At 72.1% G+C, this 57,671-nt stretch carries 47 protein-coding genes and 4 pseudogenes (2 of these 51 cut by a window edge); 39 read left to right on the top strand and 12 right to left on the bottom strand.

From position 1 onward, the window contains the following. From AB0M08_RS25065 to AB0M08_RS25025, 9 genes are all read left to right on the top strand, one after another. On the top strand, positions 1–1,660 hold the 3' portion of the coding sequence (locus AB0M08_RS25065; protein ID WP_364497700.1) for a SpoIIE family protein phosphatase. It extends 833 nt beyond the left edge of the window; only the last 1,660 of its 2,493 coding nucleotides appear in the window; its start codon lies beyond the left edge, outside the window; its stop codon occupies positions 1,658–1,660. Positions 1,661–1,748: 88 nt separating this feature from the next. Further along, a complete protein-coding gene (locus AB0M08_RS25060) occupies positions 1,749–2,093 on the top strand; it encodes an STAS domain-containing protein (RefSeq protein ID WP_364497698.1) in 345 nt (114 codons plus the stop codon). Positions 2,094–2,129: 36 nt separating this feature from the next. Continuing rightward, on the top strand, positions 2,130–4,073 hold the full coding sequence (locus tag AB0M08_RS25055; RefSeq protein ID WP_364497695.1) for a TIGR03960 family B12-binding radical SAM protein: 1,944 nt from the start codon (positions 2,130–2,132) through the stop codon (positions 4,071–4,073). A 51-nt stretch (positions 4,074–4,124) separates the two neighbouring features. Beyond that, positions 4,125–4,859 (top strand): TIGR03936 family radical SAM-associated protein, encoded by a 735-nt coding sequence (locus AB0M08_RS25050; RefSeq protein ID WP_364497742.1) that lies wholly within the window; start codon positions 4,125–4,127, stop codon positions 4,857–4,859. 131 nt (positions 4,860–4,990) lie between these two features. After that, complete coding sequence (locus tag AB0M08_RS25045) at positions 4,991–8,236, top strand: Rne/Rng family ribonuclease (protein ID WP_364497692.1); 3,246 nt, start codon at positions 4,991–4,993, stop codon at positions 8,234–8,236. Positions 8,237–8,478: 242 nt separating this feature from the next. After that, positions 8,479–8,793, top strand: coding sequence for a 50S ribosomal protein L21 (gene rplU, locus AB0M08_RS25040; RefSeq protein ID WP_364497690.1), 315 nt, complete (start codon positions 8,479–8,481; stop codon positions 8,791–8,793). 8 nt (positions 8,794–8,801) lie between these two features. After that, positions 8,802–9,068 (top strand): 50S ribosomal protein L27, encoded by a 267-nt coding sequence (rpmA, locus tag AB0M08_RS25035; RefSeq protein WP_364497687.1) that lies wholly within the window; start codon positions 8,802–8,804, stop codon positions 9,066–9,068. A gap of 96 nt (positions 9,069–9,164) precedes the next feature. After that, positions 9,165–10,685, top strand: a complete 1,521-nt coding sequence (gene obgE, locus AB0M08_RS25030) for a GTPase ObgE (RefSeq protein WP_364497685.1) — start codon at positions 9,165–9,167, stop codon at positions 10,683–10,685. A 57-nt stretch (positions 10,686–10,742) separates the two neighbouring features. Further along, on the top strand, positions 10,743–11,192 hold the full coding sequence (locus AB0M08_RS25025) for a GNAT family N-acetyltransferase (protein WP_364497682.1): 450 nt from the start codon (positions 10,743–10,745) through the stop codon (positions 11,190–11,192). Positions 11,193–11,196: 4 nt separating this feature from the next. On the opposite strand, the gene trpS is transcribed toward AB0M08_RS25025, so the two are convergent. Then, a complete protein-coding gene (trpS, locus tag AB0M08_RS25020) occupies positions 11,197–12,180 on the bottom strand; it encodes a tryptophan--tRNA ligase (RefSeq protein ID WP_364497679.1) in 984 nt (327 codons plus the stop codon). Between the two features lie 235 nt (positions 12,181–12,415). Here trpS and pepN point away from each other — a divergent pair, with 235 nt between their 5' ends. Genes pepN through AB0M08_RS24985 form a run of 7 tightly spaced genes read left to right on the top strand, consistent with a single transcriptional unit; the run spans position 12,416 to position 19,452 of the window. Next, positions 12,416–14,911: an aminopeptidase N gene (pepN, locus tag AB0M08_RS25015; protein ID WP_364497676.1), complete on the top strand. Its 2,496-nt coding sequence runs from the start codon at positions 12,416–12,418 to the stop codon at positions 14,909–14,911. A gap of 60 nt (positions 14,912–14,971) precedes the next feature. Continuing rightward, positions 14,972–16,474 carry an ATP-binding protein gene (locus tag AB0M08_RS25010; protein ID WP_364497673.1) on the top strand — a complete coding sequence of 501 codons (1,503 nt, stop codon included), beginning with the start codon at positions 14,972–14,974 and terminating at the stop codon, positions 16,472–16,474. A 13-nt stretch (positions 16,475–16,487) separates the two neighbouring features. After that, positions 16,488–17,108: a nicotinate-nucleotide adenylyltransferase gene (gene nadD, locus AB0M08_RS25005; RefSeq protein WP_364497670.1), complete on the top strand. Its 621-nt coding sequence runs from the start codon at positions 16,488–16,490 to the stop codon at positions 17,106–17,108. Between the two features lie 21 nt (positions 17,109–17,129). After that, complete coding sequence (gene rsfS / locus AB0M08_RS25000; RefSeq protein ID WP_364497667.1) at positions 17,130–17,531, top strand: ribosome silencing factor; 402 nt, start codon at positions 17,130–17,132, stop codon at positions 17,529–17,531. Further along, entirely contained in the window at positions 17,528–18,157 is a 630-nt protein-coding gene (locus tag AB0M08_RS24995) for a histidine phosphatase family protein (protein WP_364497664.1), read from the top strand. Before rsfS ends, AB0M08_RS24995 begins: the two co-directional genes overlap by 4 nt. 34 nt (positions 18,158–18,191) lie before the next feature. Then, positions 18,192–18,590 carry a hypothetical protein gene (locus tag AB0M08_RS24990; RefSeq protein WP_364497661.1) on the top strand — a complete coding sequence of 133 codons (399 nt, stop codon included), beginning with the start codon at positions 18,192–18,194 and terminating at the stop codon, positions 18,588–18,590. Positions 18,591–18,603: 13 nt separating this feature from the next. Further along, entirely contained in the window at positions 18,604–19,452 is an 849-nt protein-coding gene (locus AB0M08_RS24985) for a DegV family protein (protein WP_364497658.1), read from the top strand. Between the two features lie 70 nt (positions 19,453–19,522). Here AB0M08_RS24985 and AB0M08_RS24980 read toward each other — a convergent pair whose 3' ends face one another. Together AB0M08_RS24980 and AB0M08_RS24975 are read right to left on the bottom strand one after the other, a co-directional pair. Further along, positions 19,523–20,353 (bottom strand): hypothetical protein, encoded by an 831-nt coding sequence (locus AB0M08_RS24980; protein WP_364497655.1) that lies wholly within the window; start codon positions 20,351–20,353, stop codon positions 19,523–19,525. A 17-nt stretch (positions 20,354–20,370) separates the two neighbouring features. Beyond that, the gene (locus tag AB0M08_RS24975; RefSeq protein WP_364497653.1) at positions 20,371–21,180 is read right to left on the bottom strand and encodes a putative protein N(5)-glutamine methyltransferase; all 810 of its coding nucleotides are present in this window, start codon (positions 21,178–21,180) and stop codon (positions 20,371–20,373) included. A gap of 602 nt (positions 21,181–21,782) precedes the next feature. Between AB0M08_RS24975 and AB0M08_RS24970 the strand changes: the two genes are divergently transcribed. From AB0M08_RS24970 to AB0M08_RS24950, 5 genes and pseudogenes are all read left to right on the top strand, one after another. After that, the gene (locus tag AB0M08_RS24970; RefSeq protein ID WP_364497650.1) at positions 21,783–22,622 is read left to right on the top strand and encodes a ComEA family DNA-binding protein; all 840 of its coding nucleotides are present in this window, start codon (positions 21,783–21,785) and stop codon (positions 22,620–22,622) included. Then, the gene (locus AB0M08_RS24965) at positions 22,619–25,075 is read left to right on the top strand and encodes a ComEC/Rec2 family competence protein (RefSeq protein WP_364497648.1); all 2,457 of its coding nucleotides are present in this window, start codon (positions 22,619–22,621) and stop codon (positions 25,073–25,075) included. The genes AB0M08_RS24970 and AB0M08_RS24965 overlap by 4 nt, the downstream gene beginning before the upstream one ends. Positions 25,076–25,168: 93 nt before the next feature. Next, the gene (locus AB0M08_RS24960; RefSeq protein ID WP_364497645.1) at positions 25,169–26,617 is read left to right on the top strand and encodes an acyltransferase; all 1,449 of its coding nucleotides are present in this window, start codon (positions 25,169–25,171) and stop codon (positions 26,615–26,617) included. Between the two features lie 101 nt (positions 26,618–26,718). Beyond that, entirely contained in the window at positions 26,719–27,699 is a 981-nt protein-coding gene (gene holA / locus AB0M08_RS24955) for a DNA polymerase III subunit delta (RefSeq protein ID WP_364497643.1), read from the top strand. Next, positions 27,696–27,926: pseudogene (locus AB0M08_RS24950) on the top strand (hypothetical protein); the annotation flags it as partial. The gene holA and the pseudogene AB0M08_RS24950, both read left to right, overlap by 4 nt. A 1,188-nt stretch (positions 27,927–29,114) precedes the next feature. Here AB0M08_RS24950 and rpsT read toward each other — a convergent pair. Together rpsT and AB0M08_RS24940 are read right to left on the bottom strand one after the other, a co-directional pair. After that, the gene (gene rpsT / locus AB0M08_RS24945) at positions 29,115–29,381 is read right to left on the bottom strand and encodes a 30S ribosomal protein S20 (protein WP_364497640.1); all 267 of its coding nucleotides are present in this window, start codon (positions 29,379–29,381) and stop codon (positions 29,115–29,117) included. A gap of 603 nt (positions 29,382–29,984) precedes the next feature. Next, positions 29,985–30,956, bottom strand: a complete 972-nt coding sequence (locus AB0M08_RS24940) for a phosphotransferase (RefSeq protein WP_364497637.1) — start codon at positions 30,954–30,956, stop codon at positions 29,985–29,987. Positions 30,957–31,009: 53 nt separating this feature from the next. Between AB0M08_RS24940 and AB0M08_RS24935 the strand changes: the two genes are divergently transcribed. The 3 genes from AB0M08_RS24935 (at position 31,010) to AB0M08_RS24925 (ending at position 34,087) form a co-directional block, all read left to right on the top strand. Continuing rightward, the gene (locus AB0M08_RS24935) at positions 31,010–31,546 is read left to right on the top strand and encodes a DUF4240 domain-containing protein (RefSeq protein WP_364497635.1); all 537 of its coding nucleotides are present in this window, start codon (positions 31,010–31,012) and stop codon (positions 31,544–31,546) included. Positions 31,547–31,850: 304 nt separating this feature from the next. Further along, positions 31,851–33,728 carry a translation elongation factor 4 gene (gene lepA, locus AB0M08_RS24930; protein ID WP_364497632.1) on the top strand — a complete coding sequence of 626 codons (1,878 nt, stop codon included), beginning with the start codon at positions 31,851–31,853 and terminating at the stop codon, positions 33,726–33,728. Between the two features lie 83 nt (positions 33,729–33,811). Then, positions 33,812–34,087 (top strand): GlsB/YeaQ/YmgE family stress response membrane protein, encoded by a 276-nt coding sequence (locus tag AB0M08_RS24925; RefSeq protein WP_203682880.1) that lies wholly within the window; start codon positions 33,812–33,814, stop codon positions 34,085–34,087. Between the two features lie 87 nt (positions 34,088–34,174). Here AB0M08_RS24925 and AB0M08_RS24920 read toward each other — a convergent pair whose 3' ends face one another. From AB0M08_RS24920 to AB0M08_RS24910, 3 genes are all read right to left on the bottom strand, one after another. Then, entirely contained in the window at positions 34,175–35,803 is a 1,629-nt protein-coding gene (locus AB0M08_RS24920; protein WP_364497629.1) for a PAS domain-containing protein, read from the bottom strand. A 95-nt stretch (positions 35,804–35,898) separates the two neighbouring features. Further along, positions 35,899–36,717 carry a hypothetical protein gene (locus AB0M08_RS24915; protein WP_364497740.1) on the bottom strand — a complete coding sequence of 273 codons (819 nt, stop codon included), beginning with the start codon at positions 36,715–36,717 and terminating at the stop codon, positions 35,899–35,901. A 131-nt stretch (positions 36,718–36,848) separates the two neighbouring features. After that, the gene (locus AB0M08_RS24910) at positions 36,849–37,613 is read right to left on the bottom strand and encodes an enoyl-CoA hydratase-related protein (RefSeq protein ID WP_364497627.1); all 765 of its coding nucleotides are present in this window, start codon (positions 37,611–37,613) and stop codon (positions 36,849–36,851) included. A 28-nt stretch (positions 37,614–37,641) separates the two neighbouring features. Here AB0M08_RS24910 and hemW point away from each other — a divergent pair, with 28 nt between their 5' ends. Further along, positions 37,642–38,835, top strand: a complete 1,194-nt coding sequence (gene hemW / locus AB0M08_RS24905) for a radical SAM family heme chaperone HemW (RefSeq protein ID WP_364497624.1) — start codon at positions 37,642–37,644, stop codon at positions 38,833–38,835. A gap of 22 nt (positions 38,836–38,857) precedes the next feature. On the opposite strand, the gene AB0M08_RS24900 is transcribed toward hemW, so the two are convergent. Then, on the bottom strand, positions 38,858–39,235 hold the full coding sequence (locus AB0M08_RS24900) for a DUF4870 domain-containing protein (RefSeq protein WP_364497621.1): 378 nt from the start codon (positions 39,233–39,235) through the stop codon (positions 38,858–38,860). A gap of 123 nt (positions 39,236–39,358) precedes the next feature. Between AB0M08_RS24900 and hrcA the strand changes: the two genes are divergently transcribed. The 3 genes from hrcA to AB0M08_RS24885 all read left to right on the top strand — a co-directional run bounded on the left by hrcA (position 39,359) and on the right by AB0M08_RS24885 (position 42,632). Next, the gene (gene hrcA, locus AB0M08_RS24895; RefSeq protein ID WP_364497618.1) at positions 39,359–40,381 is read left to right on the top strand and encodes a heat-inducible transcriptional repressor HrcA; all 1,023 of its coding nucleotides are present in this window, start codon (positions 39,359–39,361) and stop codon (positions 40,379–40,381) included. 34 nt (positions 40,382–40,415) lie between these two features. Beyond that, positions 40,416–41,558: a molecular chaperone DnaJ gene (gene dnaJ / locus AB0M08_RS24890; RefSeq protein ID WP_364497615.1), complete on the top strand. Its 1,143-nt coding sequence runs from the start codon at positions 40,416–40,418 to the stop codon at positions 41,556–41,558. A 207-nt stretch (positions 41,559–41,765) separates the two neighbouring features. Continuing rightward, positions 41,766–42,632, top strand: coding sequence for a 16S rRNA (uracil(1498)-N(3))-methyltransferase (locus AB0M08_RS24885; protein ID WP_364497614.1), 867 nt, complete (start codon positions 41,766–41,768; stop codon positions 42,630–42,632). Between the two features lie 904 nt (positions 42,633–43,536). On the opposite strand, the gene AB0M08_RS24880 is transcribed toward AB0M08_RS24885, so the two are convergent. Further along, positions 43,537–44,319, bottom strand: a complete 783-nt coding sequence (locus AB0M08_RS24880) for a class I SAM-dependent methyltransferase (protein ID WP_364497611.1) — start codon at positions 44,317–44,319, stop codon at positions 43,537–43,539. A 114-nt stretch (positions 44,320–44,433) separates the two neighbouring features. Here AB0M08_RS24880 and AB0M08_RS24875 point away from each other — a divergent pair, with 114 nt between their 5' ends. Beyond that, a complete protein-coding gene (locus AB0M08_RS24875) occupies positions 44,434–45,426 on the top strand; it encodes an iron chelate uptake ABC transporter family permease subunit (RefSeq protein WP_364497608.1) in 993 nt (330 codons plus the stop codon). Continuing rightward, positions 45,420–46,406 carry an iron chelate uptake ABC transporter family permease subunit gene (locus AB0M08_RS24870; protein ID WP_364497606.1) on the top strand — a complete coding sequence of 329 codons (987 nt, stop codon included), beginning with the start codon at positions 45,420–45,422 and terminating at the stop codon, positions 46,404–46,406. Before AB0M08_RS24875 ends, AB0M08_RS24870 begins: the two co-directional genes overlap by 7 nt. A 64-nt stretch (positions 46,407–46,470) precedes the next feature. Here AB0M08_RS24870 and AB0M08_RS24865 read toward each other — a convergent pair whose 3' ends face one another. Both AB0M08_RS24865 and AB0M08_RS24860 read right to left on the bottom strand, forming a co-directional pair. Next, positions 46,471–47,415, bottom strand: coding sequence for an ABC transporter substrate-binding protein (locus tag AB0M08_RS24865; protein WP_364497603.1), 945 nt, complete (start codon positions 47,413–47,415; stop codon positions 46,471–46,473). Positions 47,416–47,441: 26 nt separating this feature from the next. Then, positions 47,442–49,922 carry a glycoside hydrolase family 3 C-terminal domain-containing protein gene (locus tag AB0M08_RS24860; RefSeq protein ID WP_364497600.1) on the bottom strand — a complete coding sequence of 827 codons (2,481 nt, stop codon included), beginning with the start codon at positions 49,920–49,922 and terminating at the stop codon, positions 47,442–47,444. Between the two features lie 111 nt (positions 49,923–50,033). Here AB0M08_RS24860 and AB0M08_RS24855 point away from each other — a divergent pair, with 111 nt between their 5' ends. The 9 genes and pseudogenes from AB0M08_RS24855 to AB0M08_RS24815 form a co-directional block, all read left to right on the top strand. Continuing rightward, a complete protein-coding gene (locus AB0M08_RS24855) occupies positions 50,034–51,422 on the top strand; it encodes a serine hydrolase domain-containing protein (RefSeq protein ID WP_364497597.1) in 1,389 nt (462 codons plus the stop codon). Between the two features lie 167 nt (positions 51,423–51,589). Further along, a pseudogene (locus AB0M08_RS24850) lies at positions 51,590–52,303 on the top strand (PhoH family protein); the annotation flags it as partial. After that, positions 52,292–53,116: pseudogene (locus tag AB0M08_RS24845) on the top strand (LAGLIDADG family homing endonuclease); the annotation flags it as partial. The pseudogenes AB0M08_RS24850 and AB0M08_RS24845, both read left to right, overlap by 12 nt. A 261-nt stretch (positions 53,117–53,377) precedes the next feature. Next, positions 53,378–53,743 (top strand): annotated as a pseudogene (locus tag AB0M08_RS24840) (PhoH family protein); the annotation flags it as partial. Between the two features lie 24 nt (positions 53,744–53,767). Beyond that, positions 53,768–54,238, top strand: coding sequence for an rRNA maturation RNase YbeY (gene ybeY / locus AB0M08_RS24835; protein ID WP_364497594.1), 471 nt, complete (start codon positions 53,768–53,770; stop codon positions 54,236–54,238). Positions 54,239–54,240: 2 nt separating this feature from the next. Then, positions 54,241–55,641, top strand: coding sequence for a hemolysin family protein (locus AB0M08_RS24830; protein ID WP_364497591.1), 1,401 nt, complete (start codon positions 54,241–54,243; stop codon positions 55,639–55,641). Continuing rightward, positions 55,634–56,017 carry a cytidine deaminase gene (locus AB0M08_RS24825; RefSeq protein WP_364497588.1) on the top strand — a complete coding sequence of 128 codons (384 nt, stop codon included), beginning with the start codon at positions 55,634–55,636 and terminating at the stop codon, positions 56,015–56,017. The genes AB0M08_RS24830 and AB0M08_RS24825 overlap by 8 nt, the downstream gene beginning before the upstream one ends. Next, a complete protein-coding gene (gene era / locus AB0M08_RS24820) occupies positions 56,014–57,147 on the top strand; it encodes a GTPase Era (protein WP_364497585.1) in 1,134 nt (377 codons plus the stop codon). Before AB0M08_RS24825 ends, era begins: the two co-directional genes overlap by 4 nt. 84 nt (positions 57,148–57,231) lie before the next feature. Continuing rightward, positions 57,232–57,671 carry the beginning of an acyltransferase gene (locus AB0M08_RS24815; protein WP_364497582.1) on the top strand. It continues 619 nt past the right edge of the window, so only the first 440 of its 1,059 coding nucleotides appear in the window; the start codon lies at positions 57,232–57,234; its stop codon lies off the right edge, out of view.

Raw genomic sequence — 57,671 nt, 5'->3', positions numbered from 1 at the left:
GGGCGGGGTGACCGTGCTCGGCGTGCTGGCCTTCAGCTTCACCGCGGAGCGGGTCCTGGACGACGGCGAGCTGCGGGTGATCCGGCTGCTCGGCCAGCAGGCCGGCCAGGCCCTGGACCGCGCCCGGCTCTACGACGACCTGCGCCGCCGGGAGGAGCGGGCCACCTTCCTGGCCGAGACGAACCGGGCCCTCGACGAGGAGCACCGGCTGATGGAGCGGACCCGCCGGCTGCTCGGGCGGGTGGTCCCGGAGATCGCCGACTGGGCGACGGTCCGCCTGCACGTCGGCCCGGCCGGGCTGGTCCAGGAGCTCGGCGGTCCCGCCCCGGACCAGGACCTGCTGGCCGGGCGGATCGCCGAGGCGACGCGGGCGGTGGCGCCGGTCTTCGCCACCGACGGTGACGGCCTCGGCTGTACGGTCCTCCCGATCACCGCCCGTGGTCACGTGCTCGGCACCCTCTCCCTGCGGATGCCGGAGCGCCGGGTGGCCGAGGCCGACCGGATCTTCCTGGGTGAACTGGCCGACCGGGCCGGGCTGGCGATCGAGAACGCCCGCCTCTACGAGCAGGAGCGGGTGGTCGCCCGTACCCTGCAGCGCAGCCTGCTCGCCGCCGACGTGCCCAGCGGCGACCCGCGGTTCACCGTGGAGACCCACTACCAGGCCGCCGCGCAGGACCTGGAGGTCGGCGGCGACTGGTACGACGCCTTCCTGATCACCCCGAACAAGCTGGCCGTGGTGGTCGGCGACGTGGTCGGCCGGGGTCTGGAGGCGGCCAGCACGATGGGGCAGCTCCGCAGCGCGATCCGGGCGCTGGCCTCGGCCGAGAACGGACCGGCCCGGCTGCTGGAGGGCCTCGACCGGTTCTGCCAGCGGGTCGAGTCGGCCCGGATGGCGACCGTGGTCTACGCCGAGATCGACCTGGTGGCGGGGGAGATGGCGTACGCCTGCGCCGGGCACCTGCCGCCGCTGCTGCACGCGCCCGCCGGTGCCGCCGAGTTCCTCACCCAGGGCCGCTCCGGTGCGCTCGGCTCGCGCGCCGGTGACCGGCGCCGGACCGAGCAGCGGATCCGGCTGCGCCCGGGCAGCCGGCTGCTGCTCTACACCGACGGCCTGGTGGAGCGCCGGGACCGGCCGATCGACCGCGGATTCGAGGTGCTCAACCGGGCCTTCAGCCGGCTGCGCGGCGCGCCGATGAAGGGCCTCACCGCCGGGCTCGCCGACACCATGGTCGGCCGGGACCACCGCGACGACGTCTGCCTGCTCGCGATCACGCTCGGTACCGAGGAGCGGCTGGAGCGGATGCTCGGCGCCGACCCGCTGCAGATCGCGCTGCTCCGCTCCGACCTGCGGGAGTGGATGAGCGCGCACGAGGTCGACCAGGACTGCGTGAACGCGGTGCTGCTCGGCTGCTCGGAGGCGGTCGCCAACGCGATCGAGCACGGGTACCGGGACGACCCGTTCGGGGTGGTCGAGGTCTCCGCCACGATCACCGACGAGACGGTGGAGATCCGGGTCGCCGACCGGGGCAGCTGGCGCGGGAACGCGTTCGTCCGCGGCCGCGGCCTGATGCTGATCGAGGAATCCATGGATGAGGTGCTGTTCGACCGGGGCGACGGGACCACGGTCACCATGCGGCGTTATCGAGGGGACATGTCATGACCGACTGCACCGAGCGGCACCCACCCGGAGCGGACGACGGCTTCGCCCGCGAGGGCCGGGAGGGCATGACGAAGGTGGGCACAGCCTGATGACCGACCAGTGGGTGAGCTTCTCCCGCCGGGGGACGGCCGAGCTGGTTCGTCTTCAAGGCGAGATCGACCTGGCGAACGCGCACGACCTGGGGCGGGTGATCGTCGCGCACACCACGATGGCCGACGCCGTGCTGATCGACCTGACCGCCGTCTCGTTCCTGGACAGCGCCGGCGTCCGGCTGCTCGACCTGATCGTCGGCGAACTGGACGAACGGGGCAAGCCGATCAAGCTGGTGGTCGGTGAGCGGGGCGCGGCGGCGATGACGTTGCAGCTCTGCGCGTTCCGGACCGATCTGCTCGCCACCGACCTGGACCGGGCGGCCGCGGAACTGGACGGATAACGCCGCCCGGCGGGCCCTCGCGTACCCTGGACACCCATGAGCGTGAGTTCCGTCTTCCCGCAGCTCGAGCAGCTGCTGCCCCGGGTCAGCAAACCGATCCAGTACGTGGGTGGCGAGCTCGGCGCCGTCGTCAAGGACTGGGACGCCACGGTCGTCCGGTGGGCTCTGATGTACCCGGACGCGTACGAGGTGGGCCTGCCCAACCAGGGCGTCCAGATCCTCTACGAGGTGCTCAACGAGCAGCCCGACGTGCTCGCCGAGCGGACGTACTCGGTCTGGCCGGACCTCGAGGCGCTGATGAAGGAGAACGGCGTCCCGCAGTTCACCGTCGACGCGCACCGCCCGGTCAAGGCGTTCGACGTCCTCGGGCTCTCGTTCGCCACCGAGCTGGGCTACACCAACATGCTCAGCGCGCTCGAGCTGGCCGGGATCCCGCTGGACAGCGCGGACCGTACGGTCGACGACCCGATCGTCCTGGCCGGCGGCCACGCCAGCTTCAACCCGGAGCCGATCGCCGACTTCATCGACGCCGCCGTGCTCGGCGACGGCGAGGAGGCGGTCCTGGAGATCACCGGGATCATCCGGGAGTGGAAGGCCGAGGGCTGCCCGGGAGGCCGGGACGAGATCCTGCTCCGCCTGGCGCGGACCGAGAGCATCTACGTGCCGCGCTTCTACGACGTCGACTACCTGCCCGACGGCCGGATCCAGCGGGTCGTGCCGAACCGTCCGGACGTGCCGTTCCGGGTGGCCAAGCGGACGACGATGGACCTGGACGCGTGGCCGTACCCGAAGAAGCCGCTGGTCCCGCTCGCCGAGACGGTCCACGAGCGGTATGCGGTGGAGATCTTCCGGGGTTGCACCCGGGGCTGCCGGTTCTGCCAGGCCGGCATGATCACCCGCCCGGTGCGGGAGCGGTCGATCACCACGGTCGGCCAGATGGTCAAGGAGGGCCTGGAGTTCTCCGGGTACAGCGAGGTCGGCCTGCTCTCGCTCTCCAGCGCCGACCACTCGGAGATCGGCGACATGTGCTCCGGCCTGGCCGAGCAGTACAAGGACACCAACGTCTCGCTCTCGCTGCCGTCCACCCGGGTCGACGCGTTCAACATCGACCTGGCGCAGGAGCTGTCCCGCAACGGGCGGCGGACCGGCCTCACCTTCGCGCCGGAGGGGGGCTCGGAGCGGATCCGCAAGGTCATCAACAAGATGGTGACCAAGGAGGACCTGATCCGGACCGTGGTCACGGCGTACTCGAACGGCTGGCGGCAGGTGAAGCTCTACTTCATGTGCGGCCTGCCCAGCGAGACCGACGAGGACGTGCTCGAGATCGCCGAGATGGCGCACGAGGTGATCCGGGCCGGTCGCGAGGCCGCCGGTACCAAGGACATCCGCTGCACGGTGTCGATCGGCGGGTTCGTGCCCAAGCCGCACACCCCGTTCCAGTGGGCGAAGATGGACACGCCCGAGGTGATCGACGGCCGGCTCAAGATGCTCAAGAACGCGATCAACAGCGACCGGTCGCTGGGCCGGGCGATCGGCTTCCGCTACCACGACGGCGAGCCCTCGCTGATCGAGGGCCTGCTCTCCCGCGGTGACCGCCGGGTCGGCAAGGTCATCCGCGAGGTCTGGGAGCAGGGCGGCCGGTTCGACGGCTGGTCCGAGCACTTCTCCTTCGCCCGCTGGGTGGCGGCCTGCGACACGGTCCTCCCCGGTTTCGGCGTCGACCTGGACTGGTACACGACCCGGGAGCGCGAGGAGGCCGAGGTGCTGCCCTGGGACCACCTCGACTCCGGCCTCGACAAGGACTGGCTCTGGCAGGACTGGCAGGACTCGATGTCCGAGTTCGAGCAGGACGACTGCCGCTGGACGCCGTGCTTCGACTGCGGCGTCTGCCCGTCGATGGACACCGAGATCCAGATCGGCCCGACCGGCAAGAAGCTTCTTCCCCTGACCCCGGTTAACCACCTGAGGGTCCCCGCTTAGGAGACAGAGATTCCCCCGAAGAACCAACCCGTGGGCGGTCAGGCCCCGGTGGTGCAGCGGATCCGCCTTCGCTACGCGAAGCGCGGTCCGCTGCGTTTCACCTCACACCGGGACTTCGCCCGTGCCTTCGAGCGCGCGCTGCGCCGGGCCGCCGTGCCCATCGCCTTCTCGCAGGGCTTCACCCCACACCCCAAGATCTCGTACGCCAGTGCCGCGCCTACCGGCGTCGGCAGCGAGGCGGAGTACCTGGAGATCGGTCTGCAGGCCGAGGTCGACCCGGAGCAGCTACGGATCGCCCTGGACGCCGCGCTCTCACCCGGCCTCGACGTGCTGGAGGCCGTGCTCGCCGGACCGGGTAACCTGCCCGACCGGCTCGAGGCCTCCCGCTGGCGGATCGAGCTCACCGGTGTCGGCACCGGCGACGCGGAGAAGGCGGTCGCCGCGTTCCTGGACTCGTCCGAGGTGCTGGTCGAACGCATGACCAAGCAGGGCCGCCGCTCCTTCGACGCGCGCGCCGCGGTCGTCGGGTGCATGGTGGAAGGAGCGCCGGACCTACCTTCCGGGGCCGGTGGAGTACCGTGTGCGATAATCGACCTTGTCGTACGGCAGGTGACGCCCGCCGTGCGGCCCGATGACGTCCTTTCCGGCCTGCGCGTGGTGGCCGGCCTGGAGCCGCCGGTCCCCGCGAGGGTGACCCGGCTGGCCCAGGGCACACTCACCGCGCAGGGGGAGATCGTCGATCCGTTGGAGGCGGATCGCGAGGCCGTCGGCATCGGCGGACGCTAGCCGGGATCCGGCCGGCGTCCATTGGACAGACTTCGGCAGCCCGTCCGCCTCGGACGGGCCCGAAACACTTGCAGCGACCCTGCGTGGCAGCGCTCACCCGCGCCCGGGGCCGCCAGAACTGGAGAGCGCCCATGCTCGATAACGAGCCCCCAGTCAACCTGGGTGAACAGGGCGGTGAACGGGACGGAGCAGTCACGCCGCCCGGCGATACCGCCACAGGTACCACCCCGGCACGCCGCACGCGCGCCCCGCGCCGTAAAGCGGTGGCGCCCCCGCCCGAGACCGATACCGATACCACCCCGCCCGTCTCCGCCGAGGAGGTCGCGGGCGCCGAGCCGGCGCCCGCCCCGGTGAAGAAGGCCACCCGCAGTCGCCGCAAGGCGGCGGCCCCGGCAGCGGAGGCGCCGGAGGCGGTCGCCGAAGCCGGTCCGGTGGCCGAGGTCGCCGAGACCCCGCCGCCGGTGAAGAAGGCCACCCGCGCCCGCCGTAAGAAGGTCGAGCCGGTCGCCGAGCCGGAGCCGCCGGCCGAGGCCGTCGCCGTGCCCGAGCCGGTGGCCGAGGCCGCTCCCGCCGAGGCCCCGGCCCCGGCCGCGACCCCGGTGGAGCCGGTCGTGGCCGAGACGGCCGAGGACGAGGAGGAGGACGAGACCGCCGTTCCGGTGGTCGGTGTCCTCCCGCTCGACGACGACTTCGTCGAGGAACAGCCGGCCAAGCCCACCCGGGCCCGCCGTGCCGCGCTGCCCCCGGCCGTGCTCTTCATGCCGCCCGAGGCGACCGAGCCGGCGCCCGCGCCGGTGACCCGTCGCCGCCGTGGCACCGCCGAGCCGGTCGCTCCTGCCGTGCCCGCCGTCGCCGCCGAGCCCGCCGCCGAGGCGGTTCCGGCCGAGCCCGAGACCACGGCCCCGGCCACGCCGGAGCCCGTCGCGGAGGAGCCCGCCGAGGGCACCCGCCGCAGCCGCCGCCGTCGCCGGGGCGCCGCCGAGGAGCAGCCGGCCGAGGCCGTGGTGACCGAGGCCGAGCCCGCGCTGGAGGAGGCCGACGAGTCCGCCGACGACGTCGAGGACGGCGCCGACGACGAGAACGACGAGGACGAGCTCGGCGGCCGTCGCCGCCGTCGCCGCGGGCGCCGTGGCCGTGGCCGGGGCAAGGGCCCGTCCGACGAGGCCGACGACGCCGAGGGCGATGCCGAGGAGGGCGACGAGCCCGAGGACGGCGAGGCCGAGGCGTCCGCCGACGAGGAGACCGGCGAGGACGAGGAGGGCGACGGCGTCACCCGCCGGCGCCGCCGCCGTCGCCGCAAGGGCTCCAGCGGTGACGCCGACACCGGTGGCATCGAGGACGGCGTGCACACCGTGGTCCGGGTGCGCGAGCCCCGGCGTACCAGCGACGAGGTGCAGGGCGTCTCCGGCTCGACCCGGCTGGAGGCCAAGCGCCAGCGCCGCCGGGACGGCCGCGAGCAGCGCCGGACCCGCCCGCCGATCCTGAGCGAGTCGGAGTTCCTGGCCCGCCGCGAGGCGGTCGACCGGGTGATGGTCGTCCGGCAGAAGGCCGACCGGACCCAGATCGCCGTGCTCGAGGACGGCATCCTGGTCGAGCACTACGTGGCCCGGGCCACCTCCGGCACCATGGTCGGCAACGTCTACCTCGGCAAGGTGCAGAACGTGCTGCCGAGCATGGAGGCGGCCTTCGTCGACGTCGGGCGCGGCCGCAACGCGGTGCTCTACGCCGGCGAGGTGAACTGGGACGCGACCGGGCTGGAGGGCCGGGCCCGCTCGATCGAGCAGGCGCTGCGCTCCGGCGACTCGGTGCTGGTGCAGGTCACCAAGGACCCGATCGGCCACAAGGGCGCCCGGCTGACCAGCCACATCGCGCTCTCCGGCCGGCACCTGGTCTACGTGCCGAACGGCAACGCGTCCGGGATCAGCCGCAAGCTGCCGGACAACGAGCGCAAGCGGCTCCGGGACGTGCTGAAGAAGCTGGTGCCGGACGGCGCGGGCGTGATCGTGCGGACCGCGGCCGAGGGCGCCAGCGAGGACGAGCTGGCCCGCGACGTCAAGCGGCTGCAGGCGCAGTGGGAGGACATCCAGGCGAAGGCGGCCGAGGGCAACGCCCCGCGTGCCCTCTCCGAGGAGCCCGACCTGGTCATCCGGGTGGTGCGGGACCTCTTCAACGAGGACTTCCGCTCCCTGGTGGTGCAGGGCGAGCAGGCGTACGCCGCGGTGGAGGACTACCTCGACTCGGTCTCCCCGGACCTGGTCGAGCGGCTGCACCGGCACGTGGGCACCGCCGACGTCTTCGCCGAGCACCGGATCGACGAGCAGATCCTCAAGGGCCTGGACCGCAAGGTCTTCCTCCCGTCCGGCGGTCACCTGGTGATCGACCGAACCGAGGCGATGACCGTGGTCGACGTCAACACCGGTAAGTACACCGGCGCGGGCGGCAACCTGGAGGAGACGGTCACCCGCAACAACCTGGAGGCGGCCGAGGAGATCGTGCGCCAGCTGCGGCTGCGCGACCTCGGCGGCATCGTGGTGATCGACTTCATCGACATGGTGCTGGAGAGCAACCGCGACCTGGTGCTGCGGCGGCTCACCGAGTGCCTGGGCCGGGACCGGACCAAGCACCAGGTCACCGAGATCACCTCGCTCGGACTGGTGCAGATGACCCGGAAGCGGATCGGCGCCGGACTGCTCGAGGCGTTCAGCGAGACCTGCGACCACTGCAAGGGCCGCGGCCTGACGATCCACGCCGAGCCGGTTCCGGAGAAGCGGACCGGACAGAACGGCGGGGCGGTCACCCAGGTCAAGGCGGTGGCGGCGGCGGTGCGTACCGAGACCCCGGTGCAGCAGCAGCCGGCGGCGACCAGCAGCCGGTCGCGACGTCGCCGTGGCGGCGACAGCGCGCCGGCCGAGCCGGTGGCCGAGGTCCTCACCGAGCCGGTGACGCCCGCCGAGGTCGTGGTGGCGGAGGTCCCGGTCGCCGAGGAGGCCGCTCCGCCGGCGGAGGCCGCCAAGGCTCCGGCCGCCAAGGCCCCGGTCGCCGAGGTCCCGGTCGTGGCGGCTCCGGCCGCGGAGGTGGTGGCTCCGGTCGCCGGTTCCGGTGTCATCGGCTCCGGCGTGGTCCGGGCCGTGAAGCCCGCCGTGACGGTCTCGAACGCCGACGACGACTACGACATCAGCGGCTACGACCTGTCCCGGTACGAGACGTCCGAGAACAACGGCGCGGAGTACCCCGAGGCCGACGCGGAGCCGATGCGCCTGGCCGGCGTGGACGACCCGGACGCGGCCGAGGACGACGAGGACGACGACGGGGTCGGCGCGGGCACCGGCCGCCGCCGCTCCCGGCGCAGCAGCACCCGACGGCGTACCCGGCCGTAGATGTGAAGTGGGAGACCCGGCTCACCGAGCCGGGTCTCCCGGTAAGTCCGGTTTGCCGGGCGGGGCAGCAGTCCCGCACGGTGAGGAACAACCCCGTTTTTGGCGTCGGCACGCCGATGAAGTAGGCTTGCCAACGGCGCTTTTTCGGCGCCTGTTCCGTGCGCGCCTCTGGCGCCAGCCGGGATCCCAGCAGTATCCGCCAGCAGTCTTCCGGCTGCGTAAGTCTCAGGGAGTCCGCGTCGATGTACGCGATCGTCAAGACCGGCGGCAAGCAGTACAAGGTTGCCGAGGGCGACGTGATCGAGGTCGAGAAGCTCGTCGGTGCCCCCGGCGATGCCCTGACTCTCGCTGCCGTCCTCCTCGTCGACGGTGACAACCTGGTGACCGACGCGGCCAAGCTTGCCAACGTTACGGTGTCCGGCGAGATTGCCGAGCACACCAAGGGTCCGAAGATCCGGATCCACAAGTTCAAGAACAAGACCGGATACCACAAGCGCCAGGGGCACCGTCAGCCGCTGACCCGCGTCAAGGTGACCGGCATCTCCAGCGGGAAGTAGGCGCAGCCATGGCTCACAAAAAGGGTGCATCCAGCTCGCGTAACGGCCGTGACTCCGCCGCTCAGCGCCTCGGCGTCAAGCGTTTCGGTGGTCAGCTGGTCAGCGCCGGCGAGATCCTGATCCGTCAGCGCGGCACGAAGTTCCACCCGGGCGACCTGGTCGGCCGTGGCGGCGACGACACGCTGTTCGCGCTCTCCGCGGGCAACGTCCTGTTCGGCACCAAGCGCGGTCGCAAGACCGTCAGCATCGTGCCGGTCGCGGTCGCGGCGGAGTAACACTTCCGGACAGACTGCCGAAGCGGGCCGGGACCTCGACGAGGTCCACGGCCCGCTTCTGTTTTGAGAAAGACACCAGGCAAGAGGAGTTGAGCCGTGACCACGTTCGTCGACCGGGTCGTGCTGCACCTGCAGGCGGGTGACGGTGGCCACGGCTGTGCCTCCGTGCACCGGGAGAAGTTCAAGCCGCTCGGCGGGCCGGACGGCGGTGACGGCGGCCACGGCGGCAGCATCACGCTGGTCGTGGACCCGCAGCAGCACACCCTGCTGGACTTCCACTTCCACCCGCACGTCAAGGCGAACAACGGTGGCGGCGGCGCGGGTGCGAACCGGGACGGCGCGACCGGCAAGGGCCTGGTCCTCAAGGTGCCGGACGGTACCGTCGTGCAGACGCCGGAGGGCGAGGTCCTGGCCGACCTGGTCGGCATCGGCACGGAGTTCGAGGTGGCCCGCGGCGGCCGTGGCGGCCGGGGCAACCGGTCGCTGGCGAACGCCCGCCGCAAGGTGCCGGGCTTCGCCGAGCTCGGCGAGCCGGGCGACCGGCTGGACGTGGTGCTGGAGCTGAAGAGCGTCGCCGACGTCGGCCTGGTCGGCTTCCCGTCGGCCGGCAAGTCGTCGCTGATCTCGGTGCTCTCCGCGGCCAAGCCGAAGATCGCCGACTACCCGTTCACCACTCTGGTGCCGAACCTCGGCGTGGTGCAGGCCGGCGAGCAGACGTTCGTCATCGCTGACGTGCCCGGCCTGATCCCGGGCGCGGCCACCGGCAAGGGACTCGGCATGCAGTTCCTCCGGCACATCGAGCGGACCTCGGTACTGGTCCACGTGCTGGACGCGGCCACCCCGGAGATCGAGCGGGACCCGCTGGCCGACCTGGACGCGATCGAGGCCGAGCTGAGCGCGTACGGCGGGCTGGAGGACCGGCCCCGTCTCGTGGTGCTCAACAAGGTCGACATCCCGGACGGCCGGGACCTCGCCGAGATGGTCCGCCCCGATCTCGAGGCCCGCGGCTACCAGGTCTTCGAGGTGAGCGCGGTGACCCGGGAGGGTCTCAAGGAGTTCAACTACGCGCTGGCGAAGGCGGTCGCCGACTTCCGGGCGGCCAAGCCGGTGGTCGAGGCGACCCGGATCGTGCTGCGGCCGCGCGCCGTCGACGACACCGGCTTCACCATCGAGAAGGACGAGGAGGGCGTCTTCGTGATCCGCGGCGCCCAGGTGGAGCGCTGGATCAAGCAGACCAACTTCGACAACGACGAGGCGATCGGCTACCTCGGGGACCGGCTGGAGCGGCTCGGCGTCGAGGACAAGCTCGGCAAGCTGGGCGCCCAGGCCGGCGACCCGGTCCGGATCGGCACCCGCGAGTTCGACTGGCAGCCGAACGCCGGCGAGTACGTCTCCGGCCCGCGCGGCACTGACTCCCGCCTGGAGGAGCTGGACACCCGGCCCTCCGCGGCGCAGCGGCTCGCCGCCCGCAAGGCCCGCCGGGTCCGCTTCGAGGACCAGGTCACGCACATGGCCGCGGACGGCACGGTCTCCAGCATCGCCATGGCGAAGGCACCGGTCCTGATCACCGACGAGGACGACGAGGACGACGATGACGCGGACGACACCGGCGAATAGGGCATAGGTCAGTTCCGCGCAACCCGCCGGAAACGGTCATCACCTAGAGTCACGTCTGTGCTGATCGAAATCCGTCCCGCTCTCGACCCGGAACTGGCCGCCCTGATCACCGCTCAGCAGCGGGAGACGGCCGGCGCCGGTGCCGGTGCGGCGAAGATGTTCGAGCCGCACGATGACGTGGAGTATCTGATCGGCTTCGTGAACGGGCGGGCGGTCGCCTGCGGCGCGTGGCGGGCCCTGGAGGACGGGGCCGCCGAGATGCTGCGGATGTACGTCCGCCCCGCGTTCCGGGGCCGTGGCCTGGCCCGGCAGATGATCGTCGCCATCGAGGAGGAGGCGCTCGCCGCGGGCCGCCCGGTCATCCGTCTGGAGACCGGCCGGTCGTTGTCCGCGGCGATCGCCCTCTACCAGTCGTCGGGGTACCACCAGATCCCGGCGTTCGGCGAGTACGCCCGCAGCCGGTCCAGCGTCTGCTTCGAGAAGCGGATGCCCGCGCTGGTCCAGTAGGCCCTCAGCCCAGTAGGCCCAGGGCCGCCCGGGTCCGCCGTACCGTGGATGCCGCGGTGGGACGAACGGTGGCCGCGCCCCGCGCCAGGATCTCGCGGACGTGCGCCGGGTCCGCCGCCAGCTCGGCGTAGCGCGCCCTGATCGGCGCGAGCAGCGACTCGATCGCGTCGGTGACGTCCCGCTTCAGCGCGGCGTAGGACGTCGGATCGGAGGGCTCGCGACCGCCGCACGCGGCCAGGATGTCGATCAGGTTGGTGACGCCGGGCTGGTGCTCGGCATCCCGCCGGACCACGCCGACGGTGTCGGTGGCGGCCCGGGCGACGGCCTTCCGGATCACCTCGGGCGGGTCCAGCAGCCCGATGCGCCCGGCACCGCTCACCGTGCTCTTACCCATCTTGTGCTGCGGGTCGGCCAGATCCATGATCCGGGCACCGGCCTCCGGGCGGACCCCCTCGGGCACCGTGAAGGTCCGGCCGTAGCGGGCGTTGAACCGGGTGGCGAGCGTCCGGGCGAGCTCCAGGTGCTGGGTCTGGTCCTCGCCGACCGGTACCTCCGCGGTGTCGTAGAGCAGGATGTCCGCGGCCATCAGCACCGGATAGGTCAGCAGGCTGAGCCGGACCGTGCCGCCGGCCGCCGACTTCTCCTTGAACTGGATCATCCGGGCCGCCTCGCCGTGCACCGCCACGCACTCCAGCAGGTAGTGCAGCTCGGTGTGCTCGCGGATCTGGGACTGCACCACGATCGGGGTGCGCGCCGGGTCCACCCCGGCGGCCAGCATGATCGTCGCCTGTTCCAGCACGTAGGCGCGGAGCGCGGCCGGATCGTGCTCGACGGTCATCGCGTGCAGATCCACGATCATCGCGATCGAGTCGGTGGTCTCCTGCGCCGCGATCAACGGGCGCAGGGCGCCCAGCAGGTTGCCGAGGTGCAGGTGCCCGGTGGGCTGAAAACCGGTGAGGCGCCGGGTCCGGGTCAGGGTCGTCGTCACGGTGGGCTCCTTCTTGCGGTGCGGATTCTTGCGGTACGGATGACCACACCGGTCCCGAGAGCCTGCCCTGGAAACGCAGCACGACCGCCCGGAACTCGGGCGGCCGCGGAAAAACGCGTGCGTGGGAGTGCCGCCCCGTCAGGGGCGCCACCACTGGAGACCGAACGCGCGCATGAGCCGAGGCTAACAGACCCGGGTGCACGGAAAGCGCTCCCAGGCGGGCATGATTATCGTCATGCCGACCCTCACCCGTGCCGAGGCCGCCGACCGGGCGTCCACCGTCGACGTGCGGAAATACGACGTCGACCTGGATCTCACCGACCCCGGCGACACGTTCCGGTCCCGGACGACCGTGCGGTTCCGGGCCCGGCCCGGCGCGTCGACGTTCCTGGAGTTCGAGCCGGCCGTGATCGGGTCGATCACGCTGAACGGCGAGCCGGTGGGGCACACCGCGGTGGCCGGGTCACGGCTCGCGCTGACCGGGCTGGCCGAGGAGAACGAGCTGGTCGTGGACGCGACCATGCGGTATTCGAACAACGGCGAGGGCCTGCACCGGTACGTCGACCCGGCGGACGGCGGCGTCTACCTCTACCAGCACCTGTTCATCAACAACGGCGGGCGGGTGCTGCCCTGCTTCGACCAGCCCGACCTCAAGGCGTCCTTCCAGCTCGCGGTGACCGCGCCCGAGGAGTGGGTGGTCGCCACCAACGGGCGGCTGCTGCGCCGGGAGGGCGGGCGCTGGGAGTTCGGGCCGACCGAGCGGATCGCCACCTACCTCGCCTCGATGATCGCCGGGCCGTGGCACGTGCGCACCGACGAGCACGACGGCATCCCGCTGGCGCTCTACGCCCGGGCGGCGCTCGCCACCCAGCTGGACGCCGAGGCGCCGGAGATCTTCGAGATCACCAAGCAGTGCCTGGACCGGTTCCACGAGATGTTCGAGATCCGCTACCCGTTCGGCCACTACCAGCAGGCGTTCGCCCCGGAGTTCAACTTCGGCGCGATGGAGTACCCCGGCCTCGTGGTCTTCCAGGACGAGCTGATCCCCCGCTCGGCGGTGACCGAGAGTGAGCGGGAGCGCCGGGCCAACGTGATCGCCCACGAGATGGCGCACATGTGGTTCGGCGACCTGGTGACCATGGCCTGGTGGGACGACCTCTGGCTGAACGAGTCCTTCGCGGAGTACCTCGGCACCCGGGTCGCCGGGGAGGCCACCCAATACCGGAACACCTGGACCACCTTCGCGATGCACCGCAAGTCGTGGGGGCTCCGCGCCGACCAGCGGCCGTCCACCCACCCGGTCGCGCCCACCGCGGTGGTGGACACCGACGCGGCACTGCTCAACTTCGACGGGATCTCGTACGCCAAGGGCGCCGCCGTGCTCAAGCAGCTGGTCGCGTGGCTGGGCGACGACGCGTTCCGGGCCGGGCTGAACGAGCACTTCGCGGCGCACGCCTACGGCAACGCGACCCTGGCCGATCTGCTCGGCGCGCTCGCCAAGGCGAGCGGCCGGGACCTGACCGCCTGGGCCGAGGTCTGGCTGCGGCGGGCCCAGGTGAACACGCTCCGGCTCGACGTGGTGCGCGACGGGGACGTGTACGCCGAGGTGGCCGTGGTGCAGACCGCGCCGGACGGGTACGCCACGCTGCGGCCGCACCGGATCGGGATCGGGCTCTACGACCACACCGCGGGCGGCACGGTCGTCCGGCGGGAACTGCTGGAGGTCGAGGTGGAGGCGGCCGGGCGGACCGTGCTGCCCGAGCTGGCGGGGGTGCGCGCGGCGGACCTGCTGCTGCTCAACGACGGGGATCTCGCGTACGCGAAGATCCGGCTGGACGACGACTCGGCCGCCACCGTTCCGATGCTGCTGCCGCTGCTGGACGACTCGCTGGCCCGCGCGGTGATCTGGGCCTCGACCCTGGACGCGGTGGTGGACGGCGAGCGCCCGGTCGCCGAGCTGGTCACCCTGGTCCTCGCCGCGCTGCCGGTGGAGACCGAGGTGGTGATCATCGAGGATGTGCTGCGGATCACCCGGGGCCTGGTCGACCGGTACGCCACCCCGGAGACCCGCCCGGCCGCGCTGGATCTGGTCGCCCAGGCCACCGACCGGCTGCTCGCCGCCTCGCCGGCCGGCGGTTCCCGGCAGCTCGCCGCGGCCCGCGGGCTGATCGGCTCCTCGGTGGACACCACCCGGCTGCGCGGCTGGCTGGACGGCGCGGGTGTGCCGGCCGGCCTGGCGATCGACACCGACCTGCGCTGGCTGATCCTCTACCGGCTGGTCATCCTCGGCGCGGCGGACGCGGCGGCGATCGACGCGGAGCTGGCCGTCGACCGCAGCGCCGGCGGACAGCAGTGGGCGGCCCGCTGCCACGCCGCACTGCCCGAGCCCGCGGCCAAGGAGGCGGCCTGGACCGCCATCGTCGGGGACGCCACGCTCTCCAACCGGCTCACCCAGGTCACCGCGCTCGGCTTCTGGCATCCGGAGCAGCTCGCCCTGCTCATGCCGTACGTCGAGCGGTACTTCGCCCAGATGCCGGAGATGCTGCGGATCCGCAACGGGATGAGCGCGGAGAAGGTGGCCGTGGCGGCGTACCCGGAGGTGGCGGTCTCGGCGACGGCCCGGCGGCACGCCGCCGAGCTGCTGGCCCGCCCGGATCTGCACCCGCTGCTGCGCCGCGTGGTGCAGGACGCCGACGACGACATGCGGCGTGCCCTGCAGGCCCGTGGATGACCTGATTCGCCGGTTTTCCCCCGCTTAACCGCTTAGCCTGTGGGCTACGGGGGTGAATGCGTGGAATGGTCCGAGGAGTTGTCCGGTGGCCTGCTCAAGGCGGCGCCGGACGCGATCCTGGTCCTCGACGGCCTGCGCATCGTGCTGGCCAACGACCGGGCCGAGCAGGTGTACGGCTGGCCGAAGGCGGACCTGGTCGGCCAGTCCGTCGAGATCCTGCTCACCGACGACTCCCGGGCGCTGTTCCCGGAGCGCCGGCGGCTGATGGCGTCCGCCCCGCCGGGCTCGATCGGCACCGTGGTCACCACCGCCCGCCGCCGGGACGGCACCGAGTTCCCGGTGGAGTCCTCGACCACGGTGATCGAGACCCCGCAGGGCCGGCTCGCCGTCGCGGTGGTCCGGGACATCACCGACCGGCACCGCAGCGAGGAGGAGAAGGCCAAGCTGCGCGCCGAGGCCCAGCTGCACCGCAGCCAGCGTCTGGAGAGCCTGGGCCAGCTGGCCGGCGGGATCGCGCACGACTTCAACAACATGCTCGGCGTCATCCTGAACTACGCCAACTTCGTGATCGAGGAGGCGGAGACCCCGGGCGCCGACCTCAAGGCCATCGCCGACGACGCCCGTCAGGTGGTCAAGGCCGGCACCCGCGGCACCGACCTCACCCACCAGCTGCTCGCCTTCGCCCGCCGCGAGGTGGTCCGCCCCCAGCCGGTCGACCTGAACGCGCTGATCGAGCAGGCCAGGGGCACCCTGAAGACGACGCTCGGCGAGCCGGTCACGCTGATCACCCGGCTCGCGCCGGATCTGCCCTCGATCACCTGCGACCCGGCCCAGATCGAGCAGATGCTGGTCAAGCTCGCCTCCAACGCGCGCGACGCGATGCCGGACGGCGGGAACCTGGTGATCGACACCGGGCGGCTCGGCGACCGGGTCCGGCTGCGGATCAGCGACTCCGGCTGCGGGATGACCCCGGACGTGCTGGAGAGCGCGTTCGACCCGTTCTTCACCACCAAGCCGCGTGGCGAGGCGACCGGGCTCGGCCTGGCCACCGTGTACGGCATCGTCACCCAGGCCCGCGGCGAGGTCACCATCGCCAGCGAGCCGGGCCTGGGCACCACGGTCACCGTCCTGATCCCGGCCGGGGACGGTGTGGCGCCCGAACCGGTCGGCGAGGAGCCCGCCGCGGTCGGCGGGAACGGTGAGATCCTGCTCGTGGTCGACGACGAGGACGGGCTGCGCGACCTGACCGGCCGGATCCTCAGCGGGGCCGGGTACCGGGTGATGGTGGCCGAGGGCGGCCTCGAGGCCCTGGAGCTCGCCGCCCGGCACGAGGGGCAGATCGACCTGCTGGTCAGCGACGTGGTGATGCCCGGGATGCTGGGCAAGGAGCTGGCCGAGCGGCTGGTGGGGCTGCGCCCGAGCACGCGGGTGCTCTACATGTCCGGTTATGCCCAGCCGATCCTGGCCTCTCAGGGCACCCTGGAGCCCGGCGTGGCACTGCTGGAGAAACCGTTCACGGCGAGTGACCTGCTGGCCGCCGTACGCAAGCGTCTCGACGGCTGACTATTCTGCTCGGATGGCCAGGCGCGTAGGGATCATGGGTGGGACGTTCGACCCCATCCACCACGGACACCTGGTGGCGGCGAGCGAGGTGCAGGCCCGCTTCGGCCTGGACGAGGTGATGTTCGTGCCGACCGGGCAGCCGTACGAGAAGGGGAAGGTCTCGCCCGCCGAGGACCGCTACCTGATGACGGTGGTCGCCACCGCGTCGAATCCCCGGTTCCACGTCAGCCGGGCGGACATCGACCGGGACGGGCCCACGTACACCGTCGACACGCTGCGCGACATGCGCGCGGTCTACGGCCAGTCCGCCGAGCTCTTCTTCATCACCGGCGCCGACGCGCTCTCCCGGATCCTCTCCTGGAAGGACGCGCTGACCATGCTCGGCCTGGCGCACTTCATCGGGGTGACCCGGCCGGGCTTCGAGCTCTCCGGTGCTCACCTGCCCCCGGAGAGCGTCACGCTGGTCGAGGTGCCGGCCATGGCGATCTCGTCGAGCGACTGCCGTGCCCGCGTGGCGTCCGGCCTGCCGGTCTGGTATCTGGTGCCGGATGGTGTCGTGCAGTACATCAACAAGCGGGGGCTCTATTCGGACTCGGGGTTTGCCGGACCAGCGTGCGACACTGGGAGGACCTGAAACCCGAGCGAGGGGACTCTTTTGCCCGTCAATGAGCGCGCCCTGGAACTGGCGATGGCAGCCGCGCAGGCCGCCGCCGACAAGAAGGCGCAGGACATCTCCATCATCGACGTGGGCGACCAGCTCGCCATCACCGACGCGTTCGTGATCGCCTCGGCGTCCAACGAGCGCCAGGTGGTCGCGATCGTCGACGCCATCGAGGAAGCCCTGGTCGGGCTGCCGGAGAAGGCGAAGCCGGTGCGCCGCGAGGGCGAGCGGCAGGGCCGGTGGGTCCTGCTCGACTACATCGACATCGTCGTGCACGTCCAGCACTCCGAGGAGCGGGAGTTCTACGCCCTCGACAAGCTGTGGAAGGACTGCCCGACCATCCCGTTCGTCGACCGCGACATGGTCGACGCGGGTACGGCCGCCGACGCGCTGTGACGCGGCTGATCGTCTGGCGGCACGGCAACACGGACTGGAACGCGGGCAACCGGGTCCAGGGCCAGACCGACGTGCCGCTCAACGATCTCGGCCGCCGTCAGGCCGCCGAGGCCGCCGCTCTGCTGCTCCGGCTCCGGCCGGACGCGGTCGTCGCCAGCGACCTGAGCCGGGCCGCCGACACCGCCGCCGCGCTCGCCGGGCTCACCGGGCTGCCGGTGCGCTACGACGAGCGGCTGCGGGAGCGGTTCTTCGGCACCTGGCAGGGCCTGACCATGACCGAGGTCGCCGAGCGGCACCCCGCCGAGCACGCCCGCTGGACGGCCGGCGAGGACGTCGTCGGCAACGACGTGGAGACCCTGGACGACATGGGCAAACGCGTCTGCGACGCGCTGCTCGACGCGGCCGCGCTCACCCCGGGCGGGACGACCGTGGTCGCCACCCACGGCGCCGCGGCCCGGCAGGGGATCGGGCACCTGCTCGGCTGGCGGCGGGAGCAGTTGCGGACGCTGCGCGCCCTGCAGAACTGTCATTGGGTGGATCTCACGCACGACGACTCGCGCGGATGGCAGTTGGGGGCGTACAACGTGGGTGCGTTCGCCGAACGCCCGGTTCCCCCGGCGGTCTAGGGAACCGGCCCGTCCCCTGGAGCGTCCAAGGACCATGATCCGTCGCATTCTCGTCCCCGCTGCCCTGATCCTCACCATGTCCGCCTGCGCGAACGGCGGCACCGAGGCGAGCGCCCCGGCGGTCGGCAGCACGCCGTCCACCGAGTCGGCCATCGCCTCGTCCGCCGCCGGTGTGCCCTCGGCGCCCACCCGGGTCACCTCGACGGCCGGCTCGACCACGATCACCGGCACGGTGACCGAGGGCGTGGAGCCGAACTGCCTGCTGCTGCAGGACGCCGACGGCGTACACCTGCTGGTCTTCGGCGACGCGGCCCTGCGCGCCCAGGCCGTGGCGGGCACCAAGGTGAGCGTGGTCGGCAAGCCTCAGCCCGGCATGATGACGACGTGCCAGCAGGGTGAGCCGTTCGCGGTCTCCTCGGTCACGCCGGAGTGACTATTGTTCGTGCATGACCATCGCGGTCGTCACCGACTCCACCGCCTACCTCCCCGACGAGCTGAGCGGCACGTATGAGCTGACCATCGTGCCGCTCACCGTAGTGATCAACGGCTGGGACGGCCTGGAGGGCCGGGAGATCTTCCCGGCCGAGGTGGCCCGGGCACTCGGGGCGCGCCGCACCGAGGTCAGCACCTCCCGTCCCGCCCCGTCCCAGTTCGCCGCCGAGTACCGTCGCCTGCTCGCGGACGGCTACGACGGCGTCGTCTCGGTGCACCTCTCCGCCAAGCTCTCCGGCACCTTCGAGGCGGCCGTGCTGGCGGCCGCCGAGGTCGGCCCCCGGGTCCAGGTGGTGGACAGCGGGACGGCGGCGATGGGGCTGGGCTTCCCCGCCTTGGCCGCCGCCACGGCCGCTTCTCAAGGTCAAGACCTTGCCGCCGTACGTGCGGTGGCCGCCGACCATGCCGCGCGGGTGAGCACGCTCTTCTACGTCGACACGCTGGAGTTCCTCCGCCGCGGCGGCCGGATCGGGGCGGCGTCCGCGCTGCTCGGCACGGCCCTGTCGGTCAAGCCGATCCTGCACGTGGTGGACGGCGCGGTGGTGGTCCGCGACAAGGTCCGCACGGCCGGGCGCGCCCTGACCCGCCTGGTCGACCTGGCGGTGGAGGCGGCGGGGGAGGGCGAGGCGGACATCGCGGTGCACCACCTGGGCACTCCGGAGCGCGCGACGGCCCTGGTCGACGCGATCACCATGCGCCTGGGCGACCGCCTGCGCGACTGCTACCTGACGGAGGTCGGCGCGGTGGTCGCCGCACACACCGGCCCGGGCCTGGCCGGCGTCGTCGTCCACCGCCGCGACTAGCCCGTGTCTCTCAACCGCCCCTTCGCCGGTGGCCGGGTTCCTTCGGTGCCGGTTGTGTGGGACCGCGTGGCTACGGCTCGGAGGGCGTGTGGGTGGCGAGCAGGTGTTCGGCGCGCTGGACGCAGTCGTGCAAGGGGTGGCCGGGCGGTGCGGGGTAGGGGATGGTGCGGCCCTCGGGGTCGCTCGTGTAGGCCATCGGGGTCAACGGGTGTGGGGAGGCGAGGAAGATCTCCTCGGCCTGGGCGAAGAGGGCCGGCAGGAGGCTGCCGTCGATCGGGGTGACGACGTCGGCGGTGACCAGCAGGGTGCCACGGTCCGGGGCGAAGGCCACCGGTGGGCCGCCCACCTGGCCGGCGAGGCGGGACAGCCAGCCGGGCAGCAGCAGGTGTGAGGTCCAGTACGCGTTGCCGTCGTCGACGAAACGGACCACCACCGGGCGGTCGCTGGGGGTGCCGTGCAGGACGGCGCCGGGGAGGTTGGCGCGGGCGGCCGTGAAGACCTCGTCGGCCGTGACGTTCCAGGTCGCGGGCTGGGTCGTGGTGACGTACGTGAGGAACTCGGGCTGATCGACCACCACGAACTCGGACAGGTGCGGAAAGGCCGGGCGGTGCAGTGGCGCGCCCGGCGCGGCGCGGCGGAGCACGGGGCGCAACCGGGGCGCGGCGCCGGACCAGTCGGGCGGCAGGCCCGGGGTGTGCAGCAGGGCGGCGATGTGGGTGAGACGCTCCCGGCGGGGACGGCCCAGCATCGGGGCGAGCTGCAGGATGGTCGGCTCGGTGTCGCCGGGAGCGGTGAACCGGATCTCGAACGTGGCCGCGTGGTAGCGGGCGTCCCGGATCCCGGAGCGGCGCAATCGCCGGATGACCTGGCCGGCCAACCGGGCACGGGCAACCCGTCGCATCAGGCCCACGGGGACCTCTACCGTCTCGCGGTGATCACGTACGCGTCGAGATCATCGTCGGAGACCACGCCGGGCGTCAATCCGTTCCCATCGACGGCGGCGACGGCGAGCGGGATCTGCGCCTCGGTGATCTCGGAGAGCAGCAGGCCACCGGCGCCGAGCCAGTCCCGGGCACCGGCGGCGACCGAGCGGAACAGGGCGAGCCCGTCCTCGCCGCCGTCCAGCGCGGTGTGCGGCTCGTGGTCGCGGGCCTCGGCGGGCAGGAACGGGATGTGCCGGGTGGCGACGTAGGGGACGTTCGCGATCAGCACGTCGACGGTTCCGCGGAGCGCGGCCGGGAGGGCGGCGAAGAGATCGCCCTGGTAGACCCGGTCCGGGCCCAGGTTGTCGCGGGCGCAGGCGACGGCGGCGGGGTCCAGGTCGGCGGCGTGGAGGGCGATGCCGGGTACGCGACGGCGCACCGCGAGCCCGAGCGCCCCGGACCCGCAGCAGAGGTCGACGACCGTGACGCCGGGGCTCGTCGTCCCCGCGCTCGACCGCGCAGCCACCGCCTCCGCCGCCGCGGTACGGACCAGGAGTCCGCTGCGGAGGCGGGGAACGAAGACGCCGGGGCGCAGGCGTACCCGGACGTCGCAGAAGTCCGCCCAGCCGACGACCTGTTCCAGGGGCTCGCCGGTGGCGCGGCGTCGCACCAGGGCGTCCAGGGTGGCGTCGTCGGGCGCGGCGCCCGCGAGAACGGCCGCCTCGTCCTCGGCGAAGACGCAGCCCGCGGCACGGAGGCCGACGACGGCCGAGGCCCGGGCGGGAGCGGAGGGTCCTGAGGTCACACGCGGTTCCTTAGCACGAATCTGGCCGGTCTCGAGGTTGTCCACAGTGCGCCGTCGTCCACAGGAGGCGAGGAGCGGGAGAGCGGATCTCCCTAGCGTCGGGGCCTGTGCGAGACGCGAAGAATACCGGCGACGTCGTCACGGCCCGGCTGCGGGCGGTCCTCGACGAAGGCAGTACGGGCAGCCCACCCGCCTCAGGCAGCGTATCCGGCGCTGACGCAGGGGCCGGCCCGGGCGGCGGGGCCGATCCGGGTGGCGGGGCCGGCCCGGGTGGCGGGCCGCGGATTCCGCCCGGCGTCGCCTATTTCATGGCACCGGGTGGGCCACGGCCGCGGGTGGTGCCGCCGGGATCCGGGTTCCGGCCCGGGGCGCCACCGGAGCGGGGGAGGCCGCCGGGACGGCCGCCGGGGACGGTACGGCCTCCGGTGCGGCGGCCGGGGGCGGCGGCGGAGGACGAGGAAGGGCCGCTGTCGTGGGCGGACGTCATTCCGGCCTGGTCGGAGCTGGACCGGGCGGAGACCGGTGGAGGCGCGGTTCTCGATGGTGATGCGGGCGGGATGTCTGCCGGGGTGGCGGCTGTGGATGCCGGGGTGGAGTCCGCGATGCCTGCCGTGGACGCCGCGGCGCTCTACCCGCGTACCCCGCTGGCCCCGCCCGATTGGCCGGGCGGTGGGGCTTCCGCGAAGGAGGAGGGGATGGGGGAGGGGATGGGGGAGCGCTACGCCTGGGAGTTCGACGGTGGGGCGGAGCCGGAGGAGGGGCCCGGGCTGAGCGGGGCCGGGGCGTTCGGTGGGCGGGGTGACGGCGCGGCGGCGAGCGGCGGGCGTGGGTGGTTGCGGGCGTTCGATCCCGGGCGGGCGGGGGTCCGGGCGCTGGCGGCGGTGGCGGTCGTGGTGGTGCTGGTGGCGGCGTTCCTGGCCTGGCGGGCGCGGCCGGAGGTGGATCCGGTGGCGCCGGTCTTCGGGAGCACGGTGAGCGCGGCGCCCGCCGCGGTTCAGTCCGGCGCGGCCGGTGAGGTGGTGGTCGCGGTGGGCGGGAAGGTGCGGAGGCCGGGGCTGGTACGGCTGTCGCCGGGTGCCCGGGTGGCGGACGCGCTGGCGGCGGCCGGTGGCGCGGAACCCGGTGTGGACGTGGCGATGCTCAACCTGGCCCGCCGGGTCGCCGACGGGGAATTGATCATGGTGGGCGTGACGCCGTCGGCCGGGTCCGGCGTGGTCGCACCGGCGGTGCCGGCGGGTACGGCGGGCGGGGCGCTGGTCAATCTGAACACCGCCGGGGCGGCCGAGCTGGACACGCTGCCCGGGGTCGGGCCGGTGCTGGCACAGCGGATCCTGGACGCCCGTACGGCGGCGGGCGGGTTCACCGCGGTCAGCGATCTGCGGCAGGTCGACGGGATCGGGGATGCCCGGTACGAGCAGCTCAAGGACCTGGTGACGGTGTGAGGAGCCGGGTACCGGACCTGCGGCTGGCCGGTTTCACCCTGGGCGTCTGGCTCACGGCCCTCGCCGCGCTCCACCTCGCCGCCCGCTCCGGTCTGCTCCTCGGCGCGACCGCCCTGATCCTCGCGGGCATCACCCTCGCGGCCCGCGGCGAGAAGCGGCCACCCGGTGGGCGCCGCCCGAAGGACTCGAGTGATGGGCGCCGCCCGAAGGACTCGAGTGGTGGAGGCCGCCGGAAGGACTCGAGTGGTGGAGGCCGCCCGGAGAAGCCGAGCGGAGGGTGGCGCTCGGGACGGCCGGGTACGGCGGTGACGTGGATCGTGGTGGCGGTGGCGCTCGGGGCCGGGTGCGGCGCGATCGCCACCGCCGCGCGGGTCGGTGTCCGGGAAGCCCCCGAGCTCACCGGCCTCATCGACTCCGGGGAGCCGGTCGGCGTCGAGCTGGTGGTCGAGGACGACCCGCGAGCGCTGGCCGGGGTGTCCGGGCGGGCGAGCTACCTGGTCACGGCGGAGCTGGTGGGCGTACGACCGGAGGACGGGCCGTCGATCGGGCTCTCCGCCCGGGTCCTCGTGCTGGGGAGCGACGCCGCCTGGCGAGGGCTCCTGCCCGGGCAGCGGCTCACCGCGAGCGCCACCCTGTCCGCGCCCCGCACCGGCGATCTGCGGGCCGCGGTCCTCTCGATCCGGAAGGCCCCGCAGCTGATCGGCGAGCCCTCCTGGGCGCAACGGGCGGCGGGTGCCCTGCGTGCCGGGCTCCAGCGCGCCTGCGAACCGCTCCCCGACGACGCGGGTGGGCTGCTGCCGGGGCTGGTGGTCGGCGACACCAGCCGGCTCGACCCGGCGCTGGCGGCGGACTTCCGGGCGACCGGGATGACCCACCTGAACGCGGTCTCCGGGTCGAACGTGGCGATCGTGCTCGGGGTGGTGCTGTTCGCGATCCGGCGGACCGGGGCCGGCCCGGTGCTCTGCGCGATCCTCTGCGGTGTCGCGCTGGCCGGGTTCGTGATCCTGGCGCGGCCGTCGCCGAGCGTGATCCGGGCCGCGGCGATGGGGGCGATCGGGCTGCTGGGGCTCGCCTCCGGACGGCCCCGGGCGGCGGTTCCGGCGCTCGCGGCGGCGTCGGCCGTGCTCCTGCTCGCCGACCCGGAGCTGGCGGCGGACGCCGGGTTCGCGCTCTCCGTGCTGGCCACCGCGGGACTGCTGCTGCTCGCCCCGGTCTGGCGGGACGGTCTGCGCCGGCGCGGGTGGCCGGCCGGTGCGGCGGAGGCGCTGGCCGTACCGGCGGCGGCGCAGGTCGCCTGTGGACCGGTGATCGCCGGGATCTCCGGGACGGTCAGCCTGATCGCGGTGCCGGCGAACCTGGTGGTGGTACCGGCGATCCCGCCGGCCACGCTGCTCGGGGTGACCGCGGCGGTGCTCTCGCCGTTCTGGCCGGGCGGCGCCGCGTTCACCGCCTGGCTGGCGCACTGGCCGGCCGAGTGGCTGGTGCTGGTCGCCCGTACCGGCGCCCGGGTGCCGGCCGGCGCGCTGCCCTGGCCGTCCGGGGTGGGTGGCGCGCTTCTGCTGGCCGGGCTGACCGTGGCGTTCCTGGTGGCGGCCCGGCGCGCGGTGGTACGCCGCCTCGCCACCGTCGTCACGCTCTGCACGATCCTCGGCGCTCTCCCGGTACGCCTCCTCGCGTCCGGCTGGCCACCCCCGAACTGGCTGGTCGTGGCGTGCTCGGTGGGCCAGGGCGACGCGGTGGTGCTCGCCGCCGGGGTGCACCGGGCCGTGGTGGTCGACGCGGGTCCCGAGCCGGAGGCGGTCGACGGGTGCCTGCGGCGGCTCGGGATCGACCACGTCGTGCTCTTCGTGGTCAGCCACTTCCACGCGGATCACGTGGGTGGGGTGGACGGCGTGTTCCGGGGGCGGACGGTGGGTGCCGTGATCGCACCGGACTGGCCGGAGCCCGCCGGAGGCCGTGCGGCGGTGGCGGCGCTCGCCCCCGTGCATGTGGTGGGGCCCGGGTGGGCGTACGCGCAAAAGGGGTTGACCTTGGAAGTGCTCGGTCCGGTCGAGCCGCTCCGGGGGACCAACTCCGACCCGAACAACAACTCGCTGGTGCTGCGGGCGGTGGTCGGCGGGCGGACGGTGCTGCTGCCGGGCGACGCGGAGACCGAGGAGCAGGACGCTCTCGTCGAGCGGCTGGGTGCGGCGGCGCTCCGGGCGGACGTCCTGAAGGTGGCGCACCACGGGAGCGCGCTGCAGTCGACCGCGCTGCTGGACGCGGTCGATCCGGCGGTCGCGCTGGTCTCGGTGGGCGTGGACAACGACTACGGGCACCCGAACGCCGCCCTGCTGGACCGGCTGGCCCGGGACGGGGCGCGGGTGCTGCGCACGGACCGGCAGGGCGACGTGGCGGCGGTCGCGCTGGACCGGGGGATCGCGGTGGCCGCGAACGGACATACCGAAGGGTGACCATCGATGCAAACCGGGACCAGGACGGCTTCATTCTGCGAACGAACGGTGACGCCGCTTGGCGCATCCTGTGGACTTCAGTACGGTCGCCCGATGCCCACCCGGCTGAAGTGGCTCGACGCACTGCGCGGTATCGCGGTGCTCGCGGTCGTCTACGAGCACTTCGCGTCCTATCTGGCGCCGGACCTCAAGCTGGTGACCGTGCAGTGGTTCCACGCCGGTACCTTCGGCGTGACGCTCTTCTTCCTGGTCAGCGGGTACATCGTGCCGGCCTCGATCGAGCGGAGCGGCTCGGCGCGGCGCTTCTGGATCGGGCGGGTGTTCCGGCTGTACCCGGCGTTCACGGTCGCCATCGCGCTGGCCGGGCTGGTCGCGCAGGCCGAGTACGGCGCGGTGCCGGAGGGGCTGCGCGAGCACCCGGGCGCCACGCTGCTCGCCCACGCGTCGATGCTGCAGGAGGCGCTCGGCTTCCCGAACGCGCAGTACCAATTCTGGACGCTCTCCTACGAGATGCTCTTCTACCTGGTCGTCACGGTGCTCTTCGTGGCCGGCGCGCACCGGTTCAGTGCGGGGATCGCGCTGGTCCTGGCCGTTGCGGCGGTCGCCCTGGGCGGGGTGCTTCCCACCCGTACGTTCGCCGGCTCGGAGACGGCCATGCTCACCGCCGCGGTGGTCACCACGGTGGTGCTGGCCGCCGGGGTGACCGCGGTCTGCACGCGGCGCCGGGCGCTGGTCGCCGGTGGCGCGGTGCTGCTCGGCGCGGGGGTGCTGGCGCTGCTCGGGTGCAACCAGCGGACCGGGCCGTGGGAGGGCTTCGTGATCCTCGGGGTGATGTTCGCCGGCACCGCGATCCACCGCGCCGAGCGGGGGCAGACCGCCCGGTGGCGGGCCGTGGCGGCGGTGCTCGGCGTGACCGGGGCCGCGATCGCGGGTGCCTGCGCGTACGGCGGGATGTGGACGTTGATGGGCACCGACACGTTCCCGGCGGCCCGGTCCTGGAGCGCCGGGGTGGTGCTGGCGGTGCTGGTCTTCGGGGTGGCCATGGCGCTGCGCCACCGGCGGGTGCCGGGCCCGCTCGCCGTGGTGATCCGGCGCGCCTGGGTGGGCCCGCTCGCCGTGGTGATCCGGCGCGCCTGGGTGGGTCCGCTCGCCGTGGTGATCCGGCGCGCCTGGGTGAGCCCGTTCGCCGTGGTGGGCCCGCGCGCTTGGGTGGGCCCGCTTGCCTGGGTGGGCACGGTCAGCTACTCGGTCTACCTGCTGCACATGGTCGTGCTCTTCGCCGCCCGGGGCTGGATCGAGTTCGCCGCCGGTGCCCCGGTTCCGGTGCGGGCCGGGGTGGCGGTCGTCTATCTCGCGGTGGTGCTGGTTCTGGGCCATATCAGTCACCGGTACGTCGAGATGCCGTTCCAGAGGCTGGCCGGGCGGGTCGCGGGCCGCCGGGACACGCCCGACCGCGGGGCCCACAAATCACCCGAAATAACCGCTAAAGGCCTCGATACCGTGCTAATAGGTCAGCGGCGATCGGGCCACCTTACGGGGTGATCGCCATCTCCGCGGATTGATATGTCTGCTTTCGCATTCAGTGATCAGTCGCTTTGCGCGAAGGAGTGAGCCTGTCCAGCGCTTGACCCGAACGTGCGACGATGGCGGGCGTGAACGCCGCCCCGCCGATGTTGTTGCTCGTCCAAGGCGACGAGGAGTTACTCTCCGCCCGTGCCGTCGCCTCGGCGGTCGAGGGGGCACGCGCCGCCGACCCCGGAGCGGACGTCCGAGAGTACGAAGCGGGCGCGCTGGCCGCCGGCGAGGTCGCCGAGATGCTCAGCCCGTCACTCTTCGGCGGGCGGCGGGTGCTGGTGATCCGAAGCGGACAGGATGCGCGCAAGGATTTGAGCGCGGCGCTGCTGGCGTACGCCAAGAACCCGGACCCGGACGTGACCCTGATCGTGACCCACCCCGGTGGTGCGAAGGGCAAGGCCTTCGCCGACGGGCTGCAGAAGGCCGGCGCCACCGTGGTGCCCGCGATGAAGCTGAAGAACGACCGGGACCGGATCGCCTTCGTGCGCGACGAGTTCCGCCGCAACGGCGGCCGCTGCGACGAGTCCGCCGCGTCCGCCCTGCTCGCGGCGGTCGGCAACGACCTGCGCGAGATCGCCGCGGCCTGCTCCCAGCTGATCGCCGACACGGACGGGAAGATCAGCGAGGCGGTGGTGGCGCGCTACTACAAGGGCCGCGCCGAGGTGAGCGGCTTCACGGTCGCCGACGCCGCGATGGTCGGTGACCTTCCCGGCGCGCTGGAGGCGCTGCGCTGGGCCCTGCACGTCGGCGTCGACGCGGTCCCGATCGCCGACGCCATCGCCGACGGCGTGCGCACGGTGGCCAGGGTCGCCTCGGCCGGGCGCGGGAACCCGTACCAGCTGGCCAGTACGCTCGGCATGCCCGCCTGGAAGATCCAGCGGGCCCAGGAGCGCAGCCGTGGCTGGACGCCGGAGGGCCTGGTCGACGCGATGCGCGCCGCCGCCGACTGCAACGCCGCCGTCAAGGGTGGCGCCGAGGACCGCGGGTACGCCCTCGAACAGGCCGTCTTCGCCGTCGCGACGGCCCGCCGCTCGGGCGGCGGCCGATGACGCGCACGGTCCGGTCCCGCCGCGCGGGCGTCGACGATCAGCCGCTCTACGCCCGCATGCTGGGACTCCGCCATCTGACGCCCAGCTCACTGCTCTGCTTCGTGTTCCTGGAGGGCACGATCGCCCTCGGCATCCTGCTCGCTCTGGCCGAATTGGTCAGCTGGTGGGGCGTGCTCGTGCTGCCGCTGACGGTGGCGCTGATGGTCAAGTTCAACGACCTGATCGCGGGCGCCCTGCCGCATCCGCCACCGCTCCCGGAGCCGATCGCGGCGCGCGCCACGGTCCCGAAGCCGTCCTCCGGGCCCTCTTCACCCCACCCGCCGTCCCCTTCACCCGGTCTCCCACCGTCCGGATTCCCACCGTCCGTCTTCCCGATGGCCGGCCCCCCGATGGCTCACCACCCGGCTGGTTCCCCGGCGGCTTTTCAGACGGCGGGATCCTCCGGGGCGGTGGCCTCCCCTCCGGGCGCCTACCCGTCCTTCGACGATCGTTCGAGGCGCGGTGGGTTCGCCGCGCAGGCCCCGGCTCCGTCGGAGCAGTGGCCGAACCATTTCGGTCAGGGCGGGTATCGCTCGGGGGCGGAGCAGGGGTACGGGCAGCCTGCGGGGGTCAACCCGGCGTCGCCGACGGCGGGCACGGCCACTCCGGTCCGGCGGGCCTGGGCCGACGAGACCGACGTTCGCCAGCAGATGGCCCGCCAGTCCGCGGTCCGCCGCTACGAGTGATACGACTGCGTCGCTTTTAAGCCCATTTTTCGGGTACGTCAACAGGCCCCGCTCTGCCCTGCCCTGCCCCACTCTGCCCCGCTCTGCCCTGCCCCGCGGGACAGTCGAGCACTGCCGTCACGAGAAGCGGCGGTGCTGCGGGCGGCCCGGTTTCACGATCATGGCTTATCGGGGGCGGCGGGAGTCCCCGATCGCTGATCGAGTCGTTCCGGCGCCCCTCTGACGGCTGCGCAAGTACACGATCCCGGATCGTGTACTCCTATCGCCCCGCGTGTGCTGTTCGGGCGCGGGCGCAGCCCTGTTTGTGCTGTTCGTGCGCGGGCGCCGTCCCGCGTGTGCTGTTCGGGCGCGTGCGCCGTCCGCTGCCCCGGATCGGCCGAGCTGTATCGCCGCGGGACGTATGACCGGGCCGATGCGGCGCGGGTCGAGGCGGCGCCGAGCACCAGCCGATGCCCCGATGCCCCGATGCCCCGATGCCCCGGCGACCCTGGTGGGTGGGGAGGAGGCGTGCGGTGCGTGATCGAACGTCACACGCGGGATCGGGCGCGGCCGACGGCGTACTGAACAAAAACGGCCGGGCTGCGCAGATACCGTGAGAGGTACTGCGAAGCCCGGCTTCGTTTTTCTGCCCGCCCGCCGGCGGGCGGTGTCAGCGGGCGAATGAACGACCGCTGACCTGATCCGACAGGATCAGGCGGACAGCGAGGCGATCTTCTTGGCGATGGCCGACTTGCGGTTGGCCGCCTGGTTCTTGTGGATGACGCCCTTGCTGACAGCCTTGTCCAGCTGACGCGAGGCGTCACGCAGCAGAGCAGTCGCCGTCTCGGCGTTGCCCGAGTCGCTCGCCTCGTGCAGCTTGCGGATCACGGTCTTCAGCGAAGACTTGACCGACTTGTTGCGCAGACGGGCCTTCTCGTTCTGCCGGTTGCGCTTGATCTGGGACTTGATGTTCGCCACGCGACAGCCTTGTCCTGACTAGGTTGCGGAAAATGGTCTCAGCGGTGGCTACCGTCGCGTCCCGCGCCCAGCTGAGGCCGAGACAGGAAACAACAGCGTGTCACCACACGCGATGAGCCAGCCTAGCAGCACCCCTGCGAGCCGCCAAAACGATGCCGCCCCCTCCCGCGAACGCCCCACCTGCCGAGACCAACATCACACCTCCCGCCGCCCTTCGCGCTCTCATGGGCACCGGCCCCGGTAGGCGCCGCCCCCGTAGGCACCGCGCCCCCGTAGGAGCCGGACTCTCGTATGCACCGCGCCCCCATAGACGCCATGCCCCCGCAGGCGCCGGGCTCTCGGGATCTCCGTTGGCCGGCTTTCTCCTGGCTGGTGCCCAAGGGTCTCTCCGGCGGGTTGAGGCACCCCCGAGCGCCAGCCAGGAGGTTTCGGCTGGGGCTCAAGGGTGCCTCACGGGCGCCGAGGGACCCCTGAGCCCCAGCCGAGGTCGGTGGGCTGGCGGTGAGGGGTGTGTCAAGGGGCGCGAGGGGCCTCTGGGCGCCAGCCGGCGATAGGAGCGGCGGTGGGGGAGTCGGGAGCGGGGGAGTGGGAGTGGGAGTGGGGCTAAGCGGGCCAGCCGCGGCGGGTGGTCAGCCAGGAGAGGGCCTGGGCGCCGCTGAACAGGTGGTGCTGGCGGCTGTGAGGGGAAGCGCTGCTCGGGGGCCCCGCCGCGCGGACCAGCCAGTATCCGGAGAGGGCGGCCAGGGCGCCGTCGACGCCCTCGTCCGGGGCTCCCCATGCGCGCAGGACCGCGTCCGTGTCGTGGCCGCTCGCCCAGGCGCTGATCAGCAGGGTGACCGTGTCGAACCATGGTGCGCCGAGGCAGGGCCAGGTCCAGTCGCAGAGCCAGGCGCGCCCGGCGGTGTCGATCATCACGTTGTCGACGCGGAGGTCGCCGTGGCACATCGCGTCACCGGCGGCCAGGGCGGGGAGGGCGCGCTCCAGCTTGGCCAGCTCGGAGAGGCGGCGTGGGGCCACCGTGTCGCGGGCGGTGGCGGGCATCGGCTCGCGGCGCTTGGCTATACGGGACCACCAGGACATCTCGGACCTCAGGATCTCCGGGAGGGTGGGCATGCCGATCGAGAGCAGGGCGGGGGAGGGGTACGCGAGTGCGGTCGCGGCGGCCGACCAGGTGCGCAGGGTGGCCTGCAGGTCGGCGGGGGACCACGGGAGCGCCGGGACACGGCCGTCGATCGCGTCCAGGCAGAGGACGAACCAGCCGGCCTCGGACATGGTCCAGCGCGGTCGCGCCGCGGTCACCTCGGGCGGGAGGGCGGCGGTCAGGGCGGCCTCGCGGGCGTACCACTGGGAGGTCGGGTCGGCGAGCGGAGCGGCCTTGACGAAGGCGCTGGTGGTGGCGGTCGTCAGGACGGCGGCGAAGGCGCGGGTGAATCCGCCGCCGGCGCTGCGCACGGCGGTCACCGGGCCGTCGAGGCGTGCGCTGATCGCCTCCCGCACGGGTTCCGGGAGATCCTCCCATTGCGGGCGTACGGCCGTGGCGTCGTACGAGATCTCGGGAAGGGTGATCGGGCGCATGTCCCCATCCTCGCGTGTTCGTAACTGTCGTACCTCGCTGGCAGGATCGCAGCATGCGAACCGACGATTTCTGGGCGGTCATCGACCGAGCCACGGCGACGCGGCCCGCCTCGCCCGCCGAGGTGGCCGAGCGTGCCGTCGCCGACCTGGCCACACACGATCCGGAGGAGATCGTCGCGTGGGGCCGGCACCTCGACAAGGTGCTGGTCGCCTCGGGCACCGAGGATCTGTGGGCGGCGGCCTACCTGATCAACGGCGGGTGCTCGGAGGAGGGCTTCGACAGCTTCCGGGGCTGGCTGGTGGCGCACGGGCGGAACGCCGTGGCCAGCGCGGTCCGCTCGCCCGACGTGCTGGCGAACGTGGTCGCGGTCAAGGCCGCCGCGGAGAACGGCGCGGTCTTCGAGGCCGAGGAGGTGCTGTCGATCGCGGCGGAGGCCTACCAGCGGGCGACCGGGGAGCCGCTGCCGGAGCAGGGGGAGAGGCCGCGGACCCGTCCGGAGGCCGCCGACCTGTGGGACTTCGACGACGAGGACGAGATGCGCCGCCGCCTGCCCCGGTTGTCAGCCCTCTTCCTGGAGCCGCCCGACTGACCCGGCCCACCGGCACGAGGCCCGACGCTCCCGGAACGGCGACGTTGCCGGGCGGTGGGGAGGCCGGGCGGTGGCGACGTTGCCGGGCGGCGGAGAGGGGATGGCGGGGCAGCGGGGGCCGGCGGGCGATAGAGACGTCGGAGGGCGGGGGATCCGGTTGTGGGGGAGCCCGCACCGGGGGCGGAACGGTCGCGAGAACGGGTGTGATCCGGGCTTCCCCACGGGCGTGGGACGATAGGGGGCGCCGCCGGTCCACCGGTGGCCCACCCAAGCCCTGGAAGCAGCCCGAGAAGAACGGACGACCGTGCCTGGACCGCTCGACCCCGGCGTGAACGTGATCGGATCGACCGATCCGAGCCGCATCCGCAACTTCTGCATCATCGCGCACATCGACCACGGCAAGTCGACGCTGGCCGACCGGATGCTGCAGATCACCGGGGTGGTCGACCCGCGCCAGATGCGCGCGCAGTACCTCGACCGGATGGACATCGAGCGCGAGCGCGGCATCACCATCAAGTCGCAGGCCGTGCGGATGCCCTGGACCGTCCGCGAGGGTGGCAAGCAGGGCGAGACCGCCGTGCTCAACATGATCGACACCCCGGGGCACGTCGACTTCACGTACGAGGTCTCCCGCAGTCTCGCCGCCTGTGAGGGCGCGGTCCTGCTGGTCGACGCCGCGCAGGGGATTGAGGCGCAGACCCTCGCCAACCTGTACCTGGCGATGGAGAACGACCTGCACATCATCCCGGTGCTCAACAAGATCGACCTGCCGGCCGCGCAGCCGGAGAAGTACGCCGAGGAGCTCGCCAAGCTGATCGGCTGCGAGCCCACCGACGTGCTGCGGGTCTCCGGCAAGACCGGTGTCGGCGTGGACCACCTGCTCGACGAGATCGTCCGGCAGTTCCACGCCCCGGTCGGCGACGCGGACGCCCCGGCCCGCGCGATGATCTTCGACTCGGTGTACGACGTGTACCGCGGCGTCGTCACGTACGTCCGGGTCATCGACGGCCGGATCGAGGCCCGCGACCGGATCAAGATGATGTCCACCGGTGCCGTGCACGAGCTGCTCGAGATCGGCGTCGTCTCGCCCGAGATGGAGAAGGCGACCGCGCTCGGCGTCGGCGAGGTGGGCTACCTGATCACCGGCGTGAAGGACGTGCGCCAGTCCCGGGTCGGTGACACGGTGACCGGCAACAACCGCCCGGCCAAGGAGGCACTGGGCGGCTACAAGGACCCGAAGCCGATGGTCTACTCGGGTCTCTACCCGATCGACGGCTCGGACTACCCGGCCCTGCGGGACGCGCTGGACAAGCTCAAGCTCAACGACGCCGCGCTCACCTACGAGCCGGAGACCTCGGCGGCGCTCGGCTTCGGTTTCCGCGTCGGCTACCTCGGCCTGCTGCACCTGGAGATCATCGGCGAGCGGCTGGAGCGCGAGTTCAACCTCGACCTGATCTCCACCGCGCCGAACGTGGTCTACCAGGTGATGACCGAGGACGGCGAGGTGCGCACGGTCACCAACCCGAGCGAGTTCCCGTCCGGCAAGATCTCCGAGATCCAGGAGCCGGTGGTCCGCGCGACCGTCCTGGTGCCGAACGAGTACGTGGGCGCCGTGATGGAGCTCTGCCAGAGCCGCCGCGGCAACCTGCTCGGCATGGAGTACCTGTCCACCGAACGGGTGGAGCTGCGCTACACCCTGCCGCTCGCCGAGATCATCTTCGACTTCTTCGACCAGCTGAAGAGCAAGACCAAGGGCTACGCCTCGCTGGACTACGAGCCCTCCGGCGAGCAGACCGCCGACCTGGTCAAGGTGGACATCCTGCTGCACGGCGAGCCGGTGGACGCGTTCAGCGCCATCGTGCACAAGGACAAGGCCTACTCGTACGGCACGAGCATCGCCGCCAAGCTGCAGAAACTCATCCCGCGGCAGCAGTTCGAGGTGCCCATCCAGGCGGCCATCGGTTCGCGGGTCATCGCCCGCGAGACGATCCGCGCGATCCGCAAGGACGTGCTCGCCAAGTGCTACGGCGGTGACATCAGCCGGAAGCGCAAGCTGCTGGAGAAGCAGAAGGAAGGCAAGAAGCGGATGAAGATGGTGGGCCGCGTGGAGGTGCCGCAGGAGGCCTTCATCGCCGCGCTCTCCACCTCCGAGGCGGCCGACCCGAAGGGCGCCAAGAAATAGGGCGGTTTGAGTTTTCGGGGGGTCGGGAACTCTGGGGCTCGACGGACGCAACCGAACAAGCTCCACCCCCGAGGAGGACCTCAATGACTGTCACCGGAATCATCACCGCCCTCATCGTCGGTCTCATCATCGGCGCCCTCGGCCGACTGGTCGTTCCCGGCAAGCAGAACATCCCGATCTGGCTGACCATGGTCATCGGTGTTGTCGCGGCTCTGCTGGGTACGGTGCTGGCCCGGGCGTTCGGTGTCGCCGACACCAACGGCTTCGACTGGATCGAGTTCTTCTTCCAGGTGGTTCTGGCGGCCATCGGTGTCGCCCTGACGGTCGGTGTCACCGGTCGTCGTGGTCTGACCCGCTGACCCGAGCGGTGGACGAAAAAGCGGCCCCCACGCGGGGGCCGCTTTTCGCTGTCCGGAAGTGTTCACCGGCGGAAGCGCCGGAAGTGTTCAGTAGCGGAAGCGCTGCTGGGCGGAGCGCCGGTTCACCCGGGCCGGCATGTCGTTCCGGTTCTCCTGGGCGGGCAGCCCCTCGGCCGGGTCGCGGTGGTGGGTGATGTCCCGCATGGTCACCACCAGGCCCTGGACCAGCCGGTCATCGCGCAGGTCCCGGATGGTCGCCTCGACCAGCACCTGGGAATCGTCGGGGCGCCGCAGGGCACAGTGCACGGTGTTGTCGCCCTCGCCGCGCAGCGCCTCGCGGACCAGGCGCCGGTCGTCCGGGTGGATCAGGTCGTCCAGGGTGGCCAGCGGCGGGAGCTCGTCGTGGCCGAGCAGGTGGCGCAGGGCCGGGCTGGCGTACCGGACCCGGCGGTCGGCGTCGAGCACCGCCATCAGGTCGGCCGTGTGGCGGATCACCGCGCGCAGGTAGAGGTCGCTGTCCCGGCGGCCGACCGCCTCGACCAGGGTGATCCGGTCCAGCGCGAGCGCGGCCTGACCGGCCAGCACCTCCAGCGCGTCGTGCCCGGCGGCCAGCGCCTCCCGGGTGCCGGTGATCACCAGGGCGCCACCGCCGGGGCGGGCGACGGCGAGCGGTTCCAGGCGGAGCGGCAGGACGAGGGTGCGCTCGTCCGGGTCGGTCGCCGGCAGCCACCAGCTCAGGTCGCCGGGGCCGGCGGAGGCGGGCGGCTTCTCGGCCTCGGAGAGCTCGGTGACGAGCACCACACGGCGTACCGAATGGGAGGGAAGCAACTGGGTGACGGCCGCACGGACCGCGCCGTCGACGGCCTGGCGGTCGGCGGCGGCGACCAGCGCCGCGGTGGCGGTGCGCAGGCCACGCTCCCGGCTCAGCGCCCGGCCGTGCTGGTTGATCGCGTCGGAGAGCCGGGTGATGGTGAGCAGCAGGGTGATCGCCCCGGTGACCGCGATCACCACGCCGTTCTCGACCGGGCCGGCCAGCGCCTCGATCAGCAGCACCGCGACCGGGCCGGCGGCCGAGCAGGTCAGCAGCACCGCCCAGGGCAGCCGCCAGGCGCCGTGCCGGGGCGGTGCCGGCTCGGTCAGCCGGACCATCGACGGGTGCAGTCCGGCCAGGCCCCAGGTGACGTAGAGCACGACGAACGCCGACTCGGTGATCCGGTTCGGGACCAGCGGGTACACCACGTCGCCGGCGAGCATGCCGATCGCGCCGGCCAGCAGCAGCCAGGCGGCGACGCCCCGGACCGAGGCGACCAGCCGGGCCGCGACCGTGACCAGCAGCAGGTCGCCGATCACGTCGGCGGCCGAGACCGCGCCGAACCGGCCGTTCGCGTTCACCACGAAGACCCAGACGATCAGCAGCGTGGAGCAGGCGAAGGCGAGCAGGTCGATCAGCCGGGCCCGGTCACCGATCAGGGTGCCGCCCCGGGTGAACTGCAGCAGGCTGAGCGCCACCAGGGCGAACATCAGCAGGTACAGGCTGTCGTAGACGGAGGCCACCTCGTACGCGTAGAAGACGTCGCCGACGGCCAGGGCCGCGAGGGAGCCGGCGAGCAGCAGCCACGGCGCCCTCCGCGCGGGCCGGTGGCGGCGCACTCCGAGGAGGATCGCGGTGACGCCCCCCGACCCCAACAGGATCCATTCGAGCGCCTCCCAGAACACGTCCTACTTAGTACCAGGGAGGTTGCGGGCTGTCCATGTCGATGTATACGCAGCGCTCGATTACTGAGGGTCGCCGAAAGTCACGCTGAGTATCTTCAGGCGAAGACCTCGGCGACGACGTGCCGCCCGTCGGCGCCCGATTCCTCGGTCACCTGCTGCCACTTCCCGTCTGGGGCGTGCCACTCCATGTCGCCGAACCGCACCCGTTCGAGCCCGGTCGCCGACGCGTGCGAGACCAGCCAGTGCGCGTACCGCCAGCCGACGCTGGTGCTGGTGACCGCCACGGTGAGGCCGCCCGACCGGCTGTCGGTGGTGAGCTTGCGGCCCCAGTCCGCCTTCAGGCCCTCCAGCAGGGCGGCCGCGGCGGCCGCGCCGCGCAGGACCGGGGTGCCGCTGACCGTGCACGCGACGGCGCCGGTGGCCTTGCCCAGCAGGGCGCGGGTCAGCACCCGGGACTCGTCCGCCCACTTCTCGTACGCGTTCGGGTACGCCGACCGCTGCACCTCCTGTGCCGCGTCGGTGACCCGCATGTCCTCCCAGCCGTCGACCTTCTTGAGCGCGTTGTAGAACTTGTTCGCCGCGTACCGCGGGTCCTGGATCTCGTCGGCGCTGCCCCAGCCCTGGCTCGGCCGCTGCTGGAAGAGGCCGACCGAGTCGCGGTCGCCGTTCTCCAGGTTCTCCAGCTTCGACTCCTGTAGCGCGGTGGCGAGCGCGACCACCACGGCCTGCTCGGGCATCTCCTTGCGGATGCCGACCGCCGCGATGGTCGCCGCGTTCGCCATCTGGACCGAGTCGAGCGTCACCTCGCCGTCGGCGCGGACCGTGCACTCGGCGCCGATCCGGGGGAGCTTGATCCCGTCCGGGTTCTTGTGCAGCACGTAGACGACGCTGCCGACGGCGATGAGCACGAGCATCACGAGGACTCCGCCAGCCGTTCCGCCGGATGTCTTGCGCACTCGCACCTCCTCCACCACTGGACGCCAAGCGTAGTCAACGAGCGCACCATGATCGGCGTGACTGTGGGGGAACCGACCCCTCTCCGGCGTTACACCACCCACTCCGGGTCGCGCTTCTCGCGGCGGGCGGCCACCCCCTCCCGCCCCTCCGGGGACGTGAAGTAGCCCGCCGAGAGGCGCGCGAGATCGGCCAGTTCGTCGTCGATCGCGGGTTTGCGCGTACGCGAGAGAAGCTCTTTGGTTCCGGCGAGGGCGAGCGGGCCACCGCGGCACAGTGACGCGCAGTAAGCGTCCACGGCCGCGTCGAGCTCCGCGACCGGAACCGATCGGGTGACCAGGCCGATCTCCGCGGCGCGCGGGCCGTCGAAGACGTCACCGGTCAGATAGAGCTCGGCGGCGGCCCGGGGCGCCAGGCGCGGCAGCACGGTGGCACTGATCACCGCGGGGATCACGCCGAGCCGGACCTCGGTGAACGCGAACGTCGCGGTGTCGGCGCAGACCGCGATGTCGGCGGCGCCGATCAGGCCGAGGCCGCCGGCGCGCGCCGGGCCGCCGATCCGCGCCAGCACCGGCTTGGGGAATCCGGCGAGCACGGCGAGCAGATCGGACATCAGCTCGACCGGCAGCCGCCGGCCCGGCAGGGCGGCGGCGGTCTCCTTGAGGTCGGCGCCGGAGCAGAAGACCGGGCCGGTGTGCGTGATCACCACCACCCTGGTCAGCGGATCCTCCCGGGCCGCGGCGAGCGCGCCGAGGAACTGCTCGATCAGCGCGGAGGAGAGCGCGTTGCGGTTGGCGGGGCTGTCCAGGGTCAGCGTGGTCACCCCGGCGGCGGTGGCGGTACGGACCAGATCCATGCCCGGCACGGTAATGCACACTGGGCGGATGGCCGGCGCACTCCTTGATGGCGAACCCGTCCCGGCGGACGGGTCCCTTCCCGACGCCGCGACGGCAAATATCGGACAAAACGGATTCGCCGTTTATGTTCATGTGCCGTTCTGCGCGAGCCGGTGCGGATACTGCGACTTCAACACCTACACGGCGAGCGAGCTGGGCGGGGGAGCGAGCCGGGACGAGTACGCCGAGACGGTCCTGCGCGAGCTGGACCTGGCCGCGAAGGTGGTGCAGCCGGCCCGGGTCGACACGGTCTTCTTCGGCGGGGGGACGCCGACGCTGCTGAGCGCCGGCGATCTCGGGCGGATCCTGGAGGGGATCGACCGGGTCTGGGGCCTGTCCGTGGACGCCGAGGTGACGACGGAGGCGAACCCCGAGTCCGTCTCACCCGAATACTTCCGTCATCTAAGAAACGCCGGCTTCAATCGCGTCTCCCTCGGCATGCAGTCGTCCGCGTCGCATGTCCTGAGATTTCTGGACAGAGTGCACTCGGCGGGCCGGGCGCCCGAAGCCGCCAGGGAAGCCCGGGAAGCCGGGTTCGAGCACGTCAACCTCGACCTGATCTACGGCACCCCGGGTGAGACCGAGGAGGACTTCGCCCGCTCGCTGCGGACCGTGATCGACGCCGGGGTCGACCACGTCTCCGCGTACGCGCTGATCGTCGAGGACGGCACCCGGATGGCCGCCCGGATGCGCCGGGGCGAGCTGCCCTACCCCTCCGACGACGTCGCCGCCGATCGCTACCTCGCCGCCGAGGCCGCGCTCACCGCCGCCGGGTTCGAGTGGTACGAGGTCTCGAACTGGGCGAAGGAGGGCGGCGCGTGCCGGCATAACGAGCTCTACTGGACGAACGCCGACTGGTGGGGTCTCGGGCCGGGCGCGCACAGCCACGTCGGCGGCGTCCGCTGGTGGAACGTCAAGCACCCGTCCGCGTACGCGAAAAGGCTTTGGGAAGGTGTCTCCCCGGGTCATGCCCGCGAGGTGCTCACCGACGAGGACCGCCACCTGGAGGACGTGATGCTCCGGGTCCGCCTGCGCGAGGGCATCGCCCTGGACGGGGTGGACCCGGCCGGCGTCCGTCAGGCGGTGGACGGCGGGCTGGCCGTCGTCCGCGACGAGCGGATGATCCTCACGCTGGAGGGCCGTCTCCTCGCCGACGCGGTCGTCCGGGACCTGCTCACGTGACGTCTGCCCACGTGACGTCTGCTCACTTGATGATGGTCACGCTGAACGGATAGGTGAACGGCTCCCGGTTCGCGGCCTTGACACCCGCGATCACGCCGAGGATCGTCCCGGCCAGCCAGGCGACCCCCGAGACCACCACCCCGATCCCGACGCAGAGCGTCGCATATCCGATTAGTCCGACTATTGACCAGAGAAGCTGAAAATTCAGTGCTTTGATGGCTTCTGCCCGGACATAAGGCGACCGGTTGCCGTGCGCGAGCAGGGCGATCAGCGGGGCCACCCAGCCGCCGCAGCCGCCGAAGAGGAAGGCGCCCGCCGCGCCGCCGAAATGGGAGACGAGTGTCCAGGTCTGCTCGTCCGAGTTGTAGAAGGGCGCACCGTACTGTTTCGGGTCCGTCATGGCCGTCACGGTAGGGGCAATGGACAAGATCCGAAAGCAGTCCGGACTTTCGATCATCGCGCAGGTGCGCGGCGCGACGTAGACTGGCACTCTGTCCGCGGGAGTGCCAGAGGGAGGGGTCATATGAGTCTGGATGACCGCAAGCTCGAGGTCCTGCGGGCGATCGTCGAGGATTACGTCGAGACCCAGGAGCCGGTGGGCAGCAAGGCGCTGGTCGACCGGCACAAGCTGGGGGTCTCGCCGGCCACCGTGCGCAACGACATGGCCGTGCTGGAGGAGGAGGGCTACATCCGCCAGCCGCACACCAGTGCGGGACGGGTGCCCACCGACGCCGGCTACCGGCTCTTCGTCGACCGCCTCACCCGGATCAAGCCGCTCAGCCCGGCCGAGCGCCGGGCCATCGAGCGTTTCATGATCGGGGCGGTCGACCTGGACGACGTGGTGCATCGCACAGTCCGGCTCCTGGCGCAGCTGACCCGCCAGGTCGCGGTGGTGCAGTATCCGAGTCTCTCCCGCTCCGCGGTGCGCCATCTGGAACTCGTCCCGATCTCCACCACCCGGCTGATGCTCGTGATGATCACGGACACCGGCCGGGTCGAGCAGCGCCTGGTGGAGATGCCGGGTCCGGTCCCGGATCGTGACGTGTGGGATCTCCGCCGCCGTGTGAACGAGAAACTTGCAGGTCAGCGGCTTGCCGACACGCCGCCACTGGTGGCCGCGCTGGTCGACGAGTGCGAGCCGGCGAGCCGTGCCGCGATGGCCTGCCTCGCCTCGCTCCTGCTCGAGACCCTCGTCGAGCGGAGTGAGGAGCGCCTCGCACTCGCCGGGACGGCCAACCTGACGCGCGGCGGTGTGCTGGACTTTCAGGGCACGTTGCGTCCGGTCCTCGAAGCCCTCGAGGAGGAGGTCATCCTGCTCAAGCTGATCGGCGACCTGGAACCGCGTACCACCCGGGTCCGGATCGGCGACGAGAACGAGATCGACAACCTCCGGTCCGCGTCGGTGGTCAGCACCGGCTACGGTCCGGGCGCCACGATCGTCGGGGGCCTCGGGGTTTTGGGACCCACCCGGATGGACTACCCCGGCACCATCGCTACTGTTCGTGCAGTGGCACGCTACGTTGGCGACCTGTTGGCACAGAATTGACGGATCCGCGCAGACATTGAGGACTCCAAACCCCGTGGCCAAGGACTACTACGGAATTCTCGGCGTGAGCCGGGAAGCCACCGACGACGAGATCAAGCGCGCCTACCGCAAGCTGGCTCGGCAGTACCACCCGGATGTGAACCCCGATCCGGAGGCGCACGAGAAGTTCAAGGACATCAACGCGGCGTACGAGGTCCTCTCCGATGACCAGAAGCGCCAGATGGTGGACCTGGGCGGTGACCCGCTGGCACCCGGTGGCGGCGCCGGCGGCCCGGGCGGTCCCGGCGGGGCCGGCCCGTTCGTCGGTTTCCAGGACATCATGGATGCCTTCTTCGGCACCGCGGCCGGCGGTGGCGCCCGTGGCCCCCGCCCGCGCACGCGTCCCGGCGCCGACGCCATCCTGCGGCTCGAGCTCGACCTGGTGGAGACCGCGTTCGGCGTCGAGGCGCCGATCACCGTCGACACCGCCGTGCTCTGCACCCAGTGCTCCGGCGCCGGCACCGCGCCCGGCACCCACCTGGCCACCTGCGACGTCTGCTCCGGCCGCGGCGAGGTCCAGTCGGTGCAGCGCACCTTCCTCGGCCAGGTGGTCTCCTCCCGCCCCTGCCAGAACTGCCAGGGCCACGGCACGGTCGTCCCGAACCCGTGCCCGACCTGCGCCGGCGACGGCCGGATCCGCACCCGCCGATCGCTTACGGTCAAGATCCCGGCTGGCGTCGAGGACGGCATGCGCATCCGCCTGGCCCAGCAGGGCGAGGTCGGCCCCGGCGGCGGCACGGCCGGCGACCTCTACGTCGAGATCCACGAGCGCCCGCACGACGTCTACTCCCGCAAGGGCGACGATCTCCACTGCCGGGTCACGCTCCCGATGACGGCCGCCGCGCTCGGCACCCGGATGACCATCAAGACCCTCGACGGCGAGGAGAACATCGAGGTCAAGCCGGGTACACAGCCCGCCTCGACGCTCCGCATCCGTGGCAAGGGGGTCCCGCACCTGCGCGGTCAGGGCCGCGGCGAGCTCTTCGTCCACCTGGACGTCAAGACGCCGACCAAGCTCACCCCGGCCCAGGAGACCATGCTCCGCGACTTCGCCAAGACCCGCGGCGAGGACGTAGCCGAGCTCAGCAAGCAGGGCGGCTTCTTCAGCCGCATGCGCGACGCCTTCAACGGCCACTAGGCACTTTCGGACATCCGGCTCTTTCTCTTCGTTCTCTGCTCTCTCTTGAAGATCAAGAGCCGGATGTCGTAGCCCGCTGCATGGTCCGGACCGCAGCTCCCGCCGAGGGCCCGGCACTCGTCGCTGGCCGCTGGCGCGTCCAGACCGCTCCTCCCGCCGGGCGACCTGCGTGAGCGGTCGCGCTCACCCCGCATGTAGCGTGCGGGAGTGTCCGCGCCGCTGTTTCTGGTCGAGATCCTGCCCATCGGTCCGACGTTCACGCTGGACGGCCCGGAGGGCCACCACGCCGCGAACGTGCAGCGCCTCCGCACCGGCGAGCACCTGATCCTCGCCGACGGCGTGGGCGGCACCGCGCACGCCGAGGTCACCGCCGTGGCCCGCGGCAGCATCGACGTCACGATCACCGCCCGCGCCCAGGAGCCCCCCGCCGACCCCCGCCTGGTCGTCGTCCAGGGCATCCCCAAGGGCGACCGCGGCGAACTGGCCGTCCAGGCGATGACCGAGACCGGCGTCGACGAGATCATCCCCTGGGCCGCCTCCCGCTCCGTCACCCAGTGGCGCGGCGACCGGGGCCACCGCGCTCATGACAAGTGGTCGGCCACCGCCCGCGAGGCCACCAAACAGTCCCGCCGCGCCTGGCTCCCGCTGATCTCCGGCGCCCCCGACTGCTCCACCAAGCAGATCGCCGCCCGCCTCACCGACGCCGCAGCCGCGTTCATCCTCCACGAGGAGGCCACCGAACGCCTGACCACAACCCCGCTCCCCGCCCTCGCCACCGGCTCCGGCTCTGCTCCCGCCCCCGGCTCCGGCTCTGCTCTCGCCCCCGGCTCTGCTCCCGGCTCTGGCTCTGCTCCCGGCATCGGCCCCGGTCCCGGTCCCAACTCCGTTCCCGTTCCCGGCTCCCGCGAGATCGTCCTGATCATCGGCCCCGAGGGCGGCATCAGCGACGCCGAGGTAACCCTCTTCCGCGACTCCGGCGCTCTCCCCGTCCGCCTGGGCCCTTCGGTCCTCCGCACCTCCACCGCCGGCGTAGCCGCCCTCGCCGTCCTCGCCACCCGCCTCACTCGCTGGTAGTCCCCCCGGGCACACCCCTCCCCACGCGCCGACCCATACCCCCGCCGCCCCTCTATCCGCACACCGTTCCGCCAAGATCCACACAGATTCGTGATCTCCGATTGGCGTGCGTGCGGGTCGGGGGCGGTCCGGGTTCACGATCATGCTCTGCGGGGGCGCCGGGGATCCACGATCGGCGCCCGTGTCCTTGCCGCGCCCCTCTGGCGGGCTGTACGTGCACACGATCATGGATTGTGTGTGCCCGTCGCCCCTGAACCCGGCTGTTCGTGTGCATCCGTGGCCCGGCCCGCGTTGTTCGTGTGCACCCGAGGCCCCGCCGGTGCTGTTCGTGTGTCCGCGTCGCCCGGCCCGCGCTGATCCCGTGACGGAGTGCCCGCCCGAACACTCGCCGCCCGCGGATCGCCGGCTCCGCCTGCCGGGGTTCGTTCGTGGACCCGGTCGGGCGGTACCCCGCGGGCGGTGAGCCGGCGGTCCAGGGTGGCTCGGCCGGTCGGCTGGCGATCCGGGGTGTCTCGGGCTGGTGGGCTGGCGATCCGGGGTGTCTCAGGCGCCCGAGAGACCCCTGAACGCCAGCCGCGCCGGGAAAGCTGGCACTCACGGGTCACTCCAGCCCGCCGACACACCCCAGAACGCCAGCCACCAAGATCATCTCCGCAGTTGATCATGAAATGTCGATCAAACCCGGCCAGCCAGGGCCCACCCCGACCGGGGGAAACCCCCATCCCTAACGGAACAGTGGCAGAAAAACGTGATCTTGGACCGGGGCCCTGTGGATAAACCCCGGCTGTGGATAACCCCCGACCCGGACCATGACCGAGAACGCCCACCCCGCGACCCCGCCAGCGACGATCCCGCCGGAATCGACCAGCGGGGTCACCTCTGAGGGCCAGCCGGGGAGAGAGGGTTAGCGGCGGCGGGCCAGGGCGACGTCGGTGTAGGTCAGGAACGTGATGGTGGGGGAGTGGCGCGCGATGGTCGTCAGGGTGTCGGTGATGGCGGCCTCGGCGTCGGTGGGGGACATGGTGCGGTAGAGGGAGACCGACTGGAGGTGGGTGCGGTACTCGTCGGGGGTGTAGGTGCGCTCGGTGCGGTAGCGCAGGGTGCGCGGGCCGGTGAACAGGTCGGGCGGGAGGGCGAGGGTGGGCCAGTCCTCCTGGAAGTCGCCCGGTTCGGCGGGGACGTCGCCCGCGAACAGGGAGTGCGGGGACTTCTCGCCGGAGAGGCCGTGGCGGGCGTCGACCTCGGTCAGGTCCGCGTGCAGGGCCCGGTCGGTGAGGACGAAGATGTTCCAGAACGGGGCGAGCAGGCCGCCCGGTGCGAGGGCGGCGTGGGCCAGGGTGTTGCGGCGGCCGGGGTCCACCCAGTGCCAGGCCTGTGCGCTGATCAGCAGGCGGTACGCCCGGTCCGGCGTCCACGATTCGAAGGTGGACTCGATCACGGGGACGCCGGGGACGGTGCGGCGGAGTACCCCGGCCATCCGGGGGTCGGGTTCCAGGCAGGTCAGGTCGGCACCGAGGGCGGCGAACGCGGCGGTGGCCTTGCCGGTGCCGGCGCCGACCTCGAGCACCGGGCCGGGACCGGCCAGGGCGAGCAGCTCGGCCGGCAGCCCGGCGGGGTATCCGGGGCGGATGCGGTGGTAGTCCTCAGCCACCTCGCCGAAGACGCGGCCTCGCTCACTGGTCGTCACCCCGCCAACGTAGACCCGCCACTGCGGACCCGCCAGCGTGCGTGGGCGGCGTGGGCAGCGGGGACCGCGGGTGGTGGTGCGGGCGGCGGGGGCGAGTTAGGTTAGCCTCGCCTGATGAGACGGAGGGGTGGGCTGCTGCTGGCCTGCCTCGGGGTTCTCGTCCTCGTCTGCCTGTTGAGCGTCGCCGTCGGCACGCGCACCATCAGCCCCGTCGTGGTCCTGGACGCGCTGCGCCACCACGGGCACCCGGCGGAACAGTCGATCGTCTGGGACCTGCGGGTTCCCCGTACGGTCCTCGGCCTGCTCGCCGGTGTCGCGTTCGGGCTCTCCGGGGCGGTGATCCAGGCGGTCACCCGGAACCCGCTCGCCGACACCCAGATCCTCGGGGTCAACTCCGGTGCGGCGCTCTTCGTGGTCTTCGCGGTCGGCTTCCTGGGCCGTACCCGGCTGGAGGAGTACCTCTGGTTCGGCTTCGGCGGGGTGGCGGTCGCGCTCGCCCTGGTCTACGTGCTCGGCTCGTCCGGCCGGGGCGGCGGCACTCCGATCCGGCTGGCGCTCTCCGGGGTGGCGCTCGGTGCCGTGCTGGACGGGTTCTCCACCGCGATCCGGCTGGTCAAGCCGCGCGCCTTCGACTACCTGCGGTTCTGGGACATCGGCTCGCTGGCCGGGCGCCCGATGGATGTGGCGGTCACCATCCTGCCGTTCGTCGTGGTGGGTGCGCTCCTCGCGCTCGCGGTGGCCGGAGCACTCAACACCGTCGCTCTGGGTGACGACTTGGCGCGTACTCTGGGAACGCGTTTGACCTGGATCAGAGCCGCCGCCCTTCTCTCCGTGATGATGTTGGCCGGAGCCGCGACGGCGGCGGTCGGGCCGATCGGGTTCCTCGGCCTGATGATCCCGCTGGTGGTGCGGCGGATGGCGGGCCCTGACCAGCGCTGGATCTTCGTCTTCACGATCGTCTGCGCGCCGGCGTTGCTGCTGCTCGCCGACGTCGCGGGGCGGGTGCTGGTGCGGCCGGGCGAGCTGCGGGTGGGCGTGGTGACCGCGTTCCTCGGCGCGCCGGTCCTGATCTGGTGGGTGCGCCGGCTGCGGAGCGCCGCGTGGTGAGGGCCCGGCGGATCCGCACGCTCAGTGTCTGCCTGCTGCTCACTGTCGCGGCTTCCGCCGTGGCGATCCTTGCTTTGGGTACGGGTGAGTTCACCATCCCCCCGCTCGACGTGGTCCGGGCGCTGATCGGTCAGGGCCCACCCGCCGACCACCTCGTCGTGGTCGAGTGGCGCCTGCCCCGGGTCCTGCTGGCGCTGCTGATCGGCGCCGCTCTGGGACTCTCCGGCGCGATCTTCCAGGCGCTCACCCGCAACCCGCTGGGCAGTCCCGACGTGATCGGGTTCAACACCGGCGCCTACACGGGTGTGCTGCTGGTCGCGGGGAGCGGCTACTACGTGACCGCGCTCGGCGCCCTGATCGGGGGTCTCGCCACCGCGATCGCCGTCTACCTGCTCGCCTGGAAGCGCGGCGTCCAGGGCTTCCGGCTGATCATCGTGGGGATCGCGGTGAGCGCGGTCCTCGGCTCGCTCAACGAGTGGTTCGTGACGCGGGCGGACCTGCAGACCGCGCTGGCCGCCGCGATCTGGGGCCAGGGCACGCTGAACGGCCTGGGCTGGGCGAGCGTCGGCCCGGTCGTGGCGGGCACCCTGCTCGGCGTGGCGGCGCTGCTCGCCCTCGGCCCGCGGCTGTCGATCCTGGAGATGGGCCAGGACACCGCCGCGGCGCTCGGCGTACGGGTGGAGCGCACCCGCCTCGCCTACCTCGCGGTGGGTGTCGCGCTGACCGCCGTGGCGACCGCCGCGGCCGGCCCGATCTCGTTCGTGGCGCTCGCCGCGCCCCAGCTCGCCCTGCGCCTGACCCGGACCCCGGGGGTGGCGCTGACCCCGGCCGCGGTGATGGGCGCGTTCCTGACGATCGCGAGCGACTGGCTGGCCCAGCATCTGTTCGCCCCCACCCAGCTCCCGGTCGGCGTGGTCACGGTGGCCCTGGGCGGCGGCTACTTCGTCTGGCTGCTCTACCGCCAGGGCCGGAACGCTTAGGCGGGCTTGGGCGGGCTTGGGCGGGCCTGATGCGGCGCCGCTTCCGCGCCGCATCAGGCCCCGTTCAGGAGGTGGCCGCCGCGAGCTGCGGCACCAGCTGGTCCAGCGCGTAGAGCAGGGCGTCCGGGCCGCTGTACGAGAGGGCGCCGGCGAGGTTCCCCTCGAACGGGATGTAGATGGTGTGCTTCTGCGTGACCACGTTCAGCTTGGCGAAGACGGGGGAGGCGAGCATGTCCGCCTCGGTGGCGCCCTCGACCACCAGGACGTCCCGGTCGAGCAGGTCGAGCCGTTCCTCGCTGACGTCCTCGCCCTGCTCCTGGGTGGCGAAGCCGAGCGCGTCGAAGAGCGCCCGGCGCGGGTCGTTCTTCGGCAGGAGCCAGTGCTGGCCCTTCTCCGGCCCGTAATCGACGACCAGCGTCTTCCCCGCGAACTGCGGGTTCGCGCTCTTCGCCGCCGCGGCGGCCGCGTTCACCTCGTCGATGAGCGCCTGCGCCTCGGCCGTCTTGCCCAACGCCTCACCCGTGGTCAGGGTCTGCACGTCCCACGGCGTCTCCTCGTCCTTGTACTGCGAGGACTGGATGACGGTCGGCGCGATCTGGGAGAGCTTCTCGTACGTCTCCTCGGTGATCGTCTCGTAGATGGCCAGGATCAGATCCGGCTGTTGCTTGATGATCGCCTCGTAGTTGATCTCCGCGGAGAAGGTCGGCAGCGTCTTCCCGTTCAGCGTGGACGCCACCCAGGGGTACGTCGGGTACTCGGTGAACCACTCCCGGGTGCTGACCGGCACCTCGCCGAGCGAGAGCACGAAGTCCTGGTCGTTCCAGCCGACCGTGACGATCCGCTGCGGCTTCGACGGGATCGTGGTGCTGCCGAACTTGTGCTCGATCGTCACCGGGAAGGCGCCCGCCGCCCCGGCCGACGTGGCCGGGGCGGGGTCCGCCGTGTTCTGGCCGCACGCCGCGAGGCCGCCGATCAGCAGCAGCGCGACGACGGCACGCTTGAAGGACATGAGTACTCCTCACCCCGTTAGTGAGGTTAGGCTAACCTTTCCAAGTCGATCTCGACAGTCCGGCGTGGATCGTCGAGCGCGTGGGCCGCGGTCACCGTGTAGGTCCCGGGCAGCGTGCGCCACCCGTCGTCCCAGACCTGGAAGGCCCGCTCCGGCAGCGGAATCGTGACGGTGACCGTCTCACCCGGCATCGCCTCCGCCGTCGCGAAACCCACCAGCCAGTTCTCCGGGCGCTCCGGCAGCTCCGGGTCGGGGGCGCCGTGCGAGAACGACGAGGCCGAGAGGTAGACCTGGACGATCTCCCGGCCGCCGCGCCAGCCGGTGTTGGTCACCGCGACCCTGACCTCCTCCCGGGTCACGCCCAGCCAGTCGTAGCTCCAGGTGGTGTAGCCCAGGCCGTGCCCGAACGCGTACCGCGGGGTGGCCGTCCAGCCCCGGTAGCCGACGAAGATCCCCTCGTCGTAGGCGAGCGCGCCGTCCTCCGGGCGTACCGCCAGAACCGGGCAGTCGGCCTCGGCGCGGGGCCAGGTGGTGGGCAGCCGTCCGCCGGGCTCGGCGTCGCCGAGCACCACGTCGGCGAGGGCGGCTCCGGCCTCCTGGCCGGGGAACCAGGTGAGGAGCACGGCCGCCGCCTGGTCACCCCAGGGGAGCAGGACCGGGCTTCCGGCATTGACGATCGCCACGGTACGAGGATTCGCCGCGATCAGCGCGGAGACCAGCTCGTCCTGGCGCCCCGGGAGCGCGAGGGAGCTCCGGTCGAAGCCCTCCGACTCGACCTGCTCGGTGGTGCCGACCACCACGACGACCACGTCGGACGCCGCGGCCAGCGCCACCGCCTCGGCGATCAGGCCGTCCTCGTCCGGGCCGGGCGGGCGGTGGCCGAGCGTGGTGCCGGCCGAGTGCGCGGTACCCGGCTCGAAGCTCTGCCGCAGCAGCACCGGGACCGGCACACCCTCGGCCAGCTCCACGGTGAACCGCTGCTCGCGCGGGTGCAGCAGCAGGTCGGCGCGGCCGGTGCCGGGCGGGTGCAGCGAACCCTGGTAGAGCTTCTCGCCGCCGACGGTCAGCTCGAACGCGCCGAAGCCGGAGACCGCGAAGACGTGCTCGCCACCGGTCTCCGGGGTGTAGACGGTCCGCAGCTCCAGGGTGGCGATCGCGTCGACGGCCAGGCCGCCGGGCGGATCGCCGAGCCAGCGGACCGCGGCCTCCGGGACGGTGAACGCGTACGACCCCAGGTCGACGGTGAACTCCGACCACTGTGGGCCCCGGGCGGCCGGGAGGAACGGGCGCGGGTCGGCGCCGACCGCGTAGCTCACCTCGACGCCGGGGAGCGCGGCGCGCAGGCCGTCCAGCGGGGAGATCACGTGCGGCGGGGAGACCTGGGCGCTGCCGCCGCCGAGCACCCGGGCGTCCTGGGCCAGCGCGCCGATCACCGCGACCCGGGTCAGCGTCTCCCGCTCCAGGGGGAGCAGTTCGTCCTCGTTCCGGGCCAGGACGAAGGAGCGGGTCGCGACCCGGCGCGCGATCGTGTCCCCGTCGACCGGGGCCGGCCCGGCCGTCTCGCCGTCGGCCGGGGCGGGTCCGGCCGCTTCGCCGTCGGCCGGGGCGGGTCCGGCGGGAGCCGGGAAGCCGGCCAGGCATCCCACGCGAGCGGCGAGACGCAGGACTCGGCGTACCTTGGAATTCAGAACCTCGAGGGGCACCTCGCCGGACCGGACCGCCGAGGCCAGGGCCGCGCCCCAGGGGTTGTCCATCGCCGGCATGGCGATGTCGAGACCGCCCAGCGCGGCGCCCACGGTGGAGCGCGCGGCCCGCCAGTCCGAGACCACCACCCCGTCGAAGCCCCACTCCTGCTTGAGGATCTCGTCCTGGAGACGGCCGTTCTCGGCCATCGGGGCGCCGTTGACCCCGTTGTAGGCGCTCATCACGCCCCAGCCGCCGGCCTCGACGACCCGCTCGAACGGTGCCAGGTAGATCTCGCGCAGCGCCCGCTCCGGGATCCGTACGTCCACGGTCATCCGGTCGGTCTCGAAGTCGTTGCCCACCAGGTGCTTCACCGTGGTCGCCACGCCGTGCTCCTGGACGCCGCGCACGAAGCCCGCCGCGATCTCACCGGTGAGCAGCGGATCCTCCGAGTAGCACTCGAAGTGCCGGCCGCCGAGCGGGGTGCGGTGCAGGTTCACCGTCGGGCCGAGCAGCACGTGCACGCCCTTGCGCCGGGCCTCCTGGCCGAGCAGCCGGCCCGCCTCGGCGGCCAGCTCCGGATCCCAGGACGCGGCCAGCGCGGTCGGGCTGGGCAGCGCGATCGACGGGTCCTCGGGGGCCCAGCCGGTGCCGCGTACGCCGATCGGGCCGTCCGACATGACCAGCGAGCGCAGGCCGATGTGCGGGATCGCGGGCAGCGACCAGAAGTCCCGCCCGGTCACCAGGGCGGCCTTCTCGTCCAGGGTCAGTCGGTCGACGAGCCTCTCCAGAGCTGAGGGGTCAATCTGATCGATCTCGGTCATATGAGAGCGCTTTCCGTCGGGGGTCGGAGCCTGCCGTCCCATTCAAGCCCACCATCGGGCGCATAAGATCCGACAGGTGGACAACACCTGCCTGTTCTGCCGGATCGTCTGATGGCCGCGCCACTCGCCCGTTACGAGCGGGCCGTCCGCAGAGCCCAGTCCGACGGGCGGATCCCCGCGATCACCGTCGCGCTGCACCGGGCCGACCGCGAACCGTGGACGTTCACCGTCGGGGACTCCGGGAAGCCGGGACGGCCGCTCGGGCCGGACAGCCGGTTCCGGATCGGGTCGGTCACCAAGACGTTCACCGCCACGCTCGTCATGCAGGCCCGTGACGAGGGGCTGCTCGACCTGGACCGGCCGGTCTCGGCGTACCTGGACGTGCCCGCGCACGGGGACGCCACCATCCGGCGGCTCCTCTCGCACACCGCAGGGTTCCAGCGGGAGCCGTACGGGGACGTCTGGGACACCCTGGTCACCCCGGACGCCACCCGGATGATCGCCGAGCTGGACCGGGCCGAGCGGGTGCTGCCCAACGCGCGGCGCTACCACTACTCGAACCTGGGCATCGCGGTGCTCGGCCAGCTCGTCGCGAGACTCCGCGGCGGCACCTGGGCGGAGATCCTCGCCGAGCGGGTGCTGACCCCGCTCGGGCTCGCCGGGACCACCGCGCACGTGCCGGACGAGGCGGTGACCGGGTATGTGGTGGACGCGTACTCGGACGCGGCCCGCCCCGAGCCGCCGGTCGACCTCGGCGGGGTGGCGCCCGCCGCCCAGCTCTGGAGCACCGCCACGGACATGGCGAGGTGGGCCGCGTTCCTGGCGAGCCCGGAGGCCGTCGACCCGGACGGCCGGGTGCTCGCCGCCGCCACGGTCGACGAGATGCGCTGGCCGCTGACCACCACCGACGAGGCGCTCTGGGCGACCGGGTTCGGACTCGGCCTGATCCTGGTCCCGGAGGGCAAGCGCGTGGTGCACGTCGGCCACGACGGCGCGATGCCCGGCTTCCTGGCCGCCGTGTACGGCCGCCGGGGCGGCGACGGCAACCCCGGGGCGCTGGGTTGCGCGGTGCTCGGCTCCTCCGGCACCGCCGGGCAGACCAACGAGCTGGTGCACGAGCTGCTGCGCCTCTCGGCCGAGCTGGACCCGGCGGAGATCGCCCCGTGGCGGCCCTCACCGCCCGCGCCGGTGGCGTACCGGTCGGCGCTGGGCCGCTGGTGGAGCGAGGGCACCGAGTTCGTCTTCGCCTGGCACGACGGGCGGCTGCAGGCCCGGATCGCGGACGCCCCGGCGGACCGGCCACCGGCGGTCTTCCAACCGGCACCGGACGCGGCCGACGTGCTGCGGACGGTCTCCGGGCGCGAGGTGGGCGAGCTGCTCCGGCTGACCCGGGACGGGTCGGGGGCGGTCGTCCGGATGCACTGGGCGACGTACCGGTTCACCCGGCAGCAGGAGGCGTTCGACGGCGGGCCGGCCTCCAGCGGCGGCGAACCCCTCTGAGATCGGGGCCGGTCGGCCGGGTGGGTGATCTCGGGTACGGGCTGCGGATAATGGCATCGGCGGTGCGGCGGGGGAGCGGATAGGATGGCACGATCCTTGAGCACGCCGCCCCAGCCGGGACGACGCCGAGAAAGAGAGCAGGTGGCGGAGGCCCCCGCGGCCGCCCTATGACCGGTACGCCGAATTCTTCCAGCACGGGCTCGTCCGGCCCGGTGCGGGCGCAGACCAAGATCTCGGTAAGCGACCCGAAGATCATGGTGAACCTGCTCGGTGCCAAGGACGAGATCCTCCGTCTCGTGGAGCGGACGCTCCGCAGCGATGTGCACGTCCGTGGCAACGAGATCACGTTCACCGGAGAGCCGGCCGACAACGCGATCGCCGAGCGGCTCTTCGCCGAGCTCATCGAGCTCATCGAGAAGGGCGAGACGCTCAGCGTGGACGCGGTCCGCCGGACCCTGTCGATGCTCGAGGCGAACACCACCGAGCGCCCGGCCGAGGTGCTGACGCTCAACATCCTCTCCCGGCGCGGGCGCACCATCCGGCCCAAGACGCTCGGGCAGAAGCACTACGTCGACGCCATCGACGAGAACACCATCGTCTTCGGCATCGGCCCGGCCGGTACCGGTAAGACGTACCTCGCCATGGCCAAGGCCGTGCAGGCGCTGCAGGCCAAGCAGATCAGCCGGATCATCCTGACCCGGCCCGCCGTCGAGGCGGGTGAGCGGCTCGGCTTCCTGCCCGGCACGTTGACCGAGAAGATCGACCCGTATCTGCGGCCGCTCTACGACGCCCTGCACGACATGCTCGACCCGGAGTCGATCCCGCGTCTGATGGCCGCGGGGACCATTGAGGTCGCCCCGCTGGCCTACATGCGCGGCCGCGCGCAACCGTTGTCCGCAGGAGTGCTCACTCCGGACGGCTGGCGCCCCATCGGTGAGCTTGCCGTGGGTGATCTGGTCGTCGGTTCGAACGGTTCGCCCACCCCGGTCCTCGGAGTCTTCCCGCAGGGCCGCAAAGAGGTCTTCCGGGTCACCACCCAGGACGGCGCCTCGACGCTGGCCTGTGGTGAACATCTCTGGACCGTCCAGACACCGGACGACCGCAGCCACGGCCGCGGATCACGGGTGGTCCAGACCCAGGACATGATCGGCCGACTGCGTCGGGGCAACGTGCACCGGTTCGAGCTGCCGCTAGTGGCTCCGGTCGAGTTCCCGGTCCAGGACGTTCCGCTGGACCCGTACGCCCTGGGCCTGTTGCTCGGTGACGGCTGCATGACGCTGACGACCACGCCGGCGTTCTGCACCAACGATCCGGAGCTTGCCGAGGCGCTCGAAGCCGCTCTGCCGGATATCGAGCTCGTCCGCAAGAGCGAGGTCGACTACGTGCTCCGGCACGTCAACGGTCATCGCGGTGGGGTCATCGTGGCCAACCCGGTGTCTACCGCGCTCCGGACCCTCGGGCTTGCCGGGACCAGATCGAACTCCAAGTTCGTCCCGGATACCTATCTGTGGAACAGCACGGCCACCCGCCTCGCGGTCCTGCAGGGGCTGTTCGACAGCGACGGCGGGCCAGTGACCCAGAGTGGCCGTACCTGCCGGATCCAGTACACGACCTGCTCCGAGCGGCTCCGGGACGACGTGGTCTTCCTGGTCCGTTCGCTCGGTGGGGTCGCCTACTGGCGCCGCCGGCCGGCCGAGGGCCGCAAGCCCGGTCTGGCCAAGGGCCGTCCGGTACACAACCGCAGTGACGCGTTCGTGCTGGACATCCGGTTGCCGCAGACGGTTCAGCCGTTCCGGCTCACCCGAAAGCAGGCGCTCTACGAGGTGTCCGGCGGCGGCCGGCCGATGCGCTTCATCGAGAGCATCGAACCGGCCGGGGAGACCGAGACGGTCTGCATTCAGGTTGCGGCGGAGGATTCGCTGTACGTGACCGATGACCTGATCGTCACCCACAACACGCTCAATGACGCTTTCATCATTCTGGACGAGGCGCAGAACACCACGCCCGAGCAGATGAAGATGTTCCTGACGCGGCTCGGGTTCGGTGCCAAGATCGTGGTCACCGGTGACGTGACCCAGGTCGACCTGCCCGGTGGGACCACCAGCGGCCTCAAGATCGTGCGGGAGATCCTGCGCGGCGTCGAGGACGTGCACTTCGCCGAGCTCTCCAGCTCCGACGTGGTGCGGCACCGGCTGGTCGCGGAGATCGTCGACGCGTACGCGCGGTACGACGCCGATCAGGAGCAGCAGACCGCACAATCCGTTCACGCCGTGCCGGGCCGGGCCGCCAGTGGTGGCGGCCGTACGGGCCGGCGGCGTTAGATCACAAGGGGTAATCGCACCACTATGTCCATCGAGATCGCCAACGAGTCGGGAGTCGAGGTCGACACCGACGCGATTCTCGCGGTTGCCCGGCACGCACTGGACGAGATGGGGGTCAACCCCCTCGCGGAGCTGTCGATCCTGCTCGTCGACATCGACTACATGGCCGAGCTGAACCATCGCTGGATGGGCAGCGACGGCCCGACCGACGTCCTCGCCTTCCCGATGGACGAGGGCAGCGTCGACCACGGTCCCGGCGAGTCCGGCACCGGTGAGCCGGCGCTGCTCGGCGACATCGTGCTGGCGCCGGAGGTGGCCGCCAAGCAGGCCGCGGCGGCCGGTCACTCGGCCGCCGACGAGCTGCACCTGCTCACCGTGCACGGCGCGCTCCACCTGCTCGGCTACGACCACGCCGAGCCGGAGGAGGAGCGCGAGATGTTCGCCCTGCAGAACAAGCTCCTGCAGAGCTGGCGCGCCGGACGTAAAGCCGGCTGACCGTGGACCCCGCGCATGTGGTCGCCGCCGCCTCCGGCGAGGCCGGACTGCCCGACCTGCAACTGATCGCCCTCGCCGTCGTCCTGGCACTGCTGGCCGGCCTGGCGTCGATGACCGACGCCGCGCTGGCCACGGTCTCCACCGCCCGGGCCGCCGAGCTGGAACGCGAGGGTAAGCGCGGCGCGGGGGCGCTCACCGCGGTCGCCGCCGACGTGGTCCGTTACGTCAACCTCCTGCTCCTGCTCCGGCTGCTCTGCGAGCTGACCGCGACCACCATGGTGGCCCTGGTCGCGGTGGACAGCTGGGGTGTCGGCTGGCGGGCGGCACTGGTCACGGCGGGCGCCATGACGCTGGTCAGCTTCATCATCATCGGGGTCGCCCCGCGGACGGTGGGGCGGCAGCACGCGTACGCCGTGGGCCGCGCCGCCGCTCCGCTGGTGCGCTGGCTGGGCCGGGTGCTGAACCCGCTGGCGTCGCTGCTGATCCTGATCGGCAACGCGGTGACCCCCGGTAAGGGGTTCCCGGAGGGGCCGTTCGGCAGTCAGGTGGAGCTGCGTGAGCTGGTCGACCTGGCCGAGCAGCGGGGCGTGGTGGAGCACGGTGAGCGCGAGATGATCCACTCGGTCTTCGCGCTCGGGGACACCATCGCCCGGGAGGTGATGGTGCCGCGGACCGAGATGGTGTGGATCGAGGCGCCGAAGACGCTTCAGCAGGCGCTCTTCCTCTTCCTGCGCTCCGGCTTCTCGCGGATCCCGGTGATCGGCGAGAGCGTCGACGACGTGCTCGGGGTGCTCTACCTCAAGGATGTGATCCGGCGCACCCAGTCCGGCGATCCGGCCGCGACCGCGCAGGCGGTGGCGGACGCGATGCGCCCGGCGACGTTCGTACCGGAGTCGAAGCCGGTGGACGACCTGCTCTCCGAGATGCAGGCGGCCCGCAACCACCTGGTCATCGTGGTGGACGAGTACGGTGGCACGGCCGGCCTGGTCACCATCGAGGACATCCTGGAGGAGATCGTCGGGGAGATCACCGACGAGTACGACGTCGAGCGCCCGCCGATCGAGCACCTGGCGGACGGCGCGGTGCGGGTCACCGCGCGTCTCCCGATCGAGGATCTGGGCGACGTGTTCGGCGTCGAACTGCCCGCCGACGAGGTGGAGACGGTCGGCGGCCTGCTCGCGCAGACGCTGGGCCGGGTGCCGATCCCCGGCGCGCACGCCGACGTGGAGGGCCTGCACCTGATCGCCGAGGGGACCACCGGACGGCGGAACCGGATCGACTCGGTGCTGGTGCGCCGGGCGGAACCGGGTGGGGACGACGGCACGGGCGAGGCCCGGACCGGCAAGACCAAGAACGATGAGAACGTTGCCGAAACAGAGGAAAGACAACCCGCTGATGCCTGATCAGACGTCTACCGCCGTTCCGGTGCCCGCCGCGGACGGTTCCGCGCTGAGCGCCGAGGACGCCAAGCTGGTCACCCTGGCCCGCAGCTCGCGGGCCCGGGTGAGCGCGGCCGAGGGCGCGGCGGTACGCGACCAGGACGGCCGTACCTACGCCGCCGCCACGGTGGCGCTGCCGAACCTGTCGGTGAGCGCGCTGCAGCTGGCCGTGGCCCAGGCCGCGTCGTCCGGCGCCACGAAGCTGGAGGCGGCCGCCGTGGTCACCGCGAGCGACGCGCTGGAGGGCGCCGGCCACGCGGCCGTGCGTGACCTGGCGGTGGACGCCCCGGTGCACGTCGCGGGCCCGTCGGGCACGCTGCTCGGCACGGTCACGGCATGAGCGACGAGCAGAAGCGCGCCGGCGCGGACGAGCGCCGTCTCACCCCCGGCGAGCGGAACGCGATCCGGCGGCAGGAGCGCCAGCAGGCGAAGCGGACCGAGCAGCAGGCCGAGGAGCAGAAGCGGCCGCGCAAGCCCCGGACCCGGGGGGCCGGGCGGGCCACGGCCGCGGCTCCCGGTCGTACCGAAAAGGAAAAAAGCCCGCAGAAGGTCCACCACCACAAGGTGGCGACGTCGGACCGCAGGGACGACGGGGTGTATCGCGCCGGATTCGCCTGTTTCGTGGGGCGGCCGAACGCCGGGAAGTCGACGCTGACCAACGCGATCGTCGGGCAGAAGATCGCGATCACCTCGAACAAGCCGCAGACCACCCGGCACGTGATCCGGGGCATTCTGCACCGGCCGGACGCGCAGCTGGTGCTGGTCGACACGCCCGGTCTGCACCGGCCCCGGACGCTGCTCGGCGAGCGGCTCAACGACCTGGTCCGCGAGGTGTGGAGCGAGACCGACGTGATCGGGGTGTGCTTCCCGGCGGACGAGCCGGTGGGGCGCGGCGACAAGTTCATCTCGACCGAGATCAGCGCGCTCAAGGCCAAGGTCATCGCGGTGGTCACCAAGGTCGACCTGGTCGATCCGCAGACCCTGGCGCAACGGCTGCTCGCCGTCTCGGAGCTGTACGACTGGGCGGAGATCGTCCCGGTCAGCGCGGTCTCCGGGCACCAGGTGGAGACGCTGGTCGACGTGATGGTGAAGCACATGCCGGAGTCGCCGCAGCTCTACCCGGACGACGTGCTGACCGACGAGCCGGAGCAGGTGCTGATCGGCGAGCTGATCCGCGAGTCGGCGCTCGAGGGCGTACGGGACGAGCTGCCGCACTCGATCGCGGTGCTGGTCGAGGAGATGCAGGTGGAGGGGAAGCTCACCCGGATCTTCGCGGACATCTACGTGGAGCGGGACAGCCAGAAGTCGATCGTGATCGGGGCCAAGGGCGCGCGCCTCAAGGAGGTCGGGTCGAAGGCCAGGTTTGAGATCGAACAGCTGCTGGGTACGAAGGTTTATCTGGATCTTCACGTACGGGTCGCGAAGGAGTGGCAGCGCGACCCCAAGCAGCTCCGTAAGCTCGGTTTCTAGGCCTGGTTACGGCGGTTCCCCAAATTATGGGATAAGTCACCGAAATTTGCTCTTTTCGGTGGGGTGCGGGTAACACCTTGGGCCATGCGTAACCGGTACCTGGACCTGCTCCGTGCCGTCGCGACCGTGCGGGTGGTGGTCTATCACCTGACCGGCTGGGCAGCGCTGACCATCGTCTTTCCCGCGATGTCGGTGATGTTCGCCCTGGCCGGGTCGCTGATGGCCGCGTCCCTGGACCGGTTCGGGGTGTGGGCGGTGGAGCGCCGGCTACGGCGGCTGCTGCCCTCGCTGTGGTTCCTCGCTCTCGGGATCGGGGTACCGGCGATGCTGATCGCCGGTACCTCGTTCGACGTGCATCTGCTGCTCTGGGGCTTCCCTCTGGTCGACCCGGAGGCCACCGGCTGGTGGATGGCCGCGCTGAGCCACGCCTGGTACCTGCGTGACTTCCTCTGGTTCGTACTGCTCTCGCCGCTCGTGCTGCCGGCCTTCCGCCGGATGCCGGTGGTCTCGCTGTTCCTCCCGTT

The organism is Actinoplanes sp. NPDC051851, assembly GCF_040681165.1.
GTDB lineage: Bacteria > Actinomycetota > Actinomycetes > Mycobacteriales > Micromonosporaceae > Actinoplanes.
This window is presented reverse-complemented; position numbering and strand designations above follow the sequence as displayed.

Bases quoted from the DNA above. Each gene is read 5' to 3' on its own strand.
- AB0M08_RS24985 (WP_364497658.1), top strand. From the start codon at position 18,604: ATGACCATCGCGGTCGTCACCGACTCCACCGCCTACCTCCCCGACGAG.
- AB0M08_RS24935 (WP_364497635.1), top strand. From the start codon at position 31,010: ATGCGAACCGACGATTTCTGGGCGGTCATCGACCGAGCCACGGCGACG.
- AB0M08_RS24900 (WP_364497621.1), bottom strand. From the start codon at position 39,235: ATGACGGACCCGAAACAGTACGGTGCGCCCTTCTACAACTCGGACGAG.
- holA (WP_364497643.1), top strand. From the start codon at position 26,719: ATGGCGGGCGTGAACGCCGCCCCGCCGATGTTGTTGCTCGTCCAAGGC.
- AB0M08_RS24990 (WP_364497661.1), top strand. From the start codon at position 18,192: ATGATCCGTCGCATTCTCGTCCCCGCTGCCCTGATCCTCACCATGTCC.
- AB0M08_RS24860 (WP_364497600.1), bottom strand. From the start codon at position 49,922: ATGACCGAGATCGATCAGATTGACCCCTCAGCTCTGGAGAGGCTCGTC.
- AB0M08_RS25055 (WP_364497695.1), top strand. From the start codon at position 2,130: ATGAGCGTGAGTTCCGTCTTCCCGCAGCTCGAGCAGCTGCTGCCCCGG.
- AB0M08_RS24970 (WP_364497650.1), top strand. From the start codon at position 21,783: ATGCCTGCCGTGGACGCCGCGGCGCTCTACCCGCGTACCCCGCTGGCC.
- AB0M08_RS24925 (WP_203682880.1), top strand. From the start codon at position 33,812: ATGACTGTCACCGGAATCATCACCGCCCTCATCGTCGGTCTCATCATC.
- AB0M08_RS24825 (WP_364497588.1), top strand. From the start codon at position 55,634: ATGCCTGATCAGACGTCTACCGCCGTTCCGGTGCCCGCCGCGGACGGT.
- AB0M08_RS24910 (WP_364497627.1), bottom strand. From the start codon at position 37,613: ATGGATCTGGTCCGTACCGCCACCGCCGCCGGGGTGACCACGCTGACC.
- AB0M08_RS25060 (WP_364497698.1), top strand. From the start codon at position 1,749: ATGACCGACCAGTGGGTGAGCTTCTCCCGCCGGGGGACGGCCGAGCTG.
- pepN (WP_364497676.1), top strand. From the start codon at position 12,416: ATGCCGACCCTCACCCGTGCCGAGGCCGCCGACCGGGCGTCCACCGTC.
- nadD (WP_364497670.1), top strand. From the start codon at position 16,488: ATGGCCAGGCGCGTAGGGATCATGGGTGGGACGTTCGACCCCATCCAC.
- AB0M08_RS24865 (WP_364497603.1), bottom strand. From the start codon at position 47,415: ATGTCCTTCAAGCGTGCCGTCGTCGCGCTGCTGCTGATCGGCGGCCTC.
- hemW (WP_364497624.1), top strand. From the start codon at position 37,642: ATGGCCGGCGCACTCCTTGATGGCGAACCCGTCCCGGCGGACGGGTCC.
- AB0M08_RS24980 (WP_364497655.1), bottom strand. From the start codon at position 20,353: ATGCGACGGGTTGCCCGTGCCCGGTTGGCCGGCCAGGTCATCCGGCGA.
- AB0M08_RS24915 (WP_364497740.1), bottom strand. From the start codon at position 36,717: ATGCTCGTGCTCATCGCCGTCGGCAGCGTCGTCTACGTGCTGCACAAG.
- AB0M08_RS24960 (WP_364497645.1), top strand. From the start codon at position 25,169: ATGCCCACCCGGCTGAAGTGGCTCGACGCACTGCGCGGTATCGCGGTG.
- AB0M08_RS24940 (WP_364497637.1), bottom strand. From the start codon at position 30,956: ATGCGCCCGATCACCCTTCCCGAGATCTCGTACGACGCCACGGCCGTA.
- rplU (WP_364497690.1), top strand. From the start codon at position 8,479: ATGTACGCGATCGTCAAGACCGGCGGCAAGCAGTACAAGGTTGCCGAG.
- AB0M08_RS25045 (WP_364497692.1), top strand. From the start codon at position 4,991: ATGCTCGATAACGAGCCCCCAGTCAACCTGGGTGAACAGGGCGGTGAA.
- ybeY (WP_364497594.1), top strand. From the start codon at position 53,768: ATGTCCATCGAGATCGCCAACGAGTCGGGAGTCGAGGTCGACACCGAC.
- rpmA (WP_364497687.1), top strand. From the start codon at position 8,802: ATGGCTCACAAAAAGGGTGCATCCAGCTCGCGTAACGGCCGTGACTCC.
- AB0M08_RS24855 (WP_364497597.1), top strand. From the start codon at position 50,034: ATGGCCGCGCCACTCGCCCGTTACGAGCGGGCCGTCCGCAGAGCCCAG.
- era (WP_364497585.1), top strand. From the start codon at position 56,014: ATGAGCGACGAGCAGAAGCGCGCCGGCGCGGACGAGCGCCGTCTCACC.
- hrcA (WP_364497618.1), top strand. From the start codon at position 39,359: ATGAGTCTGGATGACCGCAAGCTCGAGGTCCTGCGGGCGATCGTCGAG.
- AB0M08_RS24875 (WP_364497608.1), top strand. From the start codon at position 44,434: ATGAGACGGAGGGGTGGGCTGCTGCTGGCCTGCCTCGGGGTTCTCGTC.